The following is a 55,976-nucleotide window of genomic DNA, read 5'->3' as shown; positions in this document are numbered from 1 at the left end:
AAACATTATCAGGGCATCCAGGACGTGATGCTCCCGACCCTGCGGGCCGAACGGCGCGCGACCTATTCGCCCGTCCTGCCGATCAGCCCCAAATCGGGCATCGTGCTTCAGGTACCGGTCGAGGTCGTGGATGCCGAGGCGGGCCTGATCGCGTTCGAGGACGAGGGCGAGCGGATCGTCCAGTCGGCGCTGGGCGGGCTGTCCAAGCTGCAATGGAAGGTCGACTGGGCGATGCGCTGGGTCGCATTGGGCGTCGATTATGAGATGGCGGGCAAGGACCTGATCGACTCGGTCACCCAGTCGTCGAAGATCGCCCGCGTGCTCGGCGGCCGCCCGCCCGAGGGCTTCAATTACGAGATGTTCCTCGACGAGCATGGCGAGAAGATCTCCAAGTCCAAGGGCAACGGCCTCAGCCTCGACCAATGGCTGACCTATGGGCCGGAGGAGAGCCTGGCCTTTTTCGCCTATCGCGAGCCCAAAAAGGCCAAGCAGCTCCACATGGGCGTCATCCCGCGCGCGGTGGACGAATATTGGCAGTTCCGCACCAACTACCCGAACCAGTCGCTCAAGGAGCAGTTGGGCAACCCGGTGCACCATATCCATGACGGCAAGCTGCCGCAGGGAGAGCTGCCGGTGACGTTCGGCCTGCTGCTCAACCTGGTCGGGGTGATGGGCGAGGCGACCAAGGAACAGGTCTGGGGCTATCTCGCCAATTATGTGCCGGAAGCGTCGGCCGAGAAATATCCAGAACTCGACCGGCTGATCGACCATGCGCTGGCCTATGCCCGCGATTTCGTCGCGCCGACGCTTCAGCGTCGTGCCCCCGAGCCGCATGAGGCTGAGGCATTGCGCCAGCTCGACGCCCAACTGGCGGCGCTTGGCGATGGGGCGAGTGCGGAGGACATCCAGAACATCGTCTATGAAATCGGCAAGACCGACGCTTTCCCGTCGCTGCGCGACTGGTTCAAGGCGCTCTACGAGACGCTGCTGGGGTCGGCCCAGGGGCCGCGCATGGGCAGCTTCATCGCGCTCTATGGTGTGGATAACAGCCGCAAACTGATCGCCGAGGCGCTGGCCAAGGCGGCGTAAAAAGGGAAGGGGGGAGCCGGCCAGCTCCCCCCTTTTTCGTATCAGCCGAGATGCTCGGCGAAGAAGGCCATGGTACGCCGATCCGCCAGTTGCGCGGCCTCTTCCGAACGGCGCGATCCGAAGGCGGCGGCAAAGCCGTGATCCTCGCCGGGATAATCATGCAGCGTGACCTTGGGGTGATCGTCCAGCCCCTCATGCACCCGCTTCTGCGCCGCCTTGTCGACGAAATGATCCTCCTCGGGGATGTGGAGCATCACCGGCTTGGCGATGGCGTGCTTCTCCCCCAGCAGCCCGTCGATGCCGACCCCGTAATAGCCGACACTGGCATCAACATCGGTCCGTGCCGCGGTCATGAAGGCCAGTCGTCCGCCCAGACAATAGCCGACCACGCCGACCTTGAAGTCCGCGCCATGCTCGGCACGGATCGCGTGGATGGTCGCCTCGATATCACGAATGCCGCCGTCCTGATCGAACTGGCCCATCAGGTCGAGCGCCTGCTGCATCTCGTTCGGCACATCGGGGTCGAGTTCGATGCCCGGCGCGATCTTGTGGAAAAGATCGGGCGCGACGGCCAGATAGCCCGCCTCGGCCAGCATGTCGCATTTGCGCCGGATACCCGCATTGATCCCGAAAATCTCCTGGATGACGATGATCGCGGCGGACGGCTTGCCCTCCGGCTCGGCATAATAGGCATTGAATGCGCCCTCGCCGTGTCCGGCGGCGATGGTCTTGGTTCCGGTCATGTGCTGGCTCTCCTGAAGCAACGAGGCGTTGCGGGGTCATGGTCGACGCGACCATAACGCCTTATGGCTCTGTTGGTCGCGTGAAGGAGAATGACGCATGAAAGTGAATGTGGAAATCGACTGCACGCCCGAGGAAGCGCGGCGCGCCATGGGCCTGCCCGACCTGACGCCGATCCATGAACGCTATGTCCAGATGATGCTGGACACGATGCAGTCGGGGGTGAAGCCCGAGATGATCGAGGCGATGATGCGCAACTGGGCACCGATGGGCGAGGCGGGCATGGCGATGTGGCGGCGCATGTTCGAGGGGCAGAAGGGCTGATCCTTCCCATGACGGACACGATCTTCGCCGTATCGAGCGGACAGCCGCCCGCCGCGATCGCGGTGATCCGGGTGAGCGGACCAGGCGCCTTCGCGGTGGCCGAACGTCTGGCGGGGCGATTGCCAGAGCCGCGTCGCGCGGGGCTCCGGTCGTTGCGCGACGGGGAGGGGGCTTTGCTCGATTCGGCGCTGGTCCTGTGTTTTCCCGGACCAGCGACCGCGACCGGAGAGGATCTGGTCGAACTCCATTGCCATGGGGGGCGTGCCGTCGTTGCAGCGGTCGAGGCGGCGCTGGCGGAACATCCTGGTGTCCGTCGGGCCGAGCCGGGGGAGTTCACCCGCCGGGCCTTGCTCAATGGCCGGATCGATCTGGCCGAGGCCGAAGGGCTGGCCGATCTGCTCGAAGCGCAGACCGAGCGACAGCGACGCGCGGCGATCGGCGCGGTTGAAGGCCGGGTGAGCCAGGCGCTGCGCGGCTGGATGGATCAGCTTTCCGCGCTGTCCGCCGCGATCGAGGCGATGCTGGATTTCGCCGAAGAGGATGACGTGCCGCTCGACGCGGCGGTCGTCGCCCGGATCAAGCGCGACATGGATGCGCTGTCCGCCGCGATACTGGAGGTCGTCGATCGGCCGCCGGTCGACCGGCTGCATGACGGCATTCGCGTGGTGCTGGCCGGGCCGCCCAATAGTGGCAAATCGACCCTGCTCAACCTGCTGGTCGAGCGCGAGGCGGCGATCGTCTCGCCGATCGCGGGGACGACGCGCGACCGGATCGAGGCGAGCGTCCTGCGTGGCGGGATCGCCTATGTGCTGACCGACACTGCCGGGCTGGCCGAGGATACGGATGACGTGATCGAGGCGATCGGCGTCACCCGCGCGCAGGAAGCGATCGTGCAGGCCGATATCCTGTTGTGGATGGCGGATACCCCGCCACCGCGCGCGGACGCGATCTGGCTTCACAGCCGCGCCGATCTGCCCGAGCGGGCGGCCCTGCCCCCGGGGCGGCGGCTGGCGGTGCGGCGGGATGACAGCGCTTCGGTCGCGGCGGTGTGGGAGGCGATTGCGGAGGCGGCGGCGACCCTTCTGCCACGCGAGGACGCGATCGGGTTCAAGCGCCACCAGCAGGCGCAATGTCGCCGCGCGGCACAGGCGCTGATGGCGGCAGTGGCGCGGACCGACGATATTCTTCTGGTCGCGGAAGAGCTTCGCGTCGCGCGGCAGTCGCTGGCCGAGCTGCTGGGGGTCAGTGCGACCGAGACGATGCTGGATGCATTGTTCGGGCGGTTTTGCCTCGGCAAATGATGTTCCACGTGGAACGTTGAGCCGGATCGCTTTGACGCTGCCCGTCGCTTGGGATAGGGCGGGCGCATGTTTGATGTCGTAGTGATCGGTGGCGGTCACGCGGGAACCGAGGCCGCTGCTGCGGCCGCGCGCCGGGGTGCGCGGACGGTCCTCTTGTCCTTCGATCGTCATGGCCTGGGCGCCATGTCCTGCAATCCGGCGATCGGCGGATTGGGGAAGGGGCATATCGTGCGTGAGGTCGATGCCTTTGACGGGTTGATCGGCCGTGCGGCGGACCAGGGCGCGATCCACTACCGGATGCTCAACCGCAGCAAGGGCACGGCCGTCCAGGGCCCGCGGGTGCAGGCCGACCGGCGACGCTATGCCGGCGCGATCCAGGCGATGCTCGCGGCCCAACCGAACCTCACCATCGTCGAGGGAGAGGCCGAGGCGCTGGTCCTGAACGGCGACCAAGTGGCAGGCGTTCAGCTTGCCGATGGTGGCGTGCTGGCCTGTCGCGCGGTCGTGCTCGCGACCGGGACGTTCCTGGGCGGGCGGCTGTTCCGGGGCGAGGAGCGGCATCTCGGTGGCCGTATCGGCGAGCGGGCCGCGACCCGCATGGCGGAGCAACTTCGCGCGCTGGGCCTGCCGATGGCGCGGATGAAGACGGGCACGCCACCGCGTCTGGACGGTCGCACCATCGACTGGGCGCGGCTGGACGAGCAGCCCTCCGATTCCGATCCCTGGACCATGTCGCCGATGACGGCGACGCGGCCCCTGCCGCAAATCGCCTGTGCGATCACCCGGACGACCGAGGCGACCCATGCGATCATCGCGGATGCCTTTCATCGCTCGCCGCTGTTCACTGGCGCGATCGAGGCGAATGGGCCGCGCTATTGCCCGTCGATCGAGGACAAGATCAAGCGCTTCGCCGATCGCGACAGCCATCAGATCTTCCTGGAGCCGGAAGGGCTGGATGACCCGATCGTCTATCCCAACGGCCTGTCGACCTCGTTGCCGACGGATGTGCAGGCGGCGATGATCGCGTCGATGCCGGGGCTGGAACGGGCGGTGATCACGTTGCCCGGCTATGCGGTGGAATATGACCATATCGACCCGCGTGCGCTCGACGCCCGGCTGGCGCTGGGGGCGCTGGCGGGGGTGTTCTGCGCAGGCCAGATCAACGGCACGACGGGATATGAGGAAGCGGCAGGGCAGGGGCTGATCGCCGGGCTCAACGCGGCCGGTCATGCTTGTGACCTTGGCCCCGTCATCCTCGATCGCGCATCGAGTTATCTGGGCGTGATGATCGACGATCTGGTGTTGCAGGGCGTGACCGAGCCTTATCGGATGCTGACCGCGCGCGCCGAATATCGGTTGTCATTGCGTGCCGACAATGCCGAGACGCGATTGGGTGGGATTGCCGAGGAGGCCGGGTGCCTGTCCGCCGAGCGGTTGGCGCACCGACGGCGACGGCAGGCCCAGCAGGTCCTGTTGCGCGAACGGCTGTCCATCGCCCGGACCGCCTCCGATCTCGCGCGGAGTGGGGCGGCGATCGCACAGGATGGCGCGCGTCGCAGCGCGTATGAATGGCTGCGCTTCGACGGTGTCACACTGGCGCATGTCGCCGCCGATGCCGCGGACGGATGCGACCCGGCCGTGGTGGCGGAGACGCTCGAGGATGCGCGCTACGCCCCCTATGTCGAGCGCCAGGCCGAGGAGGTCGCGCGGCTGCGTGCCGATGAGCAGATCATCCTGCCGCCCTCGCTCGACTATGCCGTTATTCCGGGCCTGTCGCAGGAGATGATCGACCGACTGAGCCTCGCGCGTCCGGCGACGCTGGCGGCGGCTTCGCGGATTCGCGGCATCACTCCCGCCGCGCTGTCGGCGGTGCTTCTTCACGCACGAAAGGCGGCGGCATGACCGAAGACCAGGCACGCGACTGGATCGTCGAGCGGTTCGGCACGGACGCTGCCGAGCGGATCGATCATTTCCTGGCGCTGGTGATCGTCGAGAATGACCAGCAGAATTTGATCGCGCCCTCAACCATCCAGACCATCTGGTCGCGCCATGCGCTCGATTCGATGCAGCTTGTGCCACTCGCCGGGCGTAGCGACGGTCAGTGGGTCGATATCGGCACCGGTGGCGGCTTTCCCGGCATGGTGGTGGCCCTGGCCTGGGGCGGGCAGGTTGCGCTGGTCGAGCCGCGAAAGCGCCGCGCCGACTTTCTACGCGATTGTGCCGAACGGCTTGGTGTGGCGGACCGGGTGACGGTCCATGCCTCGAAGATCGAGGCGGTATCGGTCAAGGCCGACATTATTTCGGCGCGCGCGGTCGCCAGCGTCGAAAATCTTTTGCGCGCGGCCTCGCACTGCGGCAAACAGGAAACGCGGTGGTTGCTCCCGCGCGGCCGCCTTGACGAGCGCGAAATCAAGACCCTCAAGCGGCAGTGGCGCTTCGTGTTTCACGTGGAACATAGCATCACCTCGGCGGATTCGTCGATCGTGATCCTCGACCGAGTAGAGGCCCGATGATCTGCGTTGCCATTGCGAACCAGAAGGGCGGGGTGGGCAAGACCACCAGCGCCATCAATCTTGCCACCGCTCTGGCGGCGACGGGGCTGAACGTCCTGCTGATCGATCTCGATCCACAGGGCAATGCCTCGACCGGCCTCGGCATTCCCAACAGCCAGCGGATGTTCTCCAGCTATCATGTGCTGCTGGGCGAGGCGCGGATCGACGATGCGGTGGTCCATACGCAGGTGCCCCGGCTCGATGTCGTGCCCGCGACCGTCGACTTGTCGGGGGCGGAACTGGAACTGGTCGATTTCGAGAATCGGACGCACCGGCTTGATCAGGCGATGCGGCGGACGCAGGGCAATTGGGATATCGTGTTGATCGATTGCCCGCCCTCGCTGGGGCTGCTGACGATCAATGCGATGGTCGCGTCCGACTCGCTGTTCGTGCCGCTGCAATGCGAGTTCTTCGCGCTGGAGGGGCTGTCGCAATTGCTGACCACGGTGGAGCGGATTCGCGCGCGGTTCAATCCGGGGCTCGCGATTCTGGGCGTGGCGTTGACGATGTATGACCGTCGCAACCGGCTGACCGATCAGGTGTCGGCCGATGTGCGTGCGGTCCTGGGGGGTGTGGTGTTCGATACGGTGATTCCGCGTAATGTCCGACTGTCGGAGGCGCCCAGCCACGGCTTGCCGGCGTTGATCTATGACCATCGCTGCGTCGGCAGCCAGGCCTATATCGCGCTGGCCCGTGAGCTGATCGCACGTCTGCCGCTCCACAGCCAGCCAGGAGCCGCGGCGGCATGAGCGCGGAAACGGCCAAGCGTCCGCGTCCCGGTCTGGGGCGTGGATTGGGTGCGTTGCTGGGCGATATCGCGCGTGAGGCGCCGACCCGTCCGGGCGATCAGCCGGCGCCGGGCGGGGTGCGGATGCTGCCCGTCGGATCGCTGTCGCCCCATCCCGATCAGCCGCGGCGCCATTTCGAGGAAGCGGCGCTCGACGAACTCGCCGCCTCGATCGCGGCGCGCGGGCTGATTCAGCCGATCGTCGTTCGCCCACATGGCAAGGATTACCAGATCGTCGCGGGCGAGCGTCGCTGGCGCGCGGCCCAGCGTGCGCGGCTGCACGAGGTGCCGGTCGTCGTTCGCGATTTCGATGACGCGCAGACGCTCGAAATCGCGCTGATCGAGAATATCCAGCGGCAGGACCTCAACGCGATCGAAGAGGCGCAGGCCTATCAGCGGCTGGCGGGCGAATTCGGCCATACCCAGGAGGCGCTGGCCAAGATCGTCCACAAGTCGCGCAGCCATGTCGCGAACCTTCTCCGCCTGCTCGAACTGCCCGATACGGTGCAGTCGCAGGTGGTCAGCGGCGCGCTGTCGATGGGCCATGCGCGTGCGCTTTTGGGCGCGGACGACGTGGAATCGTTGGCCGATCAGGTGATCGTGCGCGGCCTGAGCGTGCGTGAGACCGAAAAGCTGACGCGCGAGGCCAAGGGTGGCGGTCGCAAGGCGACCTCGGGCGACCGGCCCACGAACAAGCCGTCGGGTCAGGATGCGGCGGATGCGGACATCGCGGCGCTGGAGGGGCAATTGGCCGATCTGCTCGGCCTGACGGTGCGGATCGCGCATGGCGAAAAGGGCGGCACGCTGACCCTCAGCTATTCGACGCTCGATCAGCTCGACATGGTGTGCCAGCGGCTGACAGGTGAGGGGATTTGAAAGCGGGACGCTGGTCTGCTTCGCAGACAGGCGCAATTGGCTTTTGATTTCTGAGGTGGGGCCTTCGATTTCGGCGAAAATAGCTGAAGTCGAAGGCTATGCTTCACGCTAACCCCGTCGTGCAATTCCTTGCGCGATGATCGTGGCTTCCGACTCTGCCAGGACCGCTCCGGCATTGCCCGGGGCCATCACCGCGCGTTCCGCCGCCCGGATACGGGTCAGCGCCCGCGCCAGCATAGCGGGGGTCCAGCGGCGCAGCGCCCGCGCGGTCCGCGCCTCGTCACGGAAGAAGACGCGGTGGCGTTTCATCACCGCCTCGACGGGCTCGCCCGCATCCAGATCGGCCCGCATCTCCGCCAGCGCGACCAGCCGCCGCGCCAGCGCGCGTAGCCAGGGAATGGGGGACGCGCCCCCTTCGTCCAGCAACGCCAGTTCGCCGCCCAGATCGGCGACGCGGCCCTCGACAACGGCTTCGACCGCATCGCCCATCTCGACCTCGCCCAGATCCGCGCCGATCGCATCCATTACGCCATGGTCGACCTCACGCGGGCGATCGGGCGCGGCGTCGAGATAGAGGGCGATCTTTTCCAGCTCGCGGGTCATCACCGATCGATCGGCCCCCGCCGCCTCGACCAGCCGGTTCGCCACGCCGCTTGCCAGGCGCAGCCCCATATCGCCCGCCATGGTCGCGGCGAGCCGCTCGGCATCGGCCGCGGTGGGGGCGTAGCAGCCAAAGGCCATGGCGCGCGGGGAATCGAGCGCGAGTTTGACGATCTTGGCCGTCGTCTTGACCGAGGGGGCGATGGCGACCACCGGATTGCCGGCCGAATCGGCCTCCAGCAGGGCGGTAAAGGCTGCCAGTCCCTCCTCGCCAACGCTGGCGATGCGGATATGGCGGGGGCCGCCGAACAGCGACATGGCGGCGGCCTCGTCGGTCAGGCGGGCGGGATCGCTCTTGAGCGTCGCCGAGTCGAGGTCGATCCGCTCGGCATCACGGCCCATCGCCCCGGCCAGGACCCGCGCCAACTCGCTTGCGCCCGCTTCATCGGGACCATGGAGCAGGTAAAGGCGGATATCGGCGGACGGGCGCGCCAGCGCCTGGCGGATCTGATTGGCGTTCGCCTTCACAGTATCCGGGCCTTCACGGCCGCGCTGGCGCCATCGCCTCGCCGGAACGCGACCGGGCATAGGTGGCGAGGCGCGCGACGATCTCGTCCGCGACGATCACCGACAGCCGCTCCAGCGCGGTGTTTTCCGCCGCGATGGTGGCATATTCGGAACGGACCACATCGATCCCCGCGTCCGAACCGGCGGTGGCGTCGACCAGCACCGCATTGCTCGTCTGGTCGACCAGTTGATAGCGGGCGCGCAGGATACGCCGTTCGCGCACCACCGAGTCGTCCCGTCGCACGCCCAGGCCGCGAATCTGGTCGTCGAGACGGACATCAAGCCGATAACGCGCCCCGCCACCCTGGCCACCGCCGAGCCGGTCCTTCAGCGCATTGGCCATCAGCCAGCCCGCTTTCCCCTCGATCGGTGCGACCTCGACACCCGACAGGGCGGTGGCGACCGCCCCCGAGCCACCGCCCGCATAAAGCGGATGAAGGCCGCAGCCGGTCAGGCCAAGCGTCAGCGTCAGCCCGGCGACGAGGAGGGGGAGGGGGCGCATCATGCGACGATATTCACCAGACGGTCGGGCACCACGATCACCTTCTTTGGGGTCGCCCCGTCGAGCGCCCGGACGATCTTGTCCGAAGCCAGCGCGGTCGACTCGAGCACATCCTTGGGAAGCCCCTTGGCGACGGTCAGCGTGTCGCGCAGCTTGCCGTTGACCTGTACCGCGACGGTAACCTCGTCCTCGACCAACAGGGCTTCGTCGACTTCGGGCCAGGCCGCATCGGCAATCAGGCCGTCCTGCCCCATGCCGGCCCAGGCTTCCTCGGCCAGATGCGGCACCATCGGCGCGACCAGCAACATGGTGGTGCGGATCGCCTCGCCGCGCGTGGCGGAGGGCTTGGCCTTTTCGATGGTGTTGACCAGTTCGTACAGCTTGGCGACCGCCTTGTTGAAGGCCAGCGCCTCGATATCGGCGGCAACACCGGCAATGGTCTGGTGCAGCTTGCGCGCGAGCGCCTTGTCCTCGCCCTCGGCGGCTTGCGCGCCGTCGAACAGGCGCCACAAGCGCTGGACGAAGCGCCACGAACCCTCGATCCCCGATTCCGACCAGGGCAGGTCGCGCTCGGGCGGGCTGTCGGACAGCATGAACCAGCGCACCGCGTCCGCACCATATTGATCCACGATGGGTTCGGGATCGACGGTGTTCTTCTTGGACTTGGACATCTTCTCGACGCGGCCGACGGTGATCGGCTGACCGGTCGCGATCTCGATGCCGTCACGGATCTCGCCGGGGGCCAGCCAGCGGCCGTCCGACGATTTGTAGCTTTCGTGCGTGACCATGCCTTGCGTGAACAGCCCGGCAAAGGGCTCCGCCACGTCGATCAGGCCGATATGCTTCAACGCGCGTGTCCAGAAGCGGGCATAGAGCAGGTGCAGGATCGCATGCTCGACGCCGCCGATATACTGGCCGACCGGCAGCCACTTCCCGACCACCTCGGGATCGAATGGGCGATCCTTGGGCTGGCTGGCGAAGCGTATGAAATACCAGGACGAATCGACGAAGGTGTCGAGCGTGTCGGTCTCGCGCCGGGCGGGCTTGCCGCAATTGGGGCAGTCGACATGCTTCCACGTCGGATGCCGGTCGAGCGGGTTGCCGGGAACGTCGAAGGTGACATCCTCGGGCAAAGTGACCGGCAACTGGTCCTTGGGCACCGGCACCGCGCCGCAATCGTCGCAATGGATGATCGGGATCGGCGTGCCCCAGTAGCGCTGGCGGCTGACGCCCCAGTCGCGCAGGCGGTACACGGTCTGGCCCTGGCCCCAGCCTTCGCTCTCGGCGCGGGCGATGACGGCGGCCTTGGCGGCTTCCACGTCCAGCCCGTCGAGCGGGCCGGAGTTCACCAGACGGCCAGTGCCGGTATAGGCGGTATCGCCCTCGAACACCGGATCGGTGTTGTCGCCATCGGCCACGACGCGGGTGACGGTCAGGCCGTATTTGCGCGCGAAATCCAGGTCGCGCTGGTCATGCGCGGGCACGCCCATCACCGCGCCCGTGCCGTAATCCATCAGCACGAAGTTCGCGATATAGACGGGCAGAGTGACGCTGGCGTCCATCGGATGCTGCATCCGATAGCCGGTGTCGAAGCCCAGCTTCTCCTGCGTTTCCAGCTCGGCCGCGGTGGTGCCACCCGCCTTGCAGCGCTCGATGAACGTGGCCGCGTCGGCGTTCGACTCGGCCAGATGGCGCGCGATCGGGTGATCCGCCGCGATCGCGACGAAGCTCGCCCCGAAAATGGTGTCGGGGCGGGTCGAATAGACCTCGATCGACTCGGCAAAGGGCGCGACGGGTGCAAAGCGGAACTGGAGCCCCTGGCTGCGGCCGATCCAGTTTTCCTGCATCAGCTTCACCTTGTCGGGCCAATGCTCCAGCGTGGTCAGACCTTCCAGCAGCTCGTCGGCGAAGTCGGTGATCTTCAGGAACCACTGGTTCAGCTTGCGCTTCTCGACCAGCGCGCCCGAGCGCCAGCCGCGCCCGTCGATCACCTGCTCATTGGCCAGCACGGTCATGTCGACCGGGTCCCAGTTGACCGCCGATTCCTTGCGATAGACCAGGCCGCCTGCGTACAGGTCGAGGAACAGCGCCTGTTCGTGCCCGTAATAATCGGGTTCGCAGGTCGCGATCTCGCGGGTCCAGTCCAGCGCGAAGCCCAGCCGCTTCAACTGCGCCTTCATCGTCGCGATATTGTCGCGGGTCCAGCCGCCCGGATGGACGCCCTTTTCCATCGCGGCATTCTCGGCCGGCATGCCGAACGCGTCCCAGCCCATCGGGTGGAGCACCTCATGCCCGATCATCCGCCGATAGCGCGCCAGCACGTCGCCCATCGTATAGTTGCGGACATGGCCCATATGGATGCGCCCCGATGGATAGGGAAACATCTCAAGGACATAGGACCGTGGCTTGGTGCTGTGATCGTCGGCGGCGAAGGTGCGCCGCTCCTCCCAGATCCGCTGCCAGGTCGAATCCGATTTCAGGGCGTTGAAACGCGAGGCCATTCTTGTCGTCTTTTACTTCGTGATCGAGGCACGGCGCAGGTCGCGCGCCTTGGTGAGGATGATGTCTTCCAGCTTCTGGATGGTCGACGCCTGGACGGGCGCGGCCACCCACTGGCCGCCGCGATTGACCTCGCGCAGCGCGGTCACGCGCAGCGCATCGGCGCGCAGATCCTGGTCCAGGATGGTGACGGTGACCTTCATCCGCTCGGTCGGAACCTGCGGGTTGATGTACCAGTCGGTGACGATCACGCCGCCGTTGGAATCGGTCTGCGTCAGCGGCATGAAGCTGAGCGTGTCGAGGCTGGCGCGCCACAGATAGGAATTCACGCCGATCGTGGTGATCTTCGACGCGGCCAGGTCGCCCTGCGGGCGATCCTTCTTGCCGGCACAGGCCCCGAGCGACAGAGCGGCGATAACCGCGAACGCGGTGGCGGAACGGCGAAGCATCGGCATTGTCCTGACTGGGAATAAGGGTTGCCTATCGCCTCTACAGGGGTGCCGACACCCCGGCAAGCGCCCGGATGGGAAGGGGGCGGGCGGGCAAGGCCGGGCAGGCGGGGATGGGGGATTCTGTGGGGGATACGCAACAGTTGGACAAGAATCGCTGCCGCAGGCGTAACAATGGGATCGCTCGCATCCACTTTTATGTTAGGACGATCCTTGCAAAGGGGTCTTCAAAAAGGGGTCGGCCGTGTTTTTCGGGCGTGTGGTGATCGGATTGGCAATCGGGGCGCTCGCCGCCACGACTGCGCTGGTCGCGCCCGCCATCGGCGCGATCGAGCAGAGCCCCCGTACCGTCAAGCACAGCCTGACCTTGCGCGGCAGCGGCGGCTTCACCCCGGCCGCAGCCGATCCGCGACTCGCCGCGATCTTCGCGCGCAGCGGGCTGGACGCGGGCGATCTGCGCTTCACCCCGGCGGAAAGCCAGCGGGGCGGCAGTCGCGCGGTGAATATCGCGGTCCGCGCGCGGACCAGCCGCACCAGCGAGGAACGCATCGCCGCCAATACCGCGCCGACGGTCGGGCTGGCACCGATTTCCTATAATCTGGGTGTCGCGGTGGGCTGGAAGCGTCTGGCGGTATCGGGCGACATCGCGCATGTCGATCTGGCGGGCATGCCGGGCAGCCGCGAAAGCGCCGATGTGGCGGTCAGCTATACCGCGAATCGCTTCACCGGCCGGGTCAAGGCCTCGACCGATCGCCCGATCGAGGGCGTGACCAAGCTGGTCGACATGCCGTCCAGCTATTCGCTCGACATGGGCGGTTCCTATGCGCTGACCCGCAACCTCGATGTGACGGCGGGTGTCCGCTATCGTTCGGATCGCGAGCGTCTGGCGCGGATCGACGATGATCGCCGCAGCAGCCAGGCGGTCTATCTGGGTACGGCCTTCCGCTTCTAAACGCGGTAAGCGCATGGCGATAGCGGGTGCGCTTCTTGTCTCGGATGAACGCCGCGAGTCCCGCCGAAGGAGATGCTTGGGCGGCGATGGTGGCCGTCAGGATCACCGGAAACATGATGGCGTCTCCCAGACCCAGGGCCGACCTTACAGCCAGGCGTCGATAGCGGCCCAGCCATCGAATCGCCCGCGCAATCGGCGGAAGCGTTTCGCCGTCATCCCCCCCAATGCGATCATGGGCAGGCCCAGTCCCAGCCCGATCCGCGCGGCGCGCGCCGGGCCAAGCGCAGGCGCGCCGGGATGCGAGCGGGTGGGAAAGAGCGGCGACACGAACAGCAGGTCCGCCCCGACCTTCCAGCCCGCGATCGCCTCGGCTCGGTCATGCGCGGGGTGGCTGCGCAAATCCGAACCCCGACCGTGCTTGTGCACGCCATCGCCGGGCAGGCCACCGCCCGCCACCAGCAGGATCAGCCGCCGCGCCCTTGCGATTCGCCGCACGCGCCGGTGAATCGCGCGCCGTTCGGCCGGGGGCGTGGCATGGTGGCGAAAGACCACGCCCGACCCCGGCGGCAGGCGGCGCAGCGCGGCCCATAGTCCGTGTCCCAGCCGCTCGTCGGTCATCAGCCATGTCACGGGGTATCGGTCGGGCATCCTGGGCATTATAGCGCCCGGCATGACCGACGACAGCGTTTCCCGCCTTGCCACCGTCTCCGCCCGGCTTCAGCACGCCGCGAAGCTGGGCGACCATCCGACACCGACCCTGATCGCGGTGTCGAAGACGCATGACGCCGACACGATCCGCCCGCTGCTCGACGCCGGGCAGCGCGTGTTCGGCGAGAATCGCGTGCAGGAGGCGGCCGCGAAATGGCCTGCGCTCCGCGAGTCGTATGACGGGGTCGAACTTCATCTGATCGGACAGTTGCAATCCAACAAGGCCGCCGATGCGGTCGCGCTGTTCGATGCGATCCATACCGTCGACCGCCCCTCGCTGATCGCCGCGCTGGCCGAGGCGATGGGCAAGAGCGGGCGGCGGCCCGAATGTTTCCTCCAGGTCAATATCGGCGAGGAGGAGCAGAAGGGGGGCTGCGCGATCGCCGAAGCGCCGGACCTGTTGGAGCAGGCGCGCGCCGCCGGGCTGCCGATCGTCGGGCTGATGGCGATTCCGCCGCACGGGCTCGACGCCGCGCCCTATTTCGCGCTGCTCGCCAAGATGGCGCGCGAGATGGGGCTGGCCAGGCTGAGCATGGGCATGTCGGAGGATTACGAGGTCGCGGCGATGCTGGGCGCCAGCCATGTCCGCGTCGGCAGCGCGCTGTTCGGAGCCCGTGCATGAGCCGTTTCGCCGCGCTGCTGTTCGATTTCGACGGCGTCCTGATCGACAGCGAATATGAGGGCAATCGCCATCTCGCCGAATGGCTGACCGCCAACGGCCATCCGCATACGCCCGAGGAGGCGATGCACCATTATATGGGGCTGGCGGGCAAGGACTTTGTGGCGGCGATCGAGGGGCGGATCGGCTACACCCTGCCAGACGCATTCTACGAGGCGCGGCGGGTCGAGGATATCCGCGCGATGGAAGAGGGCGTGGCAGCGATCGCGGGTGCGGTCGATTTCGTCCGTTCGCTCCCCGTCGATTTCCCCAAGGCGGTGGTGTCGTCGAGTCCGACCGTCTGGCTCGATCGCCACCTGCGCCATCTGGGGCTGCGCGAGGCGTTCGGCGAGCATGTCTATAGCGGCCGCGAGCATGTGACCCGCGGCAAGCCCGCGCCCGACCTGTATCTCTACGCCGCCGACAGGCTGGGGGTGCGGATCGAGGATTGCGCGATCCTGGAGGATTCCCCCGTCGGCGCGACCGGCGCGGTGGCGAGCGGGGGCCATGTCATCGGCATGTGCATGGGAACGCATTGCGCGGTCGGGCATGATGAACGGCTGCGCGCGATCGGCGTCGCGGCGATCGCCCAGGATTATACCGATGTGAGGCGTGAACTGGGGCTTTGACGGCCCGCCCGCCCGCCCGCTCGATCCCGCCGTTCAGCGGAACGGAGGGACGTGCGGAGACGGGCCAGTCGTCAGAGCTGGTGCCCCGTCCGGTCGCGCTTGGTCGCCAGATAGCGTTCGTTGTGCGGATTGGGCGGCAGGCTGTGCGCGACGCGTTCGACCACCCTTAGCCCCGCTGCGTTCAACCCGGCGACCTTGGCCGGGTTGTTGGTCAGCAGCCGCACCCGGTCCTGCCCGAGCAATTTCAGCATCCGCGCCGCGACCCCGAAATCGCGCGCATCGATGGCGAAGCCCAACCGGGTATTGGCGTCGACCGTGTCGAATCCCTGGTCCTGAAGCTGATAGGCGCGCAGCTTGTTGACCAGGCCGATCCCGCGCCCCTCCTGTCGCAGATAGAGCAGGATCCCCCAGCCCGATTCCGCGATCGCCTGGATCGCGGCGTGGAGCTGTGGTCCGCAATCGCATTTCAGGCTGCCCAGCACATCGCCGGTCAGGCATTCGCTGTGCAGCCGGACCAGGGGCGGCTGGTCGTTGGGTTGGCCGATCAGCAAGGCGACATGCTCGCCCGCGGCATGGGGCGAGCGGAAGGCGACGATCTCCGCATCCTCGGCCCCCGCCACCGGCAGGCGGGCACGGGTGGCGATGGCGAGCGCCTCGGCATCTTCATGCGCGGCGATGTCGGCGAGCGACAGTTCCGCTTCCACGCCCACGCCGCCGAGGAAGAAGGCGGGCAGCATTCCGGCGATCCGCGCGAACCGGATCGCGGCCGCCGCGATCGCTGGATCAGGCAAGGGGACGGCGCGGTACGGGCCTTTGAGCGGTGTCGCGAGGTCGAATTGCGGATCGGCCAGCGCGGTGGCGGCGGCGAAGTCGATCCATGGCGCACGCTCGACCAGTACCGCCGCATCCGGGTCGGCGGCCTCCAACTGGTTGCTCAGCTTCAACGTCGCCGCCCGCCCGGCCGAGATCAGCACCGGCGCCCGGGCGTCGGGATCGAAGGCGGCCAGGCGAAGCGGGTCGGCCGTCTCGACCGCGAGCAGCGGTTGACCCTGGATCGCGATCGGCCAGCCCCGGCGCAGCGCGTCGATGGCGCGGGCGGCCGCCTTGGGATCGGGAGTGTTGGGACTCAAAAATCGAATTCCGTCATGATCGGGATATGGTCGGAGGGTTTCAGCCAGCTCCGGCACCCCTCGAACACCTGATGCGCGACGGCCTTTTCCGCCACGTCGCGCGTCGCCCACATATGATCGAGCCGCCGCCCGCGATCCGATGCCGCCCAGTCCTTCGCGCGGTAGCTCCACCAGGTATAGAGCCGCTGCGGCGCGGGGATGAAATGCCGGCCGAGATCGACCCAGTCGTTGGAGGCCTGGAGCCTGGCCAGCGTCTCCACCTCGATCGGCGTATGGCTGACCACGTCGAGCAACTGCTTGTGGCTCCACACGTCCGATTCCAGCGGCGCGATGTTGAAGTCGCCGGTCAGGATGGTGGGGCAGTCCAGCTTGCCCGACCAGTCGATCATGCGACCCAGGAAATCGAGCTTCTGGCCGAACTTCGGGTTCACCTCGCGGTCGGGCACGTCGCCGCCCGCTGGGATATAGACATTCTCCAGCCGCACGCCGTTGGGCAGGCGGATACCGACATGCCGTGCCTCGGCATTGGCCTGCCAGTCCAGGCGATCATCCTCGGTGATCGGCACGCGCGACACGATCGCGACGCCGTGGTGCATCCGCTGGCCATGGATGATGATGTGCTCATAGCCCAGCGACCGGAACAGATCGAAGGGGAAGTCGTCGTCGACGACCTTCGTCTCCTGAAGACACAATAGGTCGGGCGCGGCTTCCGTCAGGAATTGCTCGACGATGGCGGCGCGGAAACGCACCGAATTGATGTTCCAGGAGGCGATTTTCACGGACGCCGATGTAGCGGCGGGGCGGGGGGGAGACAAGGTTACGCCCGATGGCATGCCGGGAAACGAAAGGCCCCCGCTCCGGGGGCATGGAGCGAGGGCCGACCTGGCGTTCGTCACGCAGGCGGGATGAGGGTGCTCGTTCGAGCAACAGGGGGGAACCTCGAACGCCCCTCAACCGCAAGTCCCTGATAGGGCAGCGAACCTGTCGCGCGGATGAATGAAACGGCCCTCCAGCGTTCAGTTTCGCGCCGCCGTTCTCCGGGGATCGTTGAATCGGAACGCCTTATCGTCGACGGGCACGCCGAATCGCTGGTTGGAAAGGCGGATGGTGGTCCGGTTGTTCTGACTGTCCAGCGCGACCCAGCCCTGCATCATCAACCCGCCGGGGGCGGCGGCGTCGCGCGCGAAGACCAGGGTGATCCGGCCATATTCGGGATGCTTGGGGTCGTTGGCCTCGACCGACAACAGGCGCGAATCAGCGCTCGGCACGACCTTGGCATAGCGGCCGATGTCGCGGCTGGGATCGAGCAGTACGCCCAGCGGCGAATTCTTGATCGGCCAGCGCTGCACCTGGCGCACCGAATAGTCGATGAAGGTCAGTGCGCCGCCATCGGCGACGATCAGCAGCGGCACGCCCTTTTCATATTGGAAGCGGATCTTGCCCGGCTTCTTCATGGTCAGCGTGCCGGTCAGCACCTTGCCCGCCCGGTCGGTCTGGGTGAAATCGGCGGTCATCGTGGTCACCGATTGCAGGTGACGCTGCACCGCGGCCAGATCACCGCTCGCCTGGGCGATGGCAGGGACCGGGGCCAGGGCCATCGCGGCGGTGACCGGCGCCGCCAAGCGGAGCGCCACAATCGAACGAAACATGCAAAAACTCCTGTCGAGCACATGGGGCTATGCGCGAAACCGATTGAACAGGCCGTGAATCAGAGGATCAGCGACGTCCTTAGCCCCCGGGGTGGTGGACGCACCGGATATGGGGCGTGTGTGCAGCATCGCCGCGTATCCCCGGATCATCGCCATCCCCCCTGCCGCCTGTTTCCGGTCCCGTGTCGTTGGGCGGATCAAACGACCGGAAAGGCAAAAGGTGCCCCATGCGTCGGATGGTCAGGTCCTCCCCCTTGCGGGGGAGGAACGGTGTCAGGCTTCGTCCGCCGCATCCCGGACCTGATCGACATAGTCGCCGTAACCCTGCGCCTCCATCTCGTCGAGCGGGACGAAGCGCAGCGAGGCCGAGTTGATGCAGTAGCGCAGGCCGCCACGATCGCGCGGGCCGTCGGGGAAGACATGGCCCAGATGGCTGTCGCCATGCGCCGAGCGGACCTCGGTGCGGATCATGCCATGCGTCGTGTCGCGCAGCTCGTTGACATGCGCGGGTTCGATCGGCCGGGTGAAGCTGGGCCAGCCGCAATGCGAATCGAACTTGTCGGCGGAGGCGAACAGCGGTTCGCCCGAGACGATATCGACATAGAGGCCCGGTTCGCGCGTATGCAGATATTCGCCGGTACCGGGGCGCTCGGTGCCGCTTTGTTGCGTCACATAATATTGTTCGGGGGTCAGCCTGGCGAGGGCTTCCTCGGTCTTGGCATAGCGGGTGTCGGCCATTGGGGGGCTCCTTTTGCGGGAAAATCAGGCTTCGGCGACGATCTGGCGAAGCGCCTGTTCGAACGCTTCGGGCGGCTGTCCACCCGAAATGAGATAGCGATTGTCGACAATGATCGCGGGCACCGACTGGATGCCGCGCCCCTGCCACAGCCGCTCCGCCTCGCGCACCTCGGCGGCGTAGCGGTCGGTCGACAGGATCGTGCGGGCTTCGTCCTCGGGCAAACCGGCGCCGGCGGCGGCGGCGATCAGCACGTCGTGCTTCGAAATATCCTCTCCCCGCGTGAAATAGCTGTCGAACAGCGCATGTTTCAGCGCCGCCTGTCGCCCCATCGTCTCCGCCCAGTGCAGCAGGCGATGCGCATCGAAGCTGTTGTAGATGCGCGACGTGTCGCCCATCGCCATGGTGAAGCCGACCGCCGCTGCCCGCTCGCGGATCGTCGCGCGGGTGGCGGCGGACTGTTCGGGCGTCGCGCCATATTTGCGGCCGATATGCTCGACGATATTCTCGCCCTCCGGCCCCATCGCGGGGTTCAGCTCGAAGGGCTGGAAATGGATGTCGGCCTCGATCGCATCGCCCATCCGCTCCAGCGCGATCTCCAACCCGCGCAGCCCGATGATGCACCAGGGGCAGGAGATGTCGGAGACGAAATCGATACGGATGGGCCGAGGCATGAGAAGTCCTGATTGACGTGGCCGCGAACGGCGTTGGACCCTATGTGGGAAAGCCCGACGCCCGGGCAAAGGGGCGCGAACGCAAAGCCTGTGTTTCGCCCCCTTGTTCGGACGTCCCGTTTCCCGCGCCTGCCCGCGCCTGCGACCAAGGAGTAAGCCCATGACCCGAACCGCGCTTGTCACCGGCGCCACCGCCGGAATCGGAGCCGCGACCGCGCGCGCCTTTGTTGCCGCCGGATGGCGGGTGATCGGGACCGGGCGCCGCGCCGACCGGTTGCGGGCTCTGGCCGAGGAACTGGGCGGAGGGTTCCACCCGCTCGCCTTCGACATCACCGACGAGGATGCGCTCGATGCCGCGCTGGCGGGATTGCCGCAGGCGTTCGCGGATATCGACCTGCTGATCAACAATGCCGGGCTCGCGCTCGGCACCAGGCCCGCCCAGGACAGCGATCTGGCCCAGTGGCGGACGATGATCGCGACCAATATCGATGGACTGATCACCATCACCCACCGGCTGCTCCCCCGCCTGATCGAACGGCGCGGGGGGATCATCAACCTGTCCTCGGTGGCGGCGAACTATCCCTATACCGGCGGCAACGTCTATGGCGGGACCAAGGCGTTCGTGAAGCAATTCTCGCTCAACCTGCGCGCCGACCTGCACGGCAAGGGGGTGCGCGTGACCTCGATCGAGCCGGGCATGGTCGAGACCGAGTTCACCACCATCCGCACCGGCGGGGACCAGGCGGCGTCGGATGCGCTTTATGCGGGATCCCACCCGATGACGGGGGAGGATATCGCCGCGACGCTGCTCTGGGTCGCCGAGCTGCCGCCGCATCTCAACATCAACCGGCTGGAGCTGATGCCGGTCAGCCAGTCCTTTGCGGGCTTCCAGGTCGCGCGCGAGGGGTAAGCGGTCAGAGCGGTCGGTGCATCACCAGGGCATCGACCGGCCCCAGCTTCGGGTGCCGGAACGCCGCCGGCACCCGGCCGACGGTCGCAAAGCCCAGCGAGGTCCACAGATGGACCGCGGCGGCATTGGCGCTGACCACGAAGTTGAACTGCATCGCGGTAAAACCGCGCGCCCGCGCCGCGTCGAAGGAATGCCGCGCCATCGCCCGCGCGACTCCACGCCCGCGTGCGGCGGCACTGGTCATGTATCCGGCATTGGCGACATGATCCCCGCCGCCCGCCTGATTGGCGCGCAGATAATAGGTGCCGAGGACCGCACCCGCCTCTTCGAACACGAAGGTCGCCCTGTCCGGTCCAAGCCAATAGGCGAGGGCCTCCGCCTCCGGCATGGCGGGGTCCAGCGCATAGGTCTCGCCCGCGCGGATCACCGGCAGGATGATCGCGGCGATGGCGGGGGCGTCGTCGGCGGTGGCGGGGCGAATCGGCATGGGGCGAAGGATACGCGCCGGATGGGAGATTGGCATCGACGGATCGTGACCTGATCCGCGCGACTCATCTCCTCGGTCCCGATGGCCATGATCGGCAGAGTTGCGGCAAAAGGGTGAAAATCCCTGACGACAGCAGAGGACGAAGGACGATCAACATCGCCACGATCTGTTCGCTATGCTGTAAAGGATATATCGCGTCGCATCGCGATAATGGCGACTTGCAGTGAAGTCGCTGGAGCGGGCGAAGGGATTCGAACCCTCGACCCCAACCTTGGCAAGGTTGTGCTCTACCCCTGAGCTACGCCCGCTCTGGCGTTCCGAACCGGCGAACCGGCTGGGGTGAGGCGCGCTAATAGATGGGGGTTTTCGAACCGGCAAGCCCTTTTTTCAAAAATTTCTCATTGGCGACTCCATCATGAGAACATTACAAGAACATATATGGAGGACCCCTTCGCCCTGATCGATCGCCTGCGCCGGGCCGCCGCCTTGGCGGTGCGTGACGATGGGGGCGGGGCGATGGGCGACGATGCGGTCGTGCCGCGACTGGCGAGAGCGCAACTGCATGAGATTCATGCGCTTTCACAAGAGGAAGCGGCCAGCGGCGCGGGCTTTGCGATCGGATGCGTGCTCAGCGTCGCGGCCAGGCCGGTCCTGTGGCTGCGGACCGAGGCGGCCGAGCGGCAGGGCGGGCGACTCCATGGGCCCGGGCTGGTCGCGATGGGGCTCGATCCCGATGATCTGGTCGTGGTGGTGGTCGCCGACGATGCCGCGTTGCTGCGCGCGGCGGCGGATGCGGCGCGCTGTCCGGGGCTGGGCACCGTGTTGGTCGAGGGGTGGGGGGCGATGCGCGGTTATGACCTCACCGCCTCGCGCCGGTTGATGCTGTCGGCCGAGGCCTCGGGCGTGCTGATGATCCTGTTGCGCGTCGGAGGGGCGGTGGTGCCGAGTGCGGCGGCCACGCGCTGGGCGGTGTCGTCCGCATCCTCGCGGGCGCTGGCCGCCGATGCGCCGGGAGCGCCCGCCTATCACCTGGAATTGCTGCGTCGACGGGGAGGGCCAGCGGGCGCCCGGTGGCGCGTGGAGTGGAACCATGACACGCAAGACTTCGATCCCGCGCCGCTATCTGGCGCTTGTCTTTCCCTGGTTGCCGATCGAGCGGTTGCGGGCACGCCGCCCGCACCTGTTCGTGGCGCGCGATGAGGCACCGATCGCCTTTGCCGAATCGGTCCGGGGGGCGCTTCGGCTCGCCGCGCTCGACCGGGCGGCGGTGGCGGCTGGGCTGTCGGTCGGGCTGACGCTGGCGGACGCGCGTGCGCGGGTGCCGGAGCTGGAGGTGTTTCCGCACGATCCCGCCGCCGATATCGACTGGCTGGAGCGGCTGGCCGAGGGGGCGCGGCGGTACAGCCCGGCGGTGGCGCTGGACCCGCCGTGGGGGCTGGTGCTGGACTCGGCGGGGGCGGACCATCTGCTCGGCGGCGAGCGCGGGCTGGCCCAGGATATCGAGACGCGGATGGCCCGGCGGGGGATCACCGTGCGGCTGGCCTATGGCGACACACCGGAGGCGGCGCGGGCGCTCGCGCGCCATGCCGGGGCACCCGCCCCCGATGAGATGGGGGCGATCCGCCGCCTGCCCGTCGCCGCGCTGGAACTGGATGAGGAGGCCACCGCCGCGCTGATGGCGGCGGGGCTGAAGCTGGTCGGCGATGTGCTGGCGCGACCGATGGCGACGATCGCGGCGCGTTTCGGGCGCGAGGCGGCGACCGCGCTCCGGCGGTTGACGGGCGAGGAGGACAGCCCGCTGACCCCGCGCGTGGCGGCGGCGCCGATCGGGGTGGAGCGCCGCTTCGCCGAGCCGGTGGCCAGGACCGAACATATGCTCGGCATCCTGGAGGAACTGGCGGGGGAGGCGGCGCGGGTGCTGGAGGAACGGCATGAGGGCGGGCGGCGCTGGGATGCGCGGCTGTTCCGGGCGGATGGCGAGGTTCAGGGGCTGCGGGTCGAGACGGGGCAGCCGACCCGCGATCCGGCCGTGCTGCTAAGGCTGTTCCGCGAGCGGATCGAGGCGCTGGCCGACCCGCTCGATCCCGGATTCGGCTATGATCTGATCCGGCTGGACGTGGGTCTGTCTGAAAAGCTGGATGCGGTGCAATTGCGGCTGGAGGGCGGCGAGGGCCGCGCGCAACAGGCGACGGAGGCGGTCGCGGCGCTGATCGACCGGCTGGGCACGCGGCTGGGGCGTGAGCGGGTGCGGCGAATCCATCCGCGCGACAGCCATATTCCCGAACAGGCCGAATTGCTGCTGCCCGCGACGGAGAGCGCGCCCAGGGCGGAATGGACGCGGCCCGAGCCGGGCGAGCCGCCATCGCGTCCGATCCACCTGTTCGATCCGCCCCAGCCGATCGAATCGCTCGCCGCCGAGACGCCCGACGGGCCGCCCGCGCGCTTCCGCTGGCGGCGCAAGCTGCACGATGTGGCGCGCGCGGAAGGGCCCGAGCGGATCGCTGGCGAATGGTGGCGGCGGCCCGACATGGCACCACCCACACGCGACTATTACCGGGTGGAGGATGTGCGCGGGCGGCGCTTCTGGATCTTCCGTCATGGCCTCTACAGCGAGACCGAGCGGCCGCGCTGGTATGTCCATGGCCTGTTCGCATGACGATGCGCGATCACCCGGCGAAGCATGGCAGGGCGCCCTGCCACCTTCCCTTGCAGGGAATTGGTGTGAGAGGCGGCATTCCCGTCCCTCCAGGCTCCATCCCGGCCTTCGCCGTTATGGTCTGGCTGGGTTTGCCACGATCCTTTCCGATGGAGAAAGGGGGGCTGAGTGTCGGCCGGGCCTGACTTTGCCGAACTGGTTGCGGCGACGCATTACTCCTTCCTCGATGGCGCAAGCTCGGCGGAGGATATGGTCGCGCGGGCCGATGCGCTGGGCCTGAGCGGGATAGGGATTGCCGATCGCAACACCGTGGCGGGGGTGGTCCGCACGCTCAAGGCCTGGCGCAAGGCGTGTGCGGCGGCGCAAGAGGCAGGTCTTCCGCCGCCGCCGACGCTCGTCGTCGGTGCCCGTCTCGTCTTTGCCGACGGGACGCCCGACATCATCGTCTATCCGGTCGATCGTGCGGGCTGGGGACGGCTGACCCGGTTGCTGACGCTGGGCAACAAGCGGGCGAGGAAGGGCGGTTGCATCCTGGGGCTGGGCGACCTGACCCGCCATGCCGAGAATCTGTTGATGATCGTCCGGCCCGAATCGACCGCGCGGCCTTGTGAACCGATGCCCGGTGCGATGCTGCCCCCCAGGCGTGCCGATCCGGGACTGGCGGCGACGCTCGACGGGCTGGTGCGGTGTGCGCCGGGGCGGGTGTGGCTGGGCGTGACCATGCCGAGAGGGGGAACGGACCGGCGGCGGCTGGCGGCCTGGGCCGCGCTGGCCGAGGGGCGGGGGGTGCCGCTGCTCGCCACCACCGATGCGCTGTTTGCCGAACCGGCCGATCGACCGGTACAGGATATACTGACCTGTATCCGCGAAGGGCTGACCATCCGTAGCGGCGGCCGGCGGCTGGCCGCCAATGCCGAGCGGCACCTGAAGTCAGCATCCGAGATGGCGCGGCTGTTCGCCGACCGGCCGGGGGCGGTGGCGGAGAGCATCGCCATCCTCGACCGGATCGATTTTCGGCTGGACCATATCTCTTACCAATATCCCGACGAGCCCGTGCCGGACGGCTGGGAGGCGCAGGACTGGCTGGAGGAACTGGTCTGGAAGGGCGCGGCGGAGCGGTTCCCGGAGGGGGTTCCGGCCAAGCTGCAAAGCTCCTTGCAGGAGGAGCTTTCGCTGATCCGGGACCGCCAATATGCGCATTATTTCCTGACCGTGCACGACGTTGTGCGTCATGCGCGCAGTCTCGACCCGCCGATCCTGTGCCAGGGGCGCGGCTCGGCGGCCAATTCGGCGGTGTGCTGGATCCTGGGCGTCACCTCGGTCGATCCGACCAAGCATGACCTGCTCTTCTCTCGCTTCGTCTCGGCGGAACGCGGCGAGCCGCCCGATATCGACATCGATTTCGAGCATGAGCGGCGCGAGGAGGTGATCGAATACATCTACAAGCGTTATGGCCGCCATCGCGCGGCGATCGCCGCGACCGTCATCCATTACCGCCCACGCAGCACGGTGCGCGAGGTCGGTCGTGCGCTGGGCCTGAGCGAGGATGTGACGCAAAGGCTGACCAGCACCGTCTGGGGCAGCTTTTCCCAGCGGTTCGAGGAGAAGCGTTTCCACGAAACCGGCTTTTCCCCCGACAATCCAGAGATCGGACGGCTGCGGACGCTGGTCGACCGGCTGCTCGGCGCGCCGCGCCATCTGTCGCAGCATGTCGGCGGCTTCGTGCTGACGCAAGGGCGGCTCGACGAGACGGTGCCGATCCACAATGGCGCGATGGAGGGGCGGACCTTCATCGAATGGGACAAGGACGATATCGACGAACTTCGGATCATGAAGGTCGATATCCTGGCGCTCGGGATGCTGACCTGCATCCGCAAGGCGTTCGACCTGATGGAGACGAACGGACTGCCGCGCCCGGCGCTCGACACGCTGGCCCAGGACGAGGACGCGCGTGTCTACAAGATGTTGCAGAAGGGCGACAGCATCGGCGTGTTCCAGGTGGAGAGCCGGGCCCAGATCAACATGCTGCCGCGTCTGAAACCGCGCGAATTCTATGACCTGGTCGTACAGGTGGCGATTGTCCGTCCGGGGCCGATCGAGGGCGACATGGTTCATCCCTATCTACGGCGACGGGCGGGGACGGAGGCTGTCAGCTATCCTTCGCCCAAGAACGGGCCGACGAACGAATTGCAGAGCCTGCTCGGCAAGACCTATGGCGTGCCGCTGTTCCAGGAACAGGCGATGAAGCTGGCGATCGTGGCGGCCGGGTTCACGCCCGATGAAGCCAATGAACTCCGCCGCGCGATGGCGACGTTCCGCAATGTCGGCACCATCCAGAATCTGCGCGAGAAGATGGTCGGCGGCATGGTCGCGCGGGGCTATGAGCCCGAGTTCGCCGAACGCTGTTTCAAGCAGATCGAGGGGTTCGGCTCCTATGGTTTTCCCGAGAGCCATGCGCTGTCCTTCGCGCGGCTGGTCTATGTCTCGGCCTGGTTGAAATGCCATCAGCCCGCGATCTTCACCTGTGCGCTGCTCAATGCACAGCCCATGGGATTCTATGCCCCTGCGCAGCTCGTCCGCGATGCGCGCGAGAATGGGAAGGTCGAGGTGCGGCCGGTCGATGTGAATCACAGCGGCTGGGACAATCGGCTGGAGCGGCGGAGCGACGGGGTGTTCGCGCTGCGGCTGGGGTTCCGGCAGGTCGATGGGTTTCGCGTGGAATGGGGGAACAAGATCGCCGACCACGCCCCCTATGGCACCATCGAATCGGTCGCGATCCGTGCGCAGCTCCCCCGCCGCGCGCTCGATCTGCTGGCGCAGGCCGATGCCTATCGCTCGCTGGGGCAGGGGCGGCGCGAGGGGCAGTGGGAGGCGCGGCGGATGAAATCGGCGCAATTGCCGCTCTTCGCCGCGATGCAGGCCCCCGAAATGGCGGCGGAACCCGATGTGACCCTGCCCCCCATGGCGCTGTCCGAAGAGGTGACCGCCGACTATCGCGCCACACGCCTGTCGCTGAAGGGGCATCCCATGGCGTTCCTGCGCACCGAACTGGCGGCCGAGGGGATCGTGTCCGCCGCCGACATTCGGACCATGCGCGACGGGCGGCGGGTGAGGGTGGCGGGCGTGGTGCTGGTCCGCCAGCGGCCCGGCAAGGGCAATGCGATCTTCGTGACGATCGAGGACGAGACGGGAATCGTCAACGCGTTGCTCTGGGCCCGCGATTTCGAGGCGAACCGGCGTGCGGTGATGGCATCGCGGCTGATGCTGATCCACGGTGTCGTCCAGCGTAGCGAAGAGGGCGTGGTCCATGTGATGACCGCCAGGGTCGAGGACCGCAGCGCGATGCTGGCCCGGCTGGAGGATGTGCCGGCGGCTCCGACGCGCTCGCACGATCCGCGTGGCGGCCCCGTCCAACGCGGCGTCCATCCGCGCGATGTCCGGCTGCTGCCCCGTTCGCGCGATTTCCACTGAGGATGGCGCCGGGCGGGTGCAATTTCTGTGACGGCATCGTGTCGAAGGACTTGTGCCCACCCCCCGCCATGCCATATTTTACATCATCATGGCCCTGAACAGCGATCTCCTCACCCATCCCCTGGGGATGTCCGGCAATGCGCCGGGGCGCGGGCCGGGCCACGGCCCCGACCATGGCGACGATGACGGCACCGGCCTTGGCGTCGCGACGCGCACCCGCGCGCGCACCAAGCAGCCGACGCCCTACCGCGTCCTGATGCTGAACGATGATTACACGCCGATGGAATTCGTCGTGCTGTGCCTCCAGCGTTTTTTTCGGATGAGCATGGACGATGCGACGCGCGTGATGCTGCACGTCCATCAGCGCGGCGTGGGGGTGTGCGGCGTCTTTTCCTATGAGGTCGCCGAAACCAAGGTGGCGCAGGTCATCGACTTCGCCCGCGCCAACCAGCATCCGCTGCAGTGCACGCTCGAAAAGGCGTGACCGGCTGATACCCGGTTCCCGCCTGTGGCGCGGGATACGGAAACGGCGTCAGCGCCCCGGCGGCAACCAGTTCAGGTCGAGTCCGTCGAATCGGTCGACATGGCCCGCCTCGCGCGTCAGGCCCGCTTCGTCGAGCACATGGACATGGCCGCCCTCGCGCTGGATCAGGCCGTCATCCTCCAACTGGCGCAGCATCCGGTTGACGTGGACGGCGGTCAGGCCGATCGCATCGCCCATTTCTTCCTGCGTCAGCCCCGGGGCGAAGGAGGCCCCCACATCCAGCCCCGCCTGTCGCATCTGCCCGCGCAGCGACAGCAGCAGCGCGGCGACCCGGACCCGCGCCGAGGTACGGCCCAGGCCCGCCAGCCGGTCGGTGGTGACGACCCGTTCGATCTGGTTGAGCACGAGGATCAGGCTCATCAGGCGCGGATGCTCGACCGCCAGCGCGGCGATCATCGACCGGTCGAAGGGGCAGACCACCGAGTTGGTTACCGCCACCACCGCATCGGGTGATCGGCCATAGACCAAAGTGGACAGCGCGAAGAGATCGCCTGGAAACAGGAAGCGCACGATCTGGCGGCTTCCGTCGTCGAGCAGGACATAGCACATCAACATGCCCTGGCGGACGACGAACAGCTCTTCGCTGCGCGCCTGTTCGTCCATCAGCACCGTACCGCGTCGCACCGGGCGCGTGCGTATCTCCAGTCGGGAGAGCGCGGCGCGCTCTGCCTGAGTCAAAGAAACCCATTTGCCTAGGCGATCAGCAAGGCTGCTTTTTGACACTGACACTCCAATTACCCGCCGGAGGAATGCCTTAACCACGGAGGCTCGGAGGCCGCATTAATATCGATCAACCGACCTCGTGGCCGCCGAACAGGATGGGCGGATGCGCGATTCGCGGCACGATCCGACAATGCGGTGGGGAAGAGCGTCTGCGACCCTTGGCGGTGGCTCGTGTGTCCGCTAGGAGGACGGGTCTATGGACCGTATCCTCATTCGCGGCGGCAACCGGCTGTCGGGTCGCCTGAAGATTTCGGGCGCGAAGAACGCCGCGCTCACCCTGATGCCTTGCGCGATCCTGACCGACGAGCCGGTCACGCTGCGCAACCTGCCGCGTCTGGCCGATGTCGACGGGTTCGGCCATCTGTTGAACCAGATCGGTGCCTCGACCCGGATCGAAGGCACGCGGCCCGAGGATTTCGGCCGGGTCATGACGATCCGGGCGGGCCAGTTGTTCTCGACCGAGGCCCCCTATGACATCGTGCGCAAGATGCGCGCGTCGATCCTGGTGCTGGGCCCGATCCTGGCGCGCGCGGGCGAGGCGCGTGTCTCGCTGCCCGGCGGCTGTGCGATCGGCAACCGTCCGATCGACCTCCACCTCAAGGCGCTGGAGGCGCTGGGCGCGGCGATCGAACTGACCGCCGGTTACGTCAAGGCCAGCGCACCGGGCGGCCGTCTGTCGGGCGGGCGCTACACTTTCCCGGTGGTGTCGGTCGGCGCGACCGAGAATGCCCTGATGGCCGCCGTCACCGCCAGGGGGACGTCGGTGCTGGGCAATGCCGCGCGTGAGCCCGAGATCGTCGACCTGTGCCGCCTGCTGATCGCGATGGGCGCGCGGATCGACGGCGTCGGCACCGAGACGCTGACCATCGAGGGTGTCGACCGGCTGCACGGCGCGACCTATTCGGTGATGCCCGATCGGATCGAGGCAGGCTCCTATGCCTGCGCCGCCGCGATCACCGGCGGCGACCTGGAACTGGTCGGCGCCTGTGCCGAGGACATGCGCGCGACGCTCGCCGCGCTGACCGAGGCCGGTGTCACCGTCGAGGAAGGCCGCGATTCGATCCGCGTGAAGGCCGATGGCCCGCTTCAGCCGCTGACCCTGTCGACCGCACCCTTCCCGGGCTTCGCCACCGACATGCAGGCGCAGTTCATGGCGATGCTGTGCAAGGCCGACGGCACCAGCACCCTGACCGAGACGATCTTCGAGAATCGCTACATGCACGTGCCCGAACTGGCGCGGATGGGGGCGGACATCCAGGTTCACGGCCGCACCGCGATGGTAAAGGGCGTCGCCAGGCTGACCGGCGCGCCCGTCATGGCGACGGACCTGCGCGCCTCGATGAGCCTGATCCTGGCGGGGCTGGCCGCCGAGGGCGAAACCTCGGTATCGCGCGTCTATCACCTCGATCGCGGTTACGAGCGGCTGGAAGAAAAGCTGTCCGCCGTGGGCGCCGATATCGAGCGCGTCGGCGACTGACCCCGGAACCTCCCCAGGCCATGCCTGGGAAGGGTTCGTCCCTCCGCGGGCTACCACCAGCCGTCGGCCTCCAGCACCGGCACCATCGCCCGCGCCTCCATGCCGTCTTTCAGGATCAGGCGGACGCCGCGCTCCCCGCGCCGGGCCTATGGTGACGCTTTATCTCGGCGGACTGGTCGGTGCGGGGGCCTTCGCCTTGCTGCCCGGCCAGGCCATGGGCATGTGGCTGTTCGACCGGATCAGGTGATCAGGCGGCGCAACGTCTCCACCCGGTCGGCCTCGGCGGCGGGCTTGTCGGTGCGGATGCGGGCTATCCGGGGGAAGCGCATCGCGACGCCGGATTTGTGCCGCTTCGATTCGTGGATCGAATCGAACGCGATCTCCAGCACCAGCGACTTCTCCACCTCGCGAACCGGGCCGAAGCGCTGCACGGTATGCGCGCGCACGAAGCGGTCCAGTGATCGCAATTCCTCGTCGGTGATCCCCGAATAGGCCTTGCCGACGGGGAGCAACTCGCCCTCCTCGGTCCAGCAGCCAAAGGTGTAATCGCTATAATAGCTCGACCGGCGGCCATTGCCGCGCTGCGCATACATCATCACGCAATCGGCGGTCAGCGGATCGCGCTTCCATTTGTACCACAGGCCGACCCGCCGCCCGCCGCTATAGGGCGAATCGCGCCGCTTGAGCATCACCCCCTCGATCGCGGCGTCGCGCGCGGTGGCGCGAAGGGCCTTCAGCGCGGTGAAGTCCTCCGCCTCTATCACCGCGCTGACATCGAAGCGATCGGGGTCGAGCCTGGCCGCGAACCCCTCCAGCCGTTGCCGCCGCTCGGTCCAGGGGAGGGCGCGGACATCCTCGCTCCCGTCGACCAATATGTCGTAGAGCCGGACGAAGGCGGGATAATCGGCCAGCATCTTCGCCGATACCGTCTTGCGCCCCAGCCTTTGTTGCAGCGCGTTGAAGCTGGCCGCGCCGCCGCCATCCTCCAGCGTGCCGCCCTGATGCTCGCCCTTGACCAGCAACTCGCCATCGACCGCGCCGACCGTGTCGAAAGCGCTGGCGACATCGGGGAAGGCGTGGGTCACGTCGTCGCCGGTGCGGCTATAGAGTCGCGTCTGCCCTGCGACATGGACGATCTGCACCCGGATGCCGTCCCATTTCCATTCGGCGGCATAGTCGGTCAGGTCGACCCGCAAATCCTCCAGCGGGTGGGCGAGCATGAAGGGGCGGAAGACCGGCACATTGGCGGGCGTCGGCTGCGCGCCCGTGCCCTCGCCCCAGGCGAAGAGTTCGGTGTAAGGCGGCGACAGGCCGTGCCAGACCTCTTCCACCGCATCGACATCCAGCCCGAAAGCCTGCGCGAAGGCGGTCTTGGCGAGCCGCGCGGACAGGCCGATGCGCAGCCCCCCGGTCGCCATCTTGAGCAGCGCGAACCGCTCCTCCGCCGTCATCCGGTCGAGCATGTCGGCCAGCACGGCGGGCGCGTCGGAGCGCGACAGATGCCGCAACCGCTCCACCACCGCGCTGACCGACAGCGGCTCGGGATCGCGCGGCCGGTCCCGCGCGGGCCAGAGCAGCGCGACCGTCTCCGCCGTGTCGCCGACATAGTCGCGGCTCATGCGGAAGAGCACGGGATCGACCCGTTGCTCGATCAGCGCGCGGATGAGCGCGGGCTTGACGCCGGGCAGGTCGAGATCGCCGGTTAGCGCCGCCATCGCCCAGCCCCGGTCGGGATCGGGCGTGGCGGCGAGGTAATCCGCGACCAGCTTCAACTTGGCGTTGCGCGACCTTGTGTAGATCAGCGCATCGAGCAGCGCGGCAAAATCGCGCACCGGCGGATCAGTCGATCGCGTTCCTCACAGACTTGCCTGCGACCAGTCCCAACACCAGGAAGATGACGAACAGCGCGATCGCGATGAAGAACAGGATCTTCGCGATCCCGACAAACGCCCCGCCGATACCCCCGAAACCGAGCGCACCCAGGATCAATCCGATGACGAGGAAGGTGATGGCGAGCTTCAGCATGGGGCAATCCTCCTGACCTTGGTAGGGAGGAAACCGGCCAAGCGGGACGGTGTTCCCCCTGGGCGGTGGTCAGCGTCTCCTTTCGGAGAGGGGGGAGCCCGACCGGCCTTCGATCATCCGTTGTCGGGAATGCTGATGACCATGTTGGTCTTGCCATCGTCTTCACGCGAAACCACGATCGAAACCTCCTTGCCATCCTTCTGGCCGGAGATCATGCCGGTTTCACCGGAGATCAAAGAGGAAGGCAGCTTCCAGCCTTCCTTGTTCAAAGTGCCCTTGTAGAACTCGACCACCTTGGCGACCGGATCGGCCGAGCTGAGAGTCACCATCTTCAACTTGCGGCCATTATTCTCGGTTTCGACCACGCCGGTCACCGACGCACCGGGATAGACGGGGGCATAGCCGGGCATGACGACCTTGGTCGCGTCCGTGCCATCCGCCACGCGGATCGTGCCCTGTTCCGTGGTGATGGAGGAGGTGCCCTTGCTCTCATCGCTGGTGAATGTGGCGCCTGCCACGGTCGCCGACTTCTCGCTCGATCCACAGGCGGCAAGCAGCAGGCAGGTGGTCAGGACAACGTGACGCAAGACGATCCTCCGATGACAGCTTTGCTATACATCAATGCCACGGCTTGGCGGCATGATAAACCCCGCACCGATCGCGTTCGGCGCATGCAAAAAGGCCCCGGCTTTCACCGGGGCCTTGTCGTCTTGCAGTGCGACCGGGCGATCAGCCCTTGCGGCCCGCTTCGAACAGGAACCAGGCGCGTTCCTCGGCCTGGTCGGTCCATTCGTCGACGATGCCGCTGGTGGCATTGTCCTTGGCCTCTTCGGCGGCGTCCTTGACGGTGCGGAAACGCTCGACCAGCTTCAGATTGTCGTCGCGCAGCTCGACCAGCATGTCGGCGGCGGACACGAATTCGCGATCATTGTCGACGATCGTCTGGCGGCGCGCGATGTCGCCGATCGAGCGCAGCGTGACGTTGCCGGTCTTGCGCACGCGCTCGGCGATCGCGTCGGTCACGCCCAGGATCTGCGTCGCCTGATCGTCGAGCATCAGGTGATAGTCGCGGAAATGCGGGCCCGAGACGTGCCAGTGGAAATTCTTGGTCTTCAGGTAAAGCGCATAGCAATCGGCCAGCGCTCCGTTCAGGGCGTCGGCGACGCTGGCGGTCGCGTTGCGGTTGAGGTCGGTCGGCGTATCGAGTGCCGGGTTGATATCGGACATGTCAGACTCCCGCTATCTGGAATGGGCTGGCTGGATCGTTGCGTGAACGATCCGATGACGGAATTGCTCCATTCCGTCCATCCGCAAAACCCCGTGCTGTGTGATCGATGCCCTAGATCAGTCCCCCCTAGATCAGTCCCTTGGTCGACAAGCCGATCACCAGCCCCGCGAGGATCAGGACGCTGCCGATGGCGATCCGCATCGCGCGCAGTGGCAGGCGGCGCCATTCGCGCTCACCCAGCGTCAGCGGAGGCAGGATCGCGCCCAGCGTCCCGGCCAGCGCGCCGGGCAGCGCGGCCCAGGGCAGGGGCGAGCGCGCGGCGGCGGCCATGACCACCATGACGCTCAAATCGGCCAGCAGGATCACGCCGGCGCCGATCGCTGCGGTTCCTGTCACGCCCAGCCGGGAAAAGCCGCCATAGGAGGCGGCACGGCGTGGCCGCCCCATCATCCCGAACCCGACCAGCATCAGCGCGATGGCCAGCAACAGTCCGTGCATCTCCGGGGTGAAGCGGGCGGCCAGCATGATGCCCAGCCGGATCGCCAGTGCGCAGAGCAGCGCCTGCGCCAGCATCACGCCGCCGACCACCTGGGTCGGTCGCCCGGTCCGCTCGGCCAGCCGCATCGTGAAGTCGCCCAGCCGCCCGCCGATCTGAGCGACCAGCATGACGACCAGAACGATCATCAGCGCGTCCATCAGCCCGCCAGTCGCATCGAGCAGGCGTCGGCGAATCGGTTGGCGGTTTCGAGATCCTGCCGCTCGCTGGCGATCGCGTCGGTCAGCATGGTCAGCCAGCCATGGACGGGGCCCGCGTCGCCGTCGCGCATCAACGCCCGGTCGATGAAATGGGTGACGGTGACCGCGGGGGTGAGGCCCAGGCCATGGACGATCCGGCGAATCGCCTCGACATCGTCCGCCAGGTCGGCCGGAGGCGCATAGGGCGCGCGCACGTCGAGCGCCGCGATCCGGGCCCAGAGCTGGTCGCGAATCGCGTCGTGCTCGGGGGCCCGTGCCAACGAATCGCTGCTGTCCATCGCGTGCTGCCGTCCCTTTGTGCCGGTGTCATTCCGGCCCTTCGCCGTGTAGGGGCTTGTGTAAGGATAGCGGGGCGCACGTAAAGAGGGGCTTAAATCGGGCGAAAAGCTTGACTCAGGCGGGCACATGCGCCATGCGCGCCCCTTATATAGCGGCGGCTCCGGCTGCCGCTTTCGCTTTTTCACGCATACAGGAACCAGGTCATGGCCAAGCCGACCACCGTCAAGATCAAGCTCGTCAGCTCGGCTGATACCGGCTTCTTTTACGTCACCAAGAAGAACCCGCGCACCAAGACCGAGAAGCTGAGCTTCAACAAGTACGACCCGGTCGTGCGCAAGCATGTCGAGTTCAAGGAAGCCAAGATCAAGTAAGTCACGGACGGGCGACCGTTCGCGTCGCCCCGTGAAGGCTTGAAAGGCGTGAAGCCGCCGTCCCGAGGGGCGCGCGGCTTTTTGTCGTGTGCGTCCTGTTTTTTCCTCCCGTTCGCGGGGAGGGCTTATCAAGCCGCTTCGGGATAGAGTGTGCGAATCAGCCAGTCGTGGAACAGCTTCACCGACTTTTGCTGGAGCGCGCGCGGACGACAGACGAACCAGTGGCTGTAAGGGCTGTCCACCTCGATATCGAACAGCCGGACGAGGCGCGGGTCCTGGGCATGTTCGAAATGGCTGGCATGCATGAAGGCGATGCCCAGCCCCTGCGCCACCGCCTCCAGCATCAGCCCGCCCGAATCGAAGAAGTCGATCGCCTTGGGCTTGATGCTGGGCAATCCGGCCGCCTGGCACCAGGCGGTGAACGCATCGGGCATTTCGCGGTGGAGCAGGGCGGTCATGCCGTTGAGCTGTTCGGGGCGTTGCAACGGATTCGGCCCCTCGACCAGCCGCTTGGCACCGATGACATAGACCTTGTTTCGGTCGAGTCGCTTGGCATAGAGCGACGGGTCGATATCGCGGCCCAGCGCGATCACCGCGTCCAGCCCTTCGCCCAGCCGGGCGATGCCGTGCCCGGCGGTGTCGATGTCGAGATGCAGTTCGGGGTGTGCGGCGCGCAACATCCCCATATGGGGGAACAGCCGCTGCGCCGCATAAAGCGGCAACACCCCTAGTCGCAGGCGCAGCACCTCGTGCCCGCTGGTCATCGCCTCCACCGCGTCGGACAATTGGTCGAGCAGCGGTGCGATCTGTTCCATCAGCGTCTCGCCGTCTTCATTGGGCACCATCGCCTGGTGTCGCCGGGCGAACAGCGGCTTGCCGACGAAGCGTTCGAGCGTCTGCACCCGGCGGCTGAGCGCCGGGGCGGACAGCGCCAGTTCCTCGGCGGCGGCCTTGATGGAGCCCAGGCGTACCACCTGAACGAATGCTTCGATCGCACCCAGCGGAGGGAGCCTGCGCATCACGCACCTGTCGTTGTGAACATCCTCTCGACCAGAGGATTGCATAAACTGCAATCATAGCCAAGCTTTTCGCACTTGCAACATAGCGTGCTGCGACGCAAAAGGAACACGCCTTTCAGGCATCCTCTCCTAAAAACTTTCCGGGCTGGTCGTTTCGATCGGCCCTTTTTTTTGTCTCCGTTCGGCCGGGCGCTCTTTCGCTGGCCGGAACCCGCCCCCACGTCCCGCGCTTTCGTGTTGAACAGCAAAGCCAAGGGACGATCATGGCCGACAGCGACGCACCGACGCGCAAGATTCAGGTGGCCAATAGCCGCCCCGAGGATTCCGGGCGCGGCCTGGCCCATCTGCCGCGCAGCCTGATGGCCGGGCTGGGCATCACCGAGGGCGACGTGATCGAGATTGTCGGCAAGCAGGCGACGCCCGCCCGTGCCGTCGCGCCCTATCCAGAGGATGAAGGGCTGGACCTGTTGCGGATCGACGGGTTGCAGCGCGCCAATGCGGGCGTGGGCTCGGGCGATTTCGTCGAGGTCCGCAAGGTCGAATCGAAGCCCGCGACCCGCGTCGTCTTCGCCCCCGCGCAGGAAAATCTGCGCCTCCAGGGGTCGGCGCAGGCGCTGAAGCGTACCTTCTTCAACCGGCCGCTCTGCCAGGGCGATGTGGTGGCTACGGCGGGACAGCAGCGGGTCACCAACATGCCGCCGGGCGTCGCGCAGTTCATGAACGCGCCCGCTTATGCACTCCAGGAAATCCGGCTCGCGGTCGTCGCGGCCAGCCCCAAGGGCGTCGTCCATATCGACGAGAATACCGAGGTCGAGCTGCGCCCCGAATATGAGGAACCGCGCGAGGCGCGGCGCGCCGACGTCACCTATGACGATATCGGCGGCATGGCCTCGACCATCGACCAGTTGCGCGAGATGGTGGAATTGCCGCTGCGCTATCCCGAACTGTTCGAGCGGCTGGGTGTCGAGCCGCCCAAGGGCGTGCTGCTCCATGGCCCGCCCGGCACCGGCAAGACCCGGCTGGCGCGCGCGGTGGCGAACGAGTCGGACGCGCAGTTCTTCCTGATCAACGGGCCCGAGATCATGGGCTCGGCTTATGGCGAGTCCGAACAACGGTTGCGCGAGATTTTCGAGGAGGCGACCAAATCCGCCCCCTCGATCGTCTTCATCGACGAGATCGACTCGATCGCCCCCAAGCGCGACCGGGTGCAGGGCGAGGCGGAGAAGCGGCTCGTCGCGCAGTTGCTGACCCTGATGGACGGGCTGGAGGCGCGGGCGAACCTGGTCATCATCGCCGCCACCAACCGGCCCGAGGCGATCGACGAGGCGCTCCGGCGGCCGGGCCGCTTCGACCGCGAGATCGTGGTGGGCGTTCCCGACGAGCGCGGACGGCGCGAGATCCTGGGCATCCACACGCGCGGCATGCCGCTGGGCGACAAGGTCGATCTGACCGAGCTGGCACGCACGACCTTCGGCTTTGTCGGGGCGGATCTGGCGGCGCTGACCCGCGAGGCGGCGATCGAGGCGGTGCGGCGGATCATGCCGCGGCTGAATCTCGAGGAGCGGACGATTCCGGCGGACGTGCTCGACACGCTGTCGGTCACGCGCGAGGACTTCATGGAGGCGCTGAAGCGCGTCCAGCCCTCGGCGATGCGCGAGGTGATGGTACAGGCTCCGACCGTCCGCTGGGATGATGTCGGTGGGCTGGACACCGCGCAGATGAAGCTGAAGGAAGGTGTCGAGCTGCCGCTCAAAGACCCCGACGCGTTCCGGCGACTCGGGATTCGTCCGGCCAAGGGCTTTCTGCTCTATGGTCCGCCGGGCACCGGCAAGACCCTGCTCGCCAAGGCGGTCGCGCGCGAGGCGCAGGCCAATTTCATCGCCACCAAGTCCAGCGACCTGCTGTCCAAATGGTATGGCGAGAGCGAGCAGCAGATCACCCGGCTGTTCGCCCGCGCGCGACAGGTGGCACCGACGGTCATCTTCATCGACGAACTCGATTCGCTGGTGCCCGCGCGCGGCGGTGGCCTGGGCGAGCCCCAGGTGACCGAGCGGGTGGTCAACACCATCCTGGCCGAGATGGATGGGCTGGAGGAACTCCAGTCGGTCGTCGTGATCGGTGCGACCAACCGGCCCAATCTGGTCGACCCGGCGCTGTTGCGGCCGGGGCGGTTCGACGAACTGATCTATGTCGGCGTGCCGGACAAGGCGGGACGGCGGCGGATTCTGGGCATCCAGACCGCCAAGATGCCGCTGGCCCCGGACGTCGATCTGGATGATGTCGCGGCGCGGACCGATCGTTTCACCGGCGCCGACCTGGGCGATGTGGTGCGCCGGGCGGGGCTCGTCGCGCTGCGTCGCTCGCTGAGCGCGAAGGAGGTCGACATGGCGGCGTTCGAGGAGGCGCTGACCGAGGCCCGGGCCAGCGTCACGCCCGAGATGGAGCGCGATTACGAACAGATCGCGGCGCGGCTGAAACAGGACGCGGCCGCGATCCAGCCGATCGGCTTCATCGCCCCGGGCATGGTCACGCCGAGAGGGGAGTAGCAGCGTCAAGGCCCATACCCGTCGCCCCTGCGAAAGCGGCGGCAGGGGCGACGGGGGCGACAGGGGCGGGGCTTACGCTTCCCAGGCGTAACTCCGCCCCACCGCCGCGACCGCCACGTCGTAGCGCGAATACCATTGCGCCCGCCCGCGCTCGCGGATGGCGGCATGATCGGGGTGCGCGCGCCAGGCGACGGCGCTGGCCTCGTCCGCCCACCAGCTGATGGTGATGCCCAGGCCATCCGTCCCGCGCACGCTGTCGACACCGCGATAGCCGGGCTGTTCCGCGGCCAGCGCGGCCATCGCCGCCGCCGCGTCGCCATATCCGGCCGTATCGCCATCGCTGCGCTGCGACACGAAGATCACCGCGATCTGCCCCGTCCGATCCATGCCTTTCCCCTGCTTGTCGCGTCCGCTTTGCGACGGAATGCAGTATCGCCGCGCAACCCAATAGCTTGAAAGTCGTTCGGCACCTGTGCGACGAGGGGATTTCCCTCGCGTTTCCTCCACGCGGGGATCACGAACGACAGGAACTCGATGCCCAGCTCGACCACCGCCGCGCGCAAGTCCCGCACCGACGCCACGGGTTATCCCTCGCCCGGCCAGATGTTTTTTCAGCAATTTCTGAAGCATCCGGTGATGGTGGGCTCGATCATCCCATCCTCGGGCAAGCTGATCCGCAAGATGCTGGCGCCCGTCGACTGGGCCAATACCAAGCTGTTCGTTGAATATGGCCCGGGCGTCGGCACCTTCTGCCGCCCGATCCTGGAGCGCATGGCACCCGATGCCAAGCTGATCGCGATCGATACCAATGCCGATTTCTGCGATTATCTGCGCCACACGATCATCGATTCCCGCTTCGCCGCGGTGAACGGATCGGCGGCCGACGTCCAGAAGATCGTGCGCGACCATGGTTTCGACCATGCCGACTATGTGCTGTCGGGCCTTCCCTTCTCGACCTTGCCGCCCGGTGTCGGTCCGGCGATCGCCCAGGGCACGCATGCCGTACTGCGGCCCGGCGGGGCTTTCCTGGTCTATCAGTTCAGCCCCAAGGTGAAGGACTTCCTGGTTCCCCACTGGGACAATATCGACCATGACATGGAATGGTGGAACGTGCCCCCGGCGCAGCTTTACTGGGCGTGGAAGGACTGATCCGCCGTCCGCCCGGCGGTGTCTAATCCCCGTCGGGCGACTCGATCCCGAAATTGAGCCCGCGTGAGATCGAAGGGTCGATGACCGCGATCAGCAGATAGGCCGCGAATTGCCGCAGCCGCTGGAACCAGCCGGTATGCCGCTTGTACCATTCGGGCGTGATCGGCTCCGACCGCGCGACTTCGCCGTCCACATAGGCCCGCACATGATCGGCAAAGCCCAGGTCCTCGATCCGCAGCATCAGTTCGAGATTCACGAACAGGCTGCGCATGTCGAAATTGGCCGAGCCGATGTGCACAGCATCGTCGATCGCATATAATTTCGTGTGCAGCTTGGTGAGCTGATATTCGAAGATCCTCACCCCCTTTCGCAGCAGGCCGGCATAGGTGAAGCGCGCCGCCGCGATCGTCGCTTCATTGTCCGACTTGCCCGCCGTGACGATCCGCACCGCCGCGTCGCGCCTTCCGGCCCGGTCCAGCCGCCGCAACATTGAGGGGCTGGGGGTGAAATAGGCGGCGATCAGGTCGATCCGCCGACCGCGGCGCATGTCGTCGCGCACCGTCCGGGCCCAGGGCGACAGGCGTCGGGTCGGCCCGCCGATCAGCCAGCGCAACCGTCCGGTCGATTCGCTCCAATGCGCCAGCGCCCGGTTCAGGTCGCGCAGTCGCCCCTTGTCATCCTCCGTCCAGGCGAACAGCGCATCGAAATAGCCCGCCATCCGCGCCGCCGCCGGCCCCTCCATCAGCAGGCCCAGGTCGCGCCAGCTATGGTCGGCGGGGGTGCCGAAATAATCATCCTCGATATTGAACCCGCCGATGATGATCCGGGCGGGGTGGGGTGTTTCGGCATCGGCTCCCTCTGCGTCCGCCAAAGCGAGCTTCTGGTGATTGCGCAGCAGATAGCGGCGGCCGAAGCGCGGCTCGAACCGCGACAGCCTTGCGCCCGACTCGACCAGCGGGCGGAAGAACGCTTCGTCCGCCCCCGCGCCAAAGCCGTCGACGACCACCGTCACCGCGACGCCCCGATGGGCGGCGGCGGTCATCGCATCGCGCACCCGTCGCCCGGTCGCGTCGCTGGCGTAGATATAATAGAGGATGCGTAAGGACCGGCGCGCGCCCTCGATCAGCGCCAGCAGCGCCTCCAGCCGCCGGGGGCCGGTGTCGAGCAGCGTCAGGGCATGGCCATCGATGTGAAAGACCGGCTGCTCAGGGGGGGGCGTGGGCGAAATGGCGGGCTCCTTGAGCGCATGATCCTCTTGATTGCGTAACGGTCAAGGCGACAGGTGCGTTGCATTGATATGGGACGTCATATGGACATCATCGGGTCATTGCGCCGCGCTTTTGACTTGTCGCGCCTTTGCTGCTAGGCGGCCTGCTTTCATCCCAGCATTATTTGCGAAGGACACACGCATGGCGCGCGTCACCGTCGAGGATTGCGTCGACAAGGTTCCCAACCGTTTCGATCTGGTGCTGTTCGCGGCGCAGCGGGCTCGTCAGATTTCCGGCGGGGCTGACCTGACCGTCGATCGCGATCGCGACAAAAACCCGGTCGTCGCTCTGCGCGAGATCGCGGAGGAAACGGTTCGTCCGACCCATTTGGAAGAAGCCGTGGTCAACAGCCTGCAGCGCGTCCAGATCGATGACGAGGACGAGGCGGACGATGTCGGCAGCCTGCAGGCCTCGGCCGAGGCGCTGCGCCTGACCGCCGCCGCCCCGCCGCGCAACCAGAATCTGGGCGCCGATTACGACGGCTGATCGCCTGTCGCGATCGATAGGAAAAAGGGCCGGTGCGAACCCTCGCACCGGCCCTTTTCGTTCGGGCGACAGGGTCAGTAGCCCCAGCCGCCGCCATGCCAATAGTCCCAGCGCGCGGCATGGCGTTCGTGCCGGGCAAAGCGCGCGTCGCGCCGCGCCTCGGCCCGACGAACGGCGGCGGCATGGGCATAGGCATCGGCCGCACGATAATCGCCATAATAGGCCGCCGTATCGGCCGCCCGCTGGTCCCGCCCGGCCTGATAGGCATGGACCTCGGCACCATGCCTGGCGCGATGGGCCATATAATCGTCATAGCGCCAGTCCTGCGCACTGGCGGCTCCGGCGATCGTCATGGCCCCGCCGGCCAGCGCGAGCAGCAATCCCGTCCTGAGCATATTCATCGCAACACCCTCAAACCAATTCGCTCCCGGATGGGCGGGACATTGCGCGACTTATCCTGAACCGAGCGTGGCGGCGGCGTTCAGCCTATCGGCAGGTGGAGAAAGGATCGGCCGTTACGCGCGCCGCGAAACCGGCTCCGCCAGGATTTTCGCAAAGCAGACGGCCTCGGGCCGCCCCGCATATTTCCCGAAATTGGAAATCCGCCGATAGCCGTTCTTATGGTAGAATCGCACGGCCCTGTCGTTGACCAGCCGCGTCTCCAGCCACAGCTCGCGATATCCGTCAGCCTGCGCGCGCGCTTCGAGATGCGCAAGGACCGCGGCACCGACACCCTTGCTTCCGGGCAGGGCAAACATCCGCTTGAGCTCCGCCACGCCTTCCACCAGCGGCCGATACGCGCCACAGCCGATCGGCCGGCCCCGATCGTCATAGGCCAGCACGAACGACGCGCCGACTCCTTGTACGTCCAGAGGGTCGAAGGAGGCCCTGCCACTGTCGCCGGTGATCGCTTCCAGTGCATCGGAAAGACGGTCGAGCAACCCGGCCGCCGCCGGATCGCAAGGGTCGGCAGGTTCGATACGCATTCGTGGCATGGCTCCCTCTTGGGGGCGAGGGTATCGCGTCGGTTTCGTCCGCGCCAGTTCGCCCCGCCGCCGCGCCTGGCCGAGTGTGTGTTGACATAATAATACACATGCGCGATCCTGTCCGCTTCTCATTGGGGAGAAGGTCCATGTACAGCGAGAGCGACATTGACGGCGCAGTGGCGGCGGGGGCGATTTCGCCCGATGCGGCGGCCGCACTGCGGCGCCACGTCGCGACATCCCATGCCGCGCCGGCCGTCGATGAGGAGCATTTCCGGCTGCTGACCGGGTTCAACGACATCTTCGTATCCATCGCGATCGCGTTGCTGCTCGCGGCGGTGGGGCAGATCGGCTTTCGCATCAGCCACGGGCTGGGGGGCGGGTTCGTCGCGGTGGCGGCGTGGCTGCTCGCTTATTATTTCACCGCCAAGCGGCGCATGGCATTGCCCAGCATCCTGTTGCTGCTCGCCTTTGTCGGCGGCGTGGCGGGCGGCCTGATCGGGGTGATCGAAACCCTTTGGCCGCACATCAACGGCACCGAGGAGGGATTGGCGGCGTCCGTGACCGGCCTGGTGTCGGCGGGCGCGGCCTGGCTGCACTGGCGTCGATTCATGGTGCCGATCACCGTCGCGGCGGGCGCGGCGGCGCTGGTCGCGGTGGTGATCGGGCTGCTGCTGGCGGCCTTTCCCGACATCAAGCAGGGCCTGTGGCCGATCCTGCTGGCCTGCGGGCTGGGCGTGTTCGCGCTGGCGATGCGCTGGGACATGTCCGACCCCAAGCGCGAGACCCGGCGGGCGGATGTCGCCTTCTGGCTGCACCTTGCCGCCGCTCCGATGATCGCCCATCCGATCTTCCAACTGCTCGGCGTCTTCGATGGGGACATTGGCGGGGGCATCGCGGCGATCGTGCTGGCGCTCTATCTGCTGTTCGCCGGGATCGCGCTGGCGGTCGATCGGCGTGCGCTGCTCGTCTCCAGCCTCGTCTATGTCCTCTATGCGCTCTATTCGCTGTTCCGCAGTGCCGGTGCGGTGGAGCTGGGCGCGGCGTTCACCGCCTTTGTCATCGGCGCGGCGCTGCTGACGCTGTCCGCCTTCTGGCAACCGATGCGGCGGTGGGTGATCGGCCGGCTGTCGCAGCCGATGCGCCTGCGCCTGCCGCCGGTGCAGCAGCCCGCATGAGGCAAGGGGGCGCCGCGCGCGTGGGGCGGGCGGCGACCCTGACCGATCGGCTCAGGCCTCAATAGGCATAGGCCCGCACCAGATCGTAGAGATAATCGCGTCCGTCATAGAGTGCCTTGACCTGGATCCGCTCGTTCAGGCCGTGGATGCCCGACATGTCCTTCTCGATGAAGATGCCTGGCGCGCCATAGACGGGGATGCCGATCGCCTGGAAGAAGATGCCGTCGGTCGCGCCCGTCGACATCATCGGCACCATCGCCACGCCGGGGAAATGCCTGGCCGCGACCGTTTTCATCGGGCCGATGATCTTCGGGTCCAGCTTGGGCGGGATGGCGGTCGGGCGGACCGGCTGGTTGGCGGTCACGGTGATCTTCGGTCCGGCCAGTTCCTTCAGGCGGGCGAGCGTGCCCTCCACCGTTTCGCCGGGAAAGATGCGGCAGTTGATGTTGGCGGTCGCCCGCTGCGGCAGCGCGTTTTCGGCATGGCCCGCCTGAAGCAGCGTCGCGACGCAGGTGGTGCGCAGCGTCGAGTGCAGCGCCTTGTCCTGGCTGACGATCGCATCGGCCGCCTTGTCGTTCGGATCGGCGAGCAGCCGGGTGATCGCATCGCCCAGCTGGCCGCCCATCCGCTGCGCCGTCGCGGTCAGGAAGGCGCGGGTGGTGTCGGTCAGGACGACGGGAAATTCATACCCCTGCACCGCCTTCACCGCGTCGGCGAGTTCATAGATCGCGTTCTGCGGCGTGGGTTGCGAGCTGTGCCCGCCCGGATTGGTGGCGAGGAAGGTGTAATTCTGTGCCGCCTTCTCGCCGACCTGCACCGCCAGCAGTTGCCGCGTGCCATTTTCGTCCAGACGGCCGCCGCCGCCCTCGTTCAGGACGAATTCGGCCGCGATCAGATCGGGCTTGTTCCTGGCCAGCCATTCCGCGCCGTTGAAGGCGAAGGTCGTTTCCTCGCCACAGGTCAGCGCCATCTTGATCGTGCGCTTGGGCGGGGTTTTCTTCAGGCGGATCAGCGTGTCGGCCCAGATCGCGCTCATCGCCTTGTCGTCGACGGTGCCGCGACCATAATAATAGCCGCCTTCCTCGATCAGCGTGAACGGATCGCGGGTCCAGTCCTCGCGCTTGGCCTCGACCACGTCGAGATGGCCGAGCAGCAGCATCGGCTTCAACGTCTTGTTGGTCCCCGGCAGCACCGCGACGATGCCGCCGTCCTTGGGATGTTCGGGCACCGAGAAGAGGGTGATGTCGGCGTCCTTGTATCCCGCCGCCTTCAGCCGGTCGGCGATCTGGCCGGCGGCCTGGGTGCAGCTTCCGACCGACAGGCTGGTGTTGGTTTCGACCAGTTGCTTGTAGAGGTCGAAGAACGCCTTCTGGTCGGGGCGTGCCTGCGCCGCCGCCAACCCGGGCATCAGCGCACAGGTCGCGAGTGCGCCGCCGATCCATTTTGCCAACCGCATCTTTTATCCCCCTTATTTCGGTTTCCGGGGCGAATAGAGCGCGTCATGAGGACAGGTGCAAGCGATTGCGCTTCTTCATCCTCCTCTGGCAGGCGAGGAAAGTGGAGCGGCTAATCCTTTGACCCGAGCGGATTTCGCGCTAGCAGTCGGCGATGGACCATCCCGACGTCGCATCCCGCTCCCGCCTGATCTCCCCCTCGCTCTTCGCGCTGTCGATCTTCTACGGCGGCATGGTGTGTATCGCGGGGGTGCTGGGCAACAAGCAGGTCGCGCTGGGCCCGCTGGCGGTCGAGGCGGGCATCTTCGCCTTCCTGTTGCTGGTCGTGACGTCGAGCGCGGTGGCGGAACTGCATGGCCCGCAGGTCGCCGGACGGCTGGTGCGGGTCGGGTTCGTGCCGCTGCTGGTGTCGCTGGGCCTGTCCTGGGTGGTGTGGATGCTGCCGCCTTCGCCGGAGATGATCCCGGCCAATCGCGACGCCATCCAGCTGGTGCTGGGGTCGACCTGGCGGATCTGGCTGGGCGGCATCGTCGCGTACGGCGTGTCGCAGACGCTGAACGTCACCATCTTCGCCGCGCTGAAGGGCAAGGAGGGCAGCAGGCTGCTCTGGCTGCGCGCGGCGGTGGCCAGCATGCTCAGCCAGATCGTCGACACGCTGCTGTTCGTCACCATCGCCTTTTACGGGGCGTTCCCGATCGGCCAGTTGATCGTGGGACAGATGATCGCGAAGGTCACGCTGTCGGCCGTGCTGGTGCCGCCGCTGATCTATGTGTTCGTCGGGATCGGACGGCGGCTGGACCGGGCCTGATCCGATATTGCCGGTTTTCCCCGCTCCCGACCCGCGATAAAGGGCGGGGATGACCAACCACGATCCCGACGCCGCCCTGCTCGCCAAGGCCGAGACGCTGACCGAGGCGCTGCCCTATCTCCAGCGTTATGCGGGCAAGACCTTCGTGGTGAAATATGGCGGCCACGCCATGGGCGATCCCGAGCGCCAGCGCGATTTCGCCGAGGACATGGTGCTGCTCAAGGCGGTGGGCATCAACCCGGTCGTCGTCCATGGCGGCGGGCCGCAGATCGGCGCGATGTTGAAGCGGCTGGGCGTCGAGTCGCAGTTCGTCAACGGCCTGCGCGTGACCGACAAGGAAACCGCGCAGATCGCCGAAATGGTGCTGGCGGGGTCGATCAACAAGGAAATCGTCAGCTGGATTTCCGCCGCCGGGGGCCGCGCGGTCGGCATTTCGGGCAAGGATGCCGGGCTGGTCATCGCCGAGAAGGTGCAGGGGCGCGAGGCCGATCCGTTGAAGGGCATCGAGCGTCATGTCGATCTGGGCTTCGTCGGCGAGCCGGTTTCGGTCGACCCGCGCCTGATCGAAAGCCTGTGCGCCGACGGCATCATCCCGGTCATCGCGCCGGTCGCCATCGGGCTGGACGGCCACACCTATAACATCAACGCCGACACCATGGCGGGCGCGATCGCCGCGCGGCTCCATGCCTCGCGCTTCTTCCTGCTGACCGACGTCGCGGGCGTGCTGGACAAGCAGGGCGAGTTGATGACCGACCTGAACCCGGCGCGGATCGCGGAGCTGCGTGTCGACGGGACGATTTCGGGGGGCATGATCCCGAAGCTGGAGACCTGCGTCTCGGCGGTCGAGGCGGGCGTGGACGCGGCGGTGATCCTGGACGGGCGCGTGCCGCACGGGATGCTGCTGGAAATCTTCACCAAGCAGGGTGCGGGAACGTTAGTCCGCCGGTGATTTTCGGCCTGAGGCGAGGTCGGGGCATGGCCTTCGACTTCGCTCAGGCTGAACCTGCGAAAATGCGCCGTCAGAAATCGACCGCCACGCCCTTCAATTCCCAATCGCCATAGCGGACCGGATTCTTGCCGAGCGGATCGTCCTGCGGCTCGGGCTTGGCCTCGGGCCGCGGCACCGGCGGGTTTTCGGACAGATAGGCGGGCGGTTTCACATGGTCGGGGCGCTGGCCCATGGGCGGTCCTTTCGACTAAGGGGCAAATATTGCAGCCCATGTCGGGGCTGACAGGAGTTTTGCCAAGTGACACGTCCTCCCCAATCGCCGACCCGTGGCCGTCCCGATCGTCGCGGTGGTCCCAAGGGCGAGGACCGGCGCGGGCGTCAGCAGCGCCCCACCGAACCGCTGGGCACCGCGAGCCGTCGCGCCGCCATTCGCCTGCTCGACGCGGTGCTGCGCCGGGGTGAGCCGCTGGAGGCGGCGCTGGCTTCGGCCACGCGCGCGCTGCCGGGCGGGCCCGACCGGGGGCTTGCCCATGCCATCGCGGCGGAGACATTGCGCCGCCTTCCTGATCTCGACGCGCTGATCGACTCGGCGACGAAGCAGCGGCTGCCCGACGATGCCAAGGCGCGCTTTGCCCTACGGATCGCGCTCGTCCAGGTGCTGGCGCTGGGTACGCCGCCCCATGCGGCCATTTCCACCGTCTTGCCGCTGGTCGATGGTGGCCCGCGCAAGCTGGTCCACGGCGTGTTCAGCACCATCACCAAGAGCGGCGTGCTGCTCCCCGAAATCCCCGCGCTGCCGGACGCGACCGAAGCGCGCTGGGAAGAGAATTGGGGCGAGGAGATGGTGGAGGCGGCCGCCCATGCCATCGCCGCGCCGCCGCCGCTCGACCTGACGCTGGCCGATCCGTCGGCGACCGATCAATGGGTGGAGACGCTGGGTGGGGTCAGCCTGATGCCCGGCCATGTCCGCCTGCCCTCGGGCCATTCGGTGATGGAGTTGCAGGGGTTCGACGAAGGCGCCTGGTGGGTGCAGGACTTGGCCGCCTCGATCCCCGCGCGCCTGCTGGGCGAGGGCAAGGGTCATGTGCTCGACCTGTGCGCCGCGCCGGGGGGCAAGACGCTGCAACTCGCCGCCGCTGGCTGGACCGTCACCGCGATCGACCAGTCCGAATCGCGCCTCGCCCGGTTGAATGAGAATCTGGAGCGGACCAACCAGTCCGCCGAGGTCGTCGCCGCCGACCTGCGCGAATGGAGCCCGAAGGATCAGGCCGATGCGATCCTGGTCGATGCGCCGTGCAGCGCGAGCGGCATCTTCCGTCGTCACCCCGACGTCCTCTACCGCGTCCGCCCGGCGATCATCGCCGAGATGGCCGAATTGCAGCGCGTGATCCTGTCCCGCGCCGCCGACTGGCTCAAGCCCGGCGGCACCCTGGTCTATGCCACCTGCTCGCTGGAGCCCGAAGAGGGCGAGAATCAGATCGCGGCCTTCCTGGCCGAGCGTCCCGATTACGCGCTCGTCCCGATCACCGGCGACTGGCCGGGGATCACCGACAAGGGCACGATCCGCACCCTGCCGACGATGCTCGCAAAGGAAGGGCGGCTCGACGGGTTCTTCATAGCGATGCTGCAACGCAAAGGCTGACTTGGGCGCGATATGCGGGTAGAGGGAAAAGCCATGCTCCCTGTGCGTATCGCTCCCTCCATTTTGTCCGCCGATTTCGCCAAGCTGGGTGAAGAAGTCCGGGCTATCGACGCCGCCGGCGCCGACTGGATTCACATCGATGTGATGGACGGGCATTTCGTGCCCAACATCACCATCGGCCCGGCGGTGGTGAAGGCGCTGCGCCCGCACACCGCCAAGCCGTTCGACGTGCACCTGATGATCTCGCCGATCGACGCCTATCTCGACGCCTTTGCCGAGGCGGGGGCGGACACGATCACAGTGCACCCGGAGGCGGGGCCGCACATCCACCGCACGATCCAGCATATCAAGGGGCTGGGCAAGCGCGCCGGGGTCGTCCTGAACCCCGCGACGCCCGCCAAGATGCTGGATTACCTGATCGACATGGTCGACCTGGTGCTGGTGATGAGCGTGAACCCTGGCTTTGGCGGCCAGAGCTTCATCGAGAGCCAGCTCAAGAAGATTGCGGCAATCCGCAAGATGATCGACCATAGTGGTCGCGCGATCGACCTGGAGGTCGACGGCGGCGTCGATCCGGTCTGGGCCAAGCGCTGTATCGAGGCGGGGGCCGATGCGCTGGTCGCGGGGACGGCGGCCTTCCGGGGCGGTCCGGCGCATTACGCCGCCAATATCGCCGCCCTGCGCGGTTGAGCGGGCGGTTGACCGACATGCGCGACCGCATCGGGGGTGATGTCGCCCCGTCCGCCGCCGACAGTATCGAAGAGGGCAAGCGCCTCGTCCGCGTCCAGACCGGGGGACTCTCGCTCGCCGATCGGTTGAGCGAGCATCTTCACCGGCTGACCTGGCGCACGCCGCTGCATTCGCTGCGGCTGAAGGGGCGGCATCCGCTCAAGCTGATGGCGGTGCCCGAGGACCCGATCCTGGGCGATATCGAGCGCGGCCATGCGCTGCTCGGCGGGGTGCTCGACTGGCGCGGCGAGGAGCGGGGGGTCGAGTCGATCGACTTTGCGCGGCCCGACTGGTCGACCGGGTTCGCCGACCATCTGCACAGTTTCGCCTGGCTGCGCGACCTGTCGACCGTCGCGACCCGGCAACAGGGCGCGCCGATCGCCGAATATCTGATGGGTCGCTGGCTCGACGCCTTTGCCGAGACGGTCGACGCGACGGCGTGGCGGCCCGACCTGTGGGGGCGGCGCATCCTGTTCTGGACCGCGCATGCGCCGCTGATCCTGTCCTCGACCGATCTCGTCTATCGCTCGCGCGTGCTCAACACCATGGCGCGCGGCGCGCGGCATCTGGATCGCGGTGCGGACAAGGCGCCCGCCGGGGTCGCCCGGATCGCGGCCTGGTGCGGGGTGATCGCGGCGGGATTGCTGCTGGCGGGGGGCGATCCGCGCCAGGTGTTCGGCGAGGCGGGGCTGGCGCGTGCGCTCGACAGCGGCCTGTTCGCCGATGGCGGCGTCATCGCGCGGAACCCGGCGGTGCAGCTCGATGCGGTCATGCTGCTGACCATGATGCGCGAAGTCTATGACGCGCGGGGCCTCGCTTTCCCGGACGCCTTCCAGGCGCGGTTGCAGCGGATGATATCGGCGCTGCTGGGCGTCATGCATGGCGACCGGGCCCTGTCGAGCTGGCAGGGCTGCGGCCCCGAAACGCCCGAGAAGATCGCCGCCGTGATCGAGGCGTCGGGCGTGCGCACCCGGCCGCTGCGCCAGGCGGGTGACTGGGGCTATCAGCGGCTGGCGGCGGGGCAGACGGTGCTGATCGTCGATGCCGCGCCCCCGCCCATCGCCCGTGCGGTCGAGGGCGGCTGCGCCTCGACGCTGGCGTTCGAGTTCTCGGATGGCGCGCAGCGGATCGTCGTCAATTGCGGCGGCGCGCGTGCGACCGTGGCGCAGGTGCCCGCCAGCCTTGCGCATGGCCTGCGCACCACGGCGGCGCATTCGACGCTGACGCTGGGCGATTCCAACTCCACCGCCATCCATGCCGACGGAACGCTGGGGCGCGGCGTCGCGGAGGTGGAACTGAGCCGCCAGGAATCGGACGCGGCCAGCCGGATCGAGGCGAGCCATGACGGCTATGTCCGCCGTTACGGCTTCACCCATCGTCGCCAGCTTCTGCTGACCGGCGACGGGCGCGAGCTGCGCGGCGAGGATGCGCTGTTGCCGCAAGGGCGCAAGCGGCAGGCGGGCAGCACGGCCTTCGCGGTGCGTTTCCATCTCGGCGACGGGGTGGAGGCGATGGTGACGGCGGAGAGCGGACAGGCGATCCTGCGGCTTGACGACGGTGCGCTGTGGCAGTTCCGCTGTCGCGGCGGCATATTGTCGATCGAGGAGTCGCTGTGGATCGACGGCACGGGTCGCCCGGTCGCGACCCAGCAGCTCGTCGTGACCGGCGAGACCCCGGCGGGCGGCGCGCATGTCAGCTGGGCGTTCAAGCGGGCGCTCTGAGCGCGGCGGCCTAGCCTCCGTCGCGCTGCGACAGGGGGGAAGGCGGGGGAAGGATCGCCGCACAGCGTGGCCGATCCGCCACATGCCCGAAAAACCGATGCGATCAGGGGCTGTTTAGCCTCCTTCGCATCCGCTAAACCGCGCGGACCATGCCCCATCTCTATCTTGTCGACGGCTCCGGCTATATCTTCCGTGCCTATCATCGCCTGCCGCCGCTGACCAACAAGCATGGCGAGCCGGTGGGGGCGGTATATGGCTATACCACCATGCTCTGGAAGCTGGTGGACGAGGTCAACGCCGCCGATGGCCCCACCCATATGGCGGTGGTCCTCGACAAGTCGTCCAAGACCTTCCGCAACGAAATGTACGACCAGTACAAGGCGCACCGGCCCCCGCCCCCGCCCGATCTGGTGCCGCAGTTTCCGATGATCCGCGACGCCACCCGCGCCTTCTCGCTGCCCTGTATCGAGGAAGCGGGGCTGGAGGCCGACGACCTGATCGCCTGCTATGCCCGCGCCGCGCTGGCGCAGGGGTGGCAGGTCACGATCGTCTCGGGCGACAAGGACCTGATGCAGCTCGTCGAGGATGGCAGCCTCGACATGCTCGACACGATGAACAATCGGCGTCTGGGCGAGGCGTATGTTCAGGAGAAGTTCGGCGTGGGCCCCAAGCAGTTGGGCGATGTCCTGGCGCTGATGGGCGACAGCGTCGATAACGTGCCGGGCGTGCCGGGCGTGGGGCCCAAGACCGCCTCCAAGCTGATCGCCGAGCATGGCGATCTCGAATCCGTCCTCGCCGCCGCGCCCGAGATGAAGAAGGGCAAGCTGCGCGACAACCTCATCGAACATGCCGAGAATGCGCGGCTGTCCAAGCGGCTGGTCACGCTGGAGTGCAATGCGCCTTTGCCGCAGCCGCTGGAGGAACTGGCGCTGCATCCGACCATCCCGGATGCGCCGCTGCGCGCGTTCCTGGAGCATCACGGCTTTCGCTCGCTGATCGCCAAGATGGGGCAGATCACCGACGACGCCGCGCCCGCGCCTGTCGCCGGAGAGGCGGCTCCGCCCGCGCCGATGGACGATGACGAGCCGTGCAACCTCGATGGCTATACGACGGTGCAGGACCTGGCCACGCTCGACCAGTGGGTGGCCGAGGCGCAGTCCCAGGGCTTCGTCGCGATCGATACCGAGACCAGCTCGACCGACGCGACCCAGGCCGAACTGGTCGGGGTCAGCCTGTGCCTGTCGCCCAACAAGGCGTGCTACATCCCGCTCGGCCATGGCGGCACCGACCTGCTTTCCGAAGTGCCGGTGCAGATTCCGGTCGCCGCCGCGCTGGAGCGGATCAAGGCGCTGTGCGAAGACCCTTCTGTCCTCAAGATCGGCCAGAATCTGAAGTTCGACATGATCGTGCTGGGCGAGCGCGGCATCGCCATCGCGCCGCATGACGACACGATCGTCCTGAGCTTCGACCTGGATGCGGGCCTGCATGGGCACGGCATGGACGAACTGGCCGCGACGCATCTGTCGCACACCTGCCTTGCCTTCAAGGAGGTGGTCGGCACCGGCAAGAAGCAGCTCGGCTTCCACGAGGTCGATCTCAAGACCGCCACCCGCTACGCCGCCGAGGATGCCGACGTCACGCTGCGGCTGTGGAAGCGGTTCAAGGCGCGGCTGCCGATGGAGCAGGCGACTCGCGTGTACGAAATGGTCGACCGTCCGCTCGTCCCGGTGATCGCGAACATGGAGCGACGCGGGATCAAGGTCGATCGCGAACGCCTGTCGCAGCTCTCGACCGAGTTCGCCGGGCAGATCGCCGGGCTGGAGGGCGAGATCCATGCGATGGCGGGCACCCCCTTCACCATCGGCAGCCCCAAGCAGCTTGGCGAGATCCTGTTCGACCGGCTGGGCCTGAAGGGCGGGCGCAAGGGCAAGTCGGGCGTTTATTCGACCGATGTGACCGAACTCGAACGTCTCGCCCGAGATGGTGGCGAGGCGGCGGAGATCGTGCGCAAGATCCTGGAATGGCGCCAGCTTTCCAAGCTCAAGAGCACCTATACCGACGCGCTCCAGGCGCAGATCAACCCCAAGACCGGCCGCGTCCACACCAGCTACAGCCTGACCGGCGCGCAGACCGGTCGGCTCTCCTCGACCGAGCCCAATCTCCAGAACATCCCGATCCGCACCGAGGTGGGGCGGCAGTTGCGCGAGGCGTTTATCGCCGAGCCTGGCCATGTCCTGATCGCCGCCGACTATTCGCAGATCGAGCTGCGGCTGGCCGCGCATATGGCGGATGTGCCTGCGCTGCGCGACGCCTTCGCCAATGGCGACGACATCCACAGCCTGACCGCCAAGGAGCTGTTCGGTGAGGTCAATCGCGACACGCGCGGACGGGCCAAGACGATCAACTTCGCCATCCTCTACGGCATTTCGCGCTGGGGGCTGGCGGGCCGTCTCGACGTGTCGGTGGACGAGGCGCAAGCCATGATCGACCGCTATTTCGAGCGCTTCCCCGGCATCAACCGCTATATCGCCGAGACGCTGTCCAGCGTGCGGGAGAAGGGGTTCACCGAGACGCTGTTCGGCCGCAAGACGCATTTCCCGCGCATCGCCTCGCGCAACCAAGGCGAGCGGCAGGGGGCCGAGCGCGCCGCGATCAACGCGCCGATCCAGGGGACCAGCGCCGACATCATCAAGCGTGCCATGGTCCGCATGGAACCCGCCCTCGCCGCCGCCGGGCTCGGCCATGTGCGGATGCTGCTCCAGGTGCACGACGAACTGGTGTTCGAGGCGCCCGAGGCGGATGCGGAGGCCGCCGGCGCGGTGATCCGCGCGGTGATGGCGGGCGCGGCCGAACCGGCGGTGACGTTGTCGGTGCCGCTGGGCGTCGAGATCGGGGTCGGCAAGAGCTGGGGCGCGGCGCATTGACCGTCACGCCCGGTCCTTCCTTCTGATGCCCCAAAGTCAGGATATCGACGCGCTCGCCAAGGGCGGGCGGACCAATATCGCGGGCTTCGTCCTGCGGCTGGCGGCGCGCATCCCCTTCCTGTTCATCGCGGGGCGCATCTATGGCCCGGATCTGGTCGGGCGCTTCGCCATCGCGGTCGTCGTGGTCGAACTGGCGGCGCTGATCGCGACGCTGGGGATGAAGCGCGGGCTGGCACAGGCCCTGTCCTCGACGGAGCGGCCGCATGTCCATGTCGTGTGGGATGCGATGGCGCTCGCCTTCCTCGCCTCGGTCGGGGCGAGCGCGGTGCTGTGGACCTTCCCTGAACTGCTCTATCCCAACAGTGCGATCACCGGGCTGGACCGCTGGCTGCCCTGTATCATCGTCGCCATCGCCTGGTCCGACGTCAGCCTGGCCGCGCTCGCCTATCGCCACAATGTCAAGGCGACGGTCACTGCGCGCGCGGTCGTCGAGCCCTGGACCATTTCGGTCGCGGCCTGGCTGTTTTCCTTCTTCACGATCCGCGACGGCCTGGTCCTGTCCTATGTCGCGTCGATGACGGCGGCGCTGATCGCCAGTCTGGTGCCGTTCCTGCGCAGCTATGGCCTGCCGCATGGCTGGAGCCCGCGCCTGGCCCGCGTCTTCGCGCTGGCCCGCGCCAATGCGCCGCTGGCGGGCGCGGATGCGCTGGAATGGGGCACGCGCAATGTCGACCGCTTCATCCTGGGCGTGATGTTCGAACCGCGCATCGTCGGCATCTATTATATGGCGCAGCAGGTCGCCTCGCTGCCGCAGAAGCTGAAGACCAGCTTCGACCCGATCCTCGGCCCCGTCATCACCCAGAGCCTGGCCAGTGGCGATATGGGCGCGATCGCGCGGCAGGTGCGGCAGGTCGCCTTCTGGATCATGGCGGCACAGGGTTGCCTGGCGCTGATGGGGTCGATCCCCGGCGAGGGCGTGATGGGGGTGGTCGGCCCGCAATTCGTGTCGGGCACCGCCGCGCTCGCCTTCCTGCTGTTCGCCGAGGTGCTCGCCTCGACAGGCGCGGTGTGCGAATCGGCGCTGGTCTATACCGCGCGGCACCGCAACCTGATGATCTCGATCGCGATGCTGGGGGTGCAGATCGGGCTCAGCTTCGCGCTGATCCTGGGAATGCGCGCGCTCGGCTGGCCCGCGACCTGGGCGGCGGCGGGGCCGGCACTGGCGCTGGCGATGAGCGTGACGATGACCTCGGTGATCAAGGCGCGGGTGCTGTCGGGCATCCTGAAGGCCCCCGTCTCGCCCTTCCGCTGGCCGCTGCTATGGGCGGCGGGCGCGGCGGCGATCGTGGGCGGCATTTTCACGCTGCTGCCCAAGCGGCTGGAATGGGCCGAGCTGTTGTTCGGCGAGCCCGCGATCGCGGCGACCTATCTGCTGATCCTGTGGCGCTGGGCCTTCAGTCCGGCGGACCGCGCGCTGTTCGGAAAAGCGCCGCGCGCGGAAGAGGCGACCCTGCCCAACGAGGGCGGGATCACCCGTTAACGGGCAGGGATTAGCCGCCACCCAAGGATAAGGCCCCTTCCGAAACGGTCGGAAGGGGCCTTTTCAGATCAATGCCGGAAGTGGCGCATGCCGGTGAATACCATCGCCAGCCCGGCTTCGTCGGCCGCCGCGATGACCTCGTCGTCGCGGATCGAGCCGCCCGGCTGGATCACCGCCGTCGCCCCCGCCTCGACCGCCGCGAGCAGCCCGTCGGCGAAGGGGAAGAAGGCGTCCGACGCCACCGCCGAACCGATGGTGCGGGGTTCGGCCCAGCCCGCCTTCTCGGCGGCGTCCTTGGCCTTCCACGCCGCGATCCGCGCCGATTCCAGACGGTTCATCTGCCCTGCGCCGACGCCCGCGGTCGAACCGCCCTTGGCATAGACGATGGCGTTGGACTTCACATGCTTGGCGACCGTCCAGGCGAAACGGCAATCGGCCAGTTCCTGCTCAGTCGGCGCGCGCTTGGTCACGACCTTGAGCATGTCGTCGGTCAGGCGGCCATTGTCGCGGCTCTGGACCAGCAGCCCGCCCGCGATCGACTTCATCATCAGCCCAGCCCGCGACGGATTGGGCAGTTCGCCCGACAACAGCAGGCGGAGGTTCTTCTTGCGGGCGAAGATCTCACGCGCCTCGGGGCTGGCATCCGGCGCGACCACGACCTCGGTGAAGATGCCCGAGATCGCCTCGGCCGTCTCGGAATCGAGCGGACGGTTGCAGGCGATGATGCCGCCGAACGCCGACACCGTGTCGCAGGCGAAGGCCGCCTGATAGGCCTCCAGCAGCGTCGCGCCGCTGGCCACGCCGCAGGGGTTGGCGTGCTTGACGATCACCACGGTCGGCGGGCCGTCGATGAACTCCGACACCAGTTCCAGCGCGGCATCGGCGTCATTGAGGTTGTTGTAGCTCAGCGCCTTGCCCTGCAACTGCTCGGCCTGGGCGATGCCCTGGCCGCCCCGCTGCGGAATATAGAGCGCGGCGACCTGATGCGGATTCTCGCCGTAGCGCAGCGTCTCGGGATGCTTGGTGAAGGCCAGCGGCAGGGTCGCCGGGAAGGCCTCACCCTGGTCGGCGAAGGCGAACCACTGGGCGATCGCCGAGTCATAGGCGGCGGTCGCGGCAAAGGCCTTGGCGGCAAGGCGCTGACGGGTCTTCAGCGTCGAGGCGCCGTCATTCGCCGCCAGTTCGGCCAGGAAATCGGCATAGTCGGCCGGGTCGGTCAGGATCGAGACA

55 protein-coding genes and 1 tRNA gene (2 of these 56 running past the window's edge) are annotated in these 55,976 nt (G+C 67.3%); 28 read left to right on the top strand and 28 right to left on the bottom strand.

The genetic code is table 11. From position 1 onward, the window contains the following. Positions 1–1,089: the 3' portion of a lysine--tRNA ligase gene (locus ABDV78_RS05590; protein WP_343526294.1), read on the top strand. The gene continues 486 nt to the left of window position 1, outside the view; only the last 1,089 of its 1,575 coding nucleotides appear in the window; its start codon lies off the left edge, out of view; its stop codon occupies positions 1,087–1,089. A 41-nt stretch (positions 1,090–1,130) separates the two neighbouring features. Here the strand turns inward: ABDV78_RS05590 and ABDV78_RS05585 are convergent, their stop codons facing one another. Continuing rightward, positions 1,131–1,832, bottom strand: a complete 702-nt coding sequence (locus ABDV78_RS05585) for a dienelactone hydrolase family protein (RefSeq protein ID WP_343526293.1) — start codon at positions 1,830–1,832, stop codon at positions 1,131–1,133. A gap of 97 nt (positions 1,833–1,929) precedes the next feature. On the opposite strand from ABDV78_RS05585, the gene ABDV78_RS05580 reads away from it, so the two are divergent. From ABDV78_RS05580 to ABDV78_RS05555, 6 genes are all read left to right on the top strand, one after another. Next, positions 1,930–2,154 carry a DUF6489 family protein gene (locus ABDV78_RS05580; RefSeq protein WP_343526291.1) on the top strand — a complete coding sequence of 75 codons (225 nt, stop codon included), beginning with the start codon at positions 1,930–1,932 and terminating at the stop codon, positions 2,152–2,154. An 8-nt stretch (positions 2,155–2,162) separates the two neighbouring features. Beyond that, positions 2,163–3,455, top strand: a complete 1,293-nt coding sequence (mnmE, locus tag ABDV78_RS05575; RefSeq protein WP_343526290.1) for a tRNA uridine-5-carboxymethylaminomethyl(34) synthesis GTPase MnmE — start codon at positions 2,163–2,165, stop codon at positions 3,453–3,455. 66 nt (positions 3,456–3,521) lie between these two features. Beyond that, a complete protein-coding gene (mnmG, locus tag ABDV78_RS05570; RefSeq protein ID WP_343526289.1) occupies positions 3,522–5,357 on the top strand; it encodes a tRNA uridine-5-carboxymethylaminomethyl(34) synthesis enzyme MnmG in 1,836 nt (611 codons plus the stop codon). Beyond that, positions 5,354–5,968: a 16S rRNA (guanine(527)-N(7))-methyltransferase RsmG gene (rsmG, locus tag ABDV78_RS05565; RefSeq protein WP_343526286.1), complete on the top strand. Its 615-nt coding sequence runs from the start codon at positions 5,354–5,356 to the stop codon at positions 5,966–5,968. Before mnmG ends, rsmG begins: the two co-directional genes overlap by 4 nt. Continuing rightward, a complete protein-coding gene (locus ABDV78_RS05560) occupies positions 5,965–6,756 on the top strand; it encodes an AAA family ATPase (protein ID WP_343526285.1) in 792 nt (263 codons plus the stop codon). Before rsmG ends, ABDV78_RS05560 begins: the two co-directional genes overlap by 4 nt. Then, entirely contained in the window at positions 6,753–7,670 is a 918-nt protein-coding gene (locus ABDV78_RS05555; protein WP_343526284.1) for a ParB/RepB/Spo0J family partition protein, read from the top strand. Before ABDV78_RS05560 ends, ABDV78_RS05555 begins: the two co-directional genes overlap by 4 nt. Before the next feature lie 108 nt (positions 7,671–7,778). On the opposite strand, the gene holA is transcribed toward ABDV78_RS05555, so the two are convergent. From holA to ABDV78_RS05535, 4 genes are read right to left on the bottom strand one after another with little or no spacing between them, the layout of a single operon-like run. Further along, positions 7,779–8,798 carry a DNA polymerase III subunit delta gene (holA, locus tag ABDV78_RS05550; RefSeq protein WP_343526283.1) on the bottom strand — a complete coding sequence of 340 codons (1,020 nt, stop codon included), beginning with the start codon at positions 8,796–8,798 and terminating at the stop codon, positions 7,779–7,781. Between the two features lie 13 nt (positions 8,799–8,811). Further along, entirely contained in the window at positions 8,812–9,342 is a 531-nt protein-coding gene (gene lptE / locus ABDV78_RS05545) for an LPS assembly lipoprotein LptE (RefSeq protein ID WP_343526282.1), read from the bottom strand. Then, a complete protein-coding gene (gene leuS, locus ABDV78_RS05540; protein WP_343526281.1) occupies positions 9,339–11,840 on the bottom strand; it encodes a leucine--tRNA ligase in 2,502 nt (833 codons plus the stop codon). Before leuS ends, lptE begins: the two co-directional genes overlap by 4 nt. 12 nt (positions 11,841–11,852) lie before the next feature. Next, on the bottom strand, positions 11,853–12,287 hold the full coding sequence (locus ABDV78_RS05535; protein WP_343526280.1) for a DUF3576 domain-containing protein: 435 nt from the start codon (positions 12,285–12,287) through the stop codon (positions 11,853–11,855). 244 nt (positions 12,288–12,531) lie between these two features. Here ABDV78_RS05535 and ABDV78_RS05530 point away from each other — a divergent pair, with 244 nt between their 5' ends. Continuing rightward, positions 12,532–13,239 (top strand): hypothetical protein, encoded by a 708-nt coding sequence (locus tag ABDV78_RS05530; RefSeq protein ID WP_343526278.1) that lies wholly within the window; start codon positions 12,532–12,534, stop codon positions 13,237–13,239. 144 nt (positions 13,240–13,383) lie between these two features. On the opposite strand, the gene ABDV78_RS05525 is transcribed toward ABDV78_RS05530, so the two are convergent. Then, positions 13,384–13,887, bottom strand: a complete 504-nt coding sequence (locus tag ABDV78_RS05525; protein WP_343526277.1) for a thiamine phosphate synthase — start codon at positions 13,885–13,887, stop codon at positions 13,384–13,386. Between the two features lie 22 nt (positions 13,888–13,909). Between ABDV78_RS05525 and ABDV78_RS05520 the strand changes: the two genes are divergently transcribed. Both ABDV78_RS05520 and ABDV78_RS05515 read left to right on the top strand, forming a co-directional pair. Continuing rightward, complete coding sequence (locus ABDV78_RS05520) at positions 13,910–14,569, top strand: YggS family pyridoxal phosphate-dependent enzyme (protein WP_343526276.1); 660 nt, start codon at positions 13,910–13,912, stop codon at positions 14,567–14,569. Beyond that, entirely contained in the window at positions 14,566–15,234 is a 669-nt protein-coding gene (locus ABDV78_RS05515) for an HAD family phosphatase (RefSeq protein WP_343526274.1), read from the top strand. The genes ABDV78_RS05520 and ABDV78_RS05515 overlap by 4 nt, the downstream gene beginning before the upstream one ends. Positions 15,235–15,305: 71 nt before the next feature. Here the strand turns inward: ABDV78_RS05515 and ribA are convergent, their stop codons facing one another. The 5 genes from ribA to ABDV78_RS05490 all read right to left on the bottom strand — a co-directional run bounded on the left by ribA (position 15,306) and on the right by ABDV78_RS05490 (position 19,423). Next, positions 15,306–16,364 (bottom strand): GTP cyclohydrolase II, encoded by a 1,059-nt coding sequence (gene ribA / locus ABDV78_RS05510; RefSeq protein WP_343526273.1) that lies wholly within the window; start codon positions 16,362–16,364, stop codon positions 15,306–15,308. After that, positions 16,361–17,197, bottom strand: coding sequence for an exodeoxyribonuclease III (locus tag ABDV78_RS05505; protein WP_343526272.1), 837 nt, complete (start codon positions 17,195–17,197; stop codon positions 16,361–16,363). The genes ribA and ABDV78_RS05505 overlap by 4 nt, the downstream gene beginning before the upstream one ends. Positions 17,198–17,380: 183 nt before the next feature. Next, positions 17,381–18,013 carry an outer membrane lipoprotein carrier protein LolA gene (locus ABDV78_RS05500; protein ID WP_343526270.1) on the bottom strand — a complete coding sequence of 211 codons (633 nt, stop codon included), beginning with the start codon at positions 18,011–18,013 and terminating at the stop codon, positions 17,381–17,383. Positions 18,014–18,286: 273 nt separating this feature from the next. After that, a complete protein-coding gene (gene msrB, locus ABDV78_RS05495) occupies positions 18,287–18,751 on the bottom strand; it encodes a peptide-methionine (R)-S-oxide reductase MsrB (RefSeq protein WP_343526269.1) in 465 nt (154 codons plus the stop codon). A 24-nt stretch (positions 18,752–18,775) separates the two neighbouring features. Then, positions 18,776–19,423: a DsbA family oxidoreductase gene (locus tag ABDV78_RS05490; RefSeq protein WP_343526268.1), complete on the bottom strand. Its 648-nt coding sequence runs from the start codon at positions 19,421–19,423 to the stop codon at positions 18,776–18,778. 160 nt (positions 19,424–19,583) lie between these two features. Between ABDV78_RS05490 and ABDV78_RS05485 the strand changes: the two genes are divergently transcribed. After that, a complete protein-coding gene (locus ABDV78_RS05485) occupies positions 19,584–20,333 on the top strand; it encodes an SDR family NAD(P)-dependent oxidoreductase (RefSeq protein WP_343526267.1) in 750 nt (249 codons plus the stop codon). A 4-nt stretch (positions 20,334–20,337) separates the two neighbouring features. Here the strand turns inward: ABDV78_RS05485 and ABDV78_RS05480 are convergent, their stop codons facing one another. Together ABDV78_RS05480 and ABDV78_RS05475 are read right to left on the bottom strand one after the other, a co-directional pair. Further along, positions 20,338–20,820 carry a GNAT family N-acetyltransferase gene (locus tag ABDV78_RS05480; RefSeq protein WP_343526266.1) on the bottom strand — a complete coding sequence of 161 codons (483 nt, stop codon included), beginning with the start codon at positions 20,818–20,820 and terminating at the stop codon, positions 20,338–20,340. A gap of 233 nt (positions 20,821–21,053) precedes the next feature. Next, positions 21,054–21,128 (bottom strand) — tRNA-Gly (locus ABDV78_RS05475). Between the two features lie 130 nt (positions 21,129–21,258). Here ABDV78_RS05475 and ABDV78_RS05470 point away from each other — a divergent pair. The 4 genes from ABDV78_RS05470 (at position 21,259) to clpS (ending at position 27,431) form a co-directional block, all read left to right on the top strand. Beyond that, complete coding sequence (locus ABDV78_RS05470; protein WP_343526265.1) at positions 21,259–22,020, top strand: hypothetical protein; 762 nt, start codon at positions 21,259–21,261, stop codon at positions 22,018–22,020. Continuing rightward, positions 21,911–23,476, top strand: a complete 1,566-nt coding sequence (locus ABDV78_RS05465; protein WP_343526264.1) for a DNA polymerase Y family protein — start codon at positions 21,911–21,913, stop codon at positions 23,474–23,476. Before ABDV78_RS05470 ends, ABDV78_RS05465 begins: the two co-directional genes overlap by 110 nt. Positions 23,477–23,644: 168 nt before the next feature. Continuing rightward, the gene (locus ABDV78_RS05460) at positions 23,645–26,947 is read left to right on the top strand and encodes an error-prone DNA polymerase (RefSeq protein WP_343526263.1); all 3,303 of its coding nucleotides are present in this window, start codon (positions 23,645–23,647) and stop codon (positions 26,945–26,947) included. Positions 26,948–27,074: 127 nt separating this feature from the next. Next, complete coding sequence (gene clpS / locus ABDV78_RS05455) at positions 27,075–27,431, top strand: ATP-dependent Clp protease adapter ClpS (RefSeq protein WP_343526327.1); 357 nt, start codon at positions 27,075–27,077, stop codon at positions 27,429–27,431. 48 nt (positions 27,432–27,479) lie between these two features. Here the strand turns inward: clpS and ABDV78_RS05450 are convergent, their stop codons facing one another. After that, positions 27,480–28,169 carry a Crp/Fnr family transcriptional regulator gene (locus ABDV78_RS05450; protein WP_343526262.1) on the bottom strand — a complete coding sequence of 230 codons (690 nt, stop codon included), beginning with the start codon at positions 28,167–28,169 and terminating at the stop codon, positions 27,480–27,482. Between the two features lie 241 nt (positions 28,170–28,410). Here ABDV78_RS05450 and murA point away from each other — a divergent pair, with 241 nt between their 5' ends. Then, positions 28,411–29,691 (top strand): UDP-N-acetylglucosamine 1-carboxyvinyltransferase, encoded by a 1,281-nt coding sequence (gene murA / locus ABDV78_RS05445; RefSeq protein WP_343526261.1) that lies wholly within the window; start codon positions 28,411–28,413, stop codon positions 29,689–29,691. A gap of 239 nt (positions 29,692–29,930) precedes the next feature. Here murA and ABDV78_RS05440 read toward each other — a convergent pair whose 3' ends face one another. The 6 genes from ABDV78_RS05440 to ABDV78_RS05415 all read right to left on the bottom strand — a co-directional run bounded on the left by ABDV78_RS05440 (position 29,931) and on the right by ABDV78_RS05415 (position 33,960). Next, complete coding sequence (locus tag ABDV78_RS05440) at positions 29,931–31,523, bottom strand: cisplatin damage response ATP-dependent DNA ligase (RefSeq protein ID WP_343526260.1); 1,593 nt, start codon at positions 31,521–31,523, stop codon at positions 29,931–29,933. Positions 31,524–31,530: 7 nt separating this feature from the next. After that, positions 31,531–31,716 carry a DUF1328 family protein gene (locus tag ABDV78_RS05435; RefSeq protein WP_343526259.1) on the bottom strand — a complete coding sequence of 62 codons (186 nt, stop codon included), beginning with the start codon at positions 31,714–31,716 and terminating at the stop codon, positions 31,531–31,533. Between the two features lie 113 nt (positions 31,717–31,829). Beyond that, positions 31,830–32,303 (bottom strand): hypothetical protein, encoded by a 474-nt coding sequence (locus ABDV78_RS05430; RefSeq protein WP_343526258.1) that lies wholly within the window; start codon positions 32,301–32,303, stop codon positions 31,830–31,832. Positions 32,304–32,445: 142 nt separating this feature from the next. Beyond that, entirely contained in the window at positions 32,446–32,943 is a 498-nt protein-coding gene (locus tag ABDV78_RS05425; RefSeq protein ID WP_343526256.1) for a DNA starvation/stationary phase protection protein, read from the bottom strand. A gap of 127 nt (positions 32,944–33,070) precedes the next feature. After that, the gene (locus tag ABDV78_RS05420; protein WP_343526255.1) at positions 33,071–33,640 is read right to left on the bottom strand and encodes a hypothetical protein; all 570 of its coding nucleotides are present in this window, start codon (positions 33,638–33,640) and stop codon (positions 33,071–33,073) included. Then, the gene (locus tag ABDV78_RS05415; protein ID WP_343526254.1) at positions 33,640–33,960 is read right to left on the bottom strand and encodes a hypothetical protein; all 321 of its coding nucleotides are present in this window, start codon (positions 33,958–33,960) and stop codon (positions 33,640–33,642) included. The genes ABDV78_RS05420 and ABDV78_RS05415 overlap by 1 nt, the downstream gene beginning before the upstream one ends. 222 nt (positions 33,961–34,182) lie before the next feature. On the opposite strand from ABDV78_RS05415, the gene rpmG reads away from it, so the two are divergent. Continuing rightward, the gene (gene rpmG / locus ABDV78_RS05410) at positions 34,183–34,350 is read left to right on the top strand and encodes a 50S ribosomal protein L33 (protein WP_007407030.1); all 168 of its coding nucleotides are present in this window, start codon (positions 34,183–34,185) and stop codon (positions 34,348–34,350) included. A gap of 128 nt (positions 34,351–34,478) precedes the next feature. Here the strand turns inward: rpmG and ABDV78_RS05405 are convergent, their stop codons facing one another. Next, a complete protein-coding gene (locus ABDV78_RS05405) occupies positions 34,479–35,369 on the bottom strand; it encodes a LysR substrate-binding domain-containing protein (protein WP_343526251.1) in 891 nt (296 codons plus the stop codon). Positions 35,370–35,632: 263 nt separating this feature from the next. Here ABDV78_RS05405 and ABDV78_RS05400 point away from each other — a divergent pair, with 263 nt between their 5' ends. Further along, positions 35,633–37,915 carry a CDC48 family AAA ATPase gene (locus tag ABDV78_RS05400; RefSeq protein WP_343526249.1) on the top strand — a complete coding sequence of 761 codons (2,283 nt, stop codon included), beginning with the start codon at positions 35,633–35,635 and terminating at the stop codon, positions 37,913–37,915. A gap of 72 nt (positions 37,916–37,987) precedes the next feature. Here the strand turns inward: ABDV78_RS05400 and ABDV78_RS05395 are convergent, their stop codons facing one another. After that, positions 37,988–38,302: an antibiotic biosynthesis monooxygenase gene (locus ABDV78_RS05395; RefSeq protein ID WP_343526248.1), complete on the bottom strand. Its 315-nt coding sequence runs from the start codon at positions 38,300–38,302 to the stop codon at positions 37,988–37,990. A 147-nt stretch (positions 38,303–38,449) separates the two neighbouring features. On the opposite strand from ABDV78_RS05395, the gene ABDV78_RS05390 reads away from it, so the two are divergent. Then, positions 38,450–39,064 carry a methyltransferase domain-containing protein gene (locus tag ABDV78_RS05390; protein WP_343526247.1) on the top strand — a complete coding sequence of 205 codons (615 nt, stop codon included), beginning with the start codon at positions 38,450–38,452 and terminating at the stop codon, positions 39,062–39,064. A gap of 22 nt (positions 39,065–39,086) precedes the next feature. On the opposite strand, the gene ABDV78_RS05385 is transcribed toward ABDV78_RS05390, so the two are convergent. Further along, positions 39,087–40,253 carry a phosphatidylserine/phosphatidylglycerophosphate/cardiolipin synthase family protein gene (locus tag ABDV78_RS05385; RefSeq protein ID WP_343526326.1) on the bottom strand — a complete coding sequence of 389 codons (1,167 nt, stop codon included), beginning with the start codon at positions 40,251–40,253 and terminating at the stop codon, positions 39,087–39,089. Between the two features lie 220 nt (positions 40,254–40,473). Between ABDV78_RS05385 and rpoZ the strand changes: the two genes are divergently transcribed. Further along, complete coding sequence (gene rpoZ / locus ABDV78_RS05380; RefSeq protein ID WP_007407028.1) at positions 40,474–40,818, top strand: DNA-directed RNA polymerase subunit omega; 345 nt, start codon at positions 40,474–40,476, stop codon at positions 40,816–40,818. 74 nt (positions 40,819–40,892) lie between these two features. On the opposite strand, the gene ABDV78_RS05375 is transcribed toward rpoZ, so the two are convergent. Together ABDV78_RS05375 and ABDV78_RS05370 are read right to left on the bottom strand one after the other, a co-directional pair. Continuing rightward, positions 40,893–41,219, bottom strand: a complete 327-nt coding sequence (locus ABDV78_RS05375; protein WP_343526244.1) for a hypothetical protein — start codon at positions 41,217–41,219, stop codon at positions 40,893–40,895. Between the two features lie 114 nt (positions 41,220–41,333). After that, positions 41,334–41,804: a GNAT family N-acetyltransferase gene (locus ABDV78_RS05370; protein WP_343526243.1), complete on the bottom strand. Its 471-nt coding sequence runs from the start codon at positions 41,802–41,804 to the stop codon at positions 41,334–41,336. Positions 41,805–41,950: 146 nt separating this feature from the next. Between ABDV78_RS05370 and ABDV78_RS05365 the strand changes: the two genes are divergently transcribed. Further along, positions 41,951–42,979 (top strand): hypothetical protein, encoded by a 1,029-nt coding sequence (locus ABDV78_RS05365; RefSeq protein ID WP_343526242.1) that lies wholly within the window; start codon positions 41,951–41,953, stop codon positions 42,977–42,979. 58 nt (positions 42,980–43,037) lie between these two features. Here ABDV78_RS05365 and ABDV78_RS05360 read toward each other — a convergent pair whose 3' ends face one another. Next, positions 43,038–44,435, bottom strand: coding sequence for a M20/M25/M40 family metallo-hydrolase (locus ABDV78_RS05360; protein ID WP_343526241.1), 1,398 nt, complete (start codon positions 44,433–44,435; stop codon positions 43,038–43,040). Between the two features lie 152 nt (positions 44,436–44,587). Between ABDV78_RS05360 and ABDV78_RS05355 the strand changes: the two genes are divergently transcribed. Continuing rightward, on the top strand, positions 44,588–45,241 hold the full coding sequence (locus ABDV78_RS05355; protein WP_343526240.1) for a queuosine precursor transporter: 654 nt from the start codon (positions 44,588–44,590) through the stop codon (positions 45,239–45,241). A gap of 49 nt (positions 45,242–45,290) precedes the next feature. Beyond that, positions 45,291–46,190, top strand: coding sequence for an acetylglutamate kinase (argB, locus tag ABDV78_RS05350; protein WP_343526239.1), 900 nt, complete (start codon positions 45,291–45,293; stop codon positions 46,188–46,190). Between the two features lie 70 nt (positions 46,191–46,260). Here argB and ABDV78_RS05345 read toward each other — a convergent pair whose 3' ends face one another. Then, on the bottom strand, positions 46,261–46,422 hold the full coding sequence (locus ABDV78_RS05345; RefSeq protein ID WP_343526238.1) for a DUF1674 domain-containing protein: 162 nt from the start codon (positions 46,420–46,422) through the stop codon (positions 46,261–46,263). Between the two features lie 168 nt (positions 46,423–46,590). Here ABDV78_RS05345 and ABDV78_RS05340 point away from each other — a divergent pair, with 168 nt between their 5' ends. The 5 genes from ABDV78_RS05340 to ABDV78_RS05320 all read left to right on the top strand — a co-directional run bounded on the left by ABDV78_RS05340 (position 46,591) and on the right by ABDV78_RS05320 (position 54,746). After that, entirely contained in the window at positions 46,591–47,832 is a 1,242-nt protein-coding gene (locus tag ABDV78_RS05340; RefSeq protein ID WP_343526324.1) for an RsmB/NOP family class I SAM-dependent RNA methyltransferase, read from the top strand. A gap of 33 nt (positions 47,833–47,865) precedes the next feature. Continuing rightward, complete coding sequence (gene rpe, locus ABDV78_RS05335; protein ID WP_343526237.1) at positions 47,866–48,522, top strand: ribulose-phosphate 3-epimerase; 657 nt, start codon at positions 47,866–47,868, stop codon at positions 48,520–48,522. Between the two features lie 17 nt (positions 48,523–48,539). After that, a complete protein-coding gene (locus ABDV78_RS05330) occupies positions 48,540–50,282 on the top strand; it encodes a heparinase II/III family protein (protein WP_343526236.1) in 1,743 nt (580 codons plus the stop codon). 149 nt (positions 50,283–50,431) lie between these two features. Next, complete coding sequence (gene polA, locus ABDV78_RS05325) at positions 50,432–53,206, top strand: DNA polymerase I (protein WP_343526235.1); 2,775 nt, start codon at positions 50,432–50,434, stop codon at positions 53,204–53,206. A 25-nt stretch (positions 53,207–53,231) separates the two neighbouring features. After that, on the top strand, positions 53,232–54,746 hold the full coding sequence (locus ABDV78_RS05320; RefSeq protein ID WP_343526234.1) for an oligosaccharide flippase family protein: 1,515 nt from the start codon (positions 53,232–53,234) through the stop codon (positions 54,744–54,746). Between the two features lie 68 nt (positions 54,747–54,814). On the opposite strand, the gene purH is transcribed toward ABDV78_RS05320, so the two are convergent. Continuing rightward, positions 54,815–55,976, bottom strand: the 3' portion of a protein-coding gene (gene purH, locus ABDV78_RS05315; RefSeq protein WP_343526233.1) for a bifunctional phosphoribosylaminoimidazolecarboxamide formyltransferase/IMP cyclohydrolase. Its footprint extends 458 nt past the window's final position; only the last 1,162 of its 1,620 coding nucleotides appear in the window; its start codon lies off the right edge, out of view — the gene reads right to left on this strand; it ends in the stop codon at positions 54,815–54,817.

It is taken from the genome of Sphingomonas sp. (assembly GCF_039594485.1).
In the GTDB taxonomy this organism is placed as follows: Bacteria; Pseudomonadota; Alphaproteobacteria; order Sphingomonadales; family Sphingomonadaceae; genus Sphingomonas.
This window is presented reverse-complemented; position numbering and strand designations above follow the sequence as displayed.

Coding starts and splice junctions, on each gene's coding strand:
- rpmG (WP_007407030.1), top strand. CDS start 34,183: ATGGCCAAGCCGACCACCGTCAAGATCAAGCTCGTCAGCTCGGCTGAT.
- murA (WP_343526261.1), top strand. CDS start 28,411: ATGGACCGTATCCTCATTCGCGGCGGCAACCGGCTGTCGGGTCGCCTG.
- ABDV78_RS05405 (WP_343526251.1), bottom strand. CDS start 35,369: ATGCGCAGGCTCCCTCCGCTGGGTGCGATCGAAGCATTCGTTCAGGTG.
- ABDV78_RS05395 (WP_343526248.1), bottom strand. CDS start 38,302: ATGGATCGGACGGGGCAGATCGCGGTGATCTTCGTGTCGCAGCGCAGC.
- ABDV78_RS05465 (WP_343526264.1), top strand. CDS start 21,911: ATGACACGCAAGACTTCGATCCCGCGCCGCTATCTGGCGCTTGTCTTT.
- ABDV78_RS05560 (WP_343526285.1), top strand. CDS start 5,965: ATGATCTGCGTTGCCATTGCGAACCAGAAGGGCGGGGTGGGCAAGACC.
- ABDV78_RS05470 (WP_343526265.1), top strand. CDS start 21,259: ATGGAGGACCCCTTCGCCCTGATCGATCGCCTGCGCCGGGCCGCCGCC.
- ABDV78_RS05535 (WP_343526280.1), bottom strand. CDS start 12,287: ATGCTTCGCCGTTCCGCCACCGCGTTCGCGGTTATCGCCGCTCTGTCG.
- polA (WP_343526235.1), top strand. CDS start 50,432: ATGCCCCATCTCTATCTTGTCGACGGCTCCGGCTATATCTTCCGTGCC.
- ABDV78_RS05525 (WP_343526277.1), bottom strand. CDS start 13,887: ATGCCCGACCGATACCCCGTGACATGGCTGATGACCGACGAGCGGCTG.
- mnmG (WP_343526289.1), top strand. CDS start 3,522: ATGTTTGATGTCGTAGTGATCGGTGGCGGTCACGCGGGAACCGAGGCC.
- ABDV78_RS05580 (WP_343526291.1), top strand. CDS start 1,930: ATGAAAGTGAATGTGGAAATCGACTGCACGCCCGAGGAAGCGCGGCGC.
- ABDV78_RS05585 (WP_343526293.1), bottom strand. CDS start 1,832: ATGACCGGAACCAAGACCATCGCCGCCGGACACGGCGAGGGCGCATTC.
- leuS (WP_343526281.1), bottom strand. CDS start 11,840: ATGGCCTCGCGTTTCAACGCCCTGAAATCGGATTCGACCTGGCAGCGG.
- ABDV78_RS05400 (WP_343526249.1), top strand. CDS start 35,633: ATGGCCGACAGCGACGCACCGACGCGCAAGATTCAGGTGGCCAATAGC.
- ABDV78_RS05375 (WP_343526244.1), bottom strand. CDS start 41,219: ATGAATATGCTCAGGACGGGATTGCTGCTCGCGCTGGCCGGCGGGGCC.
- ABDV78_RS05360 (WP_343526241.1), bottom strand. CDS start 44,435: ATGCGGTTGGCAAAATGGATCGGCGGCGCACTCGCGACCTGTGCGCTG.
- ABDV78_RS05555 (WP_343526284.1), top strand. CDS start 6,753: ATGAGCGCGGAAACGGCCAAGCGTCCGCGTCCCGGTCTGGGGCGTGGA.
- ABDV78_RS05365 (WP_343526242.1), top strand. CDS start 41,951: ATGTACAGCGAGAGCGACATTGACGGCGCAGTGGCGGCGGGGGCGATT.
- ABDV78_RS05435 (WP_343526259.1), bottom strand. CDS start 31,716: ATGCTGAAGCTCGCCATCACCTTCCTCGTCATCGGATTGATCCTGGGT.
- argB (WP_343526239.1), top strand. CDS start 45,291: ATGACCAACCACGATCCCGACGCCGCCCTGCTCGCCAAGGCCGAGACG.
- msrB (WP_343526269.1), bottom strand. CDS start 18,751: ATGGCCGACACCCGCTATGCCAAGACCGAGGAAGCCCTCGCCAGGCTG.
- ABDV78_RS05505 (WP_343526272.1), bottom strand. CDS start 17,197: ATGCCATCGGGCGTAACCTTGTCTCCCCCCCGCCCCGCCGCTACATCG.
- rsmG (WP_343526286.1), top strand. CDS start 5,354: ATGACCGAAGACCAGGCACGCGACTGGATCGTCGAGCGGTTCGGCACG.
- mnmE (WP_343526290.1), top strand. CDS start 2,163: ATGACGGACACGATCTTCGCCGTATCGAGCGGACAGCCGCCCGCCGCG.
- ABDV78_RS05320 (WP_343526234.1), top strand. CDS start 53,232: ATGCCCCAAAGTCAGGATATCGACGCGCTCGCCAAGGGCGGGCGGACC.
- rpe (WP_343526237.1), top strand. CDS start 47,866: ATGCTCCCTGTGCGTATCGCTCCCTCCATTTTGTCCGCCGATTTCGCC.
- ABDV78_RS05480 (WP_343526266.1), bottom strand. CDS start 20,820: ATGCCGATTCGCCCCGCCACCGCCGACGACGCCCCCGCCATCGCCGCG.
- ABDV78_RS05345 (WP_343526238.1), bottom strand. CDS start 46,422: ATGGGCCAGCGCCCCGACCATGTGAAACCGCCCGCCTATCTGTCCGAA.
- ABDV78_RS05500 (WP_343526270.1), bottom strand. CDS start 18,013: ATGTTTCGTTCGATTGTGGCGCTCCGCTTGGCGGCGCCGGTCACCGCC.
- ABDV78_RS05515 (WP_343526274.1), top strand. CDS start 14,566: ATGAGCCGTTTCGCCGCGCTGCTGTTCGATTTCGACGGCGTCCTGATC.
- ABDV78_RS05485 (WP_343526267.1), top strand. CDS start 19,584: ATGACCCGAACCGCGCTTGTCACCGGCGCCACCGCCGGAATCGGAGCC.
- ABDV78_RS05355 (WP_343526240.1), top strand. CDS start 44,588: ATGGACCATCCCGACGTCGCATCCCGCTCCCGCCTGATCTCCCCCTCG.
- ABDV78_RS05390 (WP_343526247.1), top strand. CDS start 38,450: ATGCCCAGCTCGACCACCGCCGCGCGCAAGTCCCGCACCGACGCCACG.
- ABDV78_RS05330 (WP_343526236.1), top strand. CDS start 48,540: ATGCGCGACCGCATCGGGGGTGATGTCGCCCCGTCCGCCGCCGACAGT.
- ABDV78_RS05420 (WP_343526255.1), bottom strand. CDS start 33,640: ATGGACGCGCTGATGATCGTTCTGGTCGTCATGCTGGTCGCTCAGATC.
- ABDV78_RS05425 (WP_343526256.1), bottom strand. CDS start 32,943: ATGTCCGATATCAACCCGGCACTCGATACGCCGACCGACCTCAACCGC.
- clpS (WP_343526327.1), top strand. CDS start 27,075: ATGTCCGGCAATGCGCCGGGGCGCGGGCCGGGCCACGGCCCCGACCAT.
- ABDV78_RS05490 (WP_343526268.1), bottom strand. CDS start 19,423: ATGCCTCGGCCCATCCGTATCGATTTCGTCTCCGACATCTCCTGCCCC.
- ABDV78_RS05520 (WP_343526276.1), top strand. CDS start 13,910: ATGACCGACGACAGCGTTTCCCGCCTTGCCACCGTCTCCGCCCGGCTT.
- lptE (WP_343526282.1), bottom strand. CDS start 9,342: ATGATGCGCCCCCTCCCCCTCCTCGTCGCCGGGCTGACGCTGACGCTT.
- ABDV78_RS05370 (WP_343526243.1), bottom strand. CDS start 41,804: ATGCGTATCGAACCTGCCGACCCTTGCGATCCGGCGGCGGCCGGGTTG.
- rpoZ (WP_007407028.1), top strand. CDS start 40,474: ATGGCGCGCGTCACCGTCGAGGATTGCGTCGACAAGGTTCCCAACCGT.